Origin of the sequence: Bacillus timonensis (genome assembly GCF_004799755.1) — a bacterium.
Taxonomy (GTDB): domain Bacteria; phylum Bacillota; class Bacilli; order Bacillales; family Bacillaceae_L; genus Ferdinandcohnia; species Ferdinandcohnia timonensis_A.
Map to the genome: position 1 here is coordinate 1 of NZ_SLUB01000008.1, position 57,671 is coordinate 57,671.

Below are 57,671 nucleotides of genomic sequence, written 5' to 3' on the forward strand. Positions count from 1 at the left end.
ACCTAAAGAAGTGGATGTATTCTCAAAAGAAGATATTGTAAAAATAATAGATAATATGGAATGAAATTTTATTCAACTAAGGAGTGCGGTTCTTTAACAAGAGTAGTGGTTCCTGTTACTGGAAAATGGAAAATGTTGTGGCATATGGTGTACTTCTCCCAGGTAAGGGAAATAGCTCTCATTAAATTGATGAATTTATAGAAGTCGATAATCAAAGCGACAGCCATCTTTTCCAAATCATTCTATGAACTAAGCACCTTGTACTATCAAAAGCCAAGTAAGTTGTTTGCTAACAGGTCAACCAAAAAAAATAAAGGCATAAAAGTTGGTTAATCCGAATAAGTCAAAGTAATCAAAGTTTTTCATATTTCAAAATAAAAAAGGTTTAAGCGTATGAATGACTTTATTCTAAATTGATTAAGGATTATTGTTATCGTCACCCGGAAGTTTCAGATTACACTGCCATGTTGGAGAGAAAGGTATGCTCAATTTGGAAGAATCCACTTGGATTCGGTTTTTACCCTTTTGGACCGAATGATTATTATTTTAGTCAGCTTTTTCTTGTTTAATAACTTGAAAGATTATACTAAACAGTAAAGGAGATTGGTTGTATGCAAGTTGTAACCAAAATGTTACTAGAACAACTCGACATGCATGGCCATGAGAATGAGTGGTTTGCATCCATGGATCAGGCGCTTCAAGGAGTCGTCGCAGCCGAGGCAGCATGGACAGGATCGGGAATGAGCAATTCGATTTGGCAAATTGTCAACCACTTGATATTTTGGAATGAAGATGTAATCCATCGAATTAAGGGCACAGTGAATCCGCATAAGGCAGAAGATAATGAAGAAACCTTCGGAAATCCGGGGGATCCTGAAGACGAAATTGGGTGGACTCAGACATTGCAACGCCTTAATGAAGTTATGGATAAATTAAAAACGGTCATTGAGGATCTTGACGATGAAGGGTTAAAAGCTCCGTATGCAGCTAACAGGTATTCTATTGAGCGTTTACTCAGCAATATCATGATGCACGATACGTATCATATTGGACAAATTGTACTGCTGCGAAAATTGCAATCCTCTTGGAATGGCGTTGATTGGTCGTAAAGCACATTGTTGCAAATTGTGATATAGATATTATCTGGAAGGCATTATGGGAGCGAACTGTTTAGTTGACAGGATCAAGTCCCAAGGGTGCTGACGTTCTAACCTAGTTAACCTTGTACGGGTGCGTTGATCTAAAGAGATTAATCTCTTCTCTTGTATTACTTTTTGAAGATTCTACAATTTGTTATAATGTACTTTGTAAGTTAAGTAATTAGAGTATACAGAGGGAGTGCTTGAAAACAAATGGAATACATAACACTTAATAATGGGTTAAAAATGCCAATTGTAGGCACAGGTACAAATACTTATGGAAAAGAAAATAATGAGTATAACGGGGCGTTAACAGATGAAATTCCTGAATTAGTATCAGCACTTGAGTTAGGTTACCGTTCAATAGACGCAGCTATCATTTATCGAAACGAAGAACTTGTCGGAAGAGTTTTAGCAGAAAGCACAGTGCCTCGAGAAGAGCTATTCATAACGACAAAAGTTCCAGCTAACGAAGAATATATTTCTTCAAAGGAAGCTACTCGAGCAGCTATCGATAACAGTCTAAAAAACTTTCAAACAGACTATCTCGACCTGCTTCTTATTCACTTCCCTATCGAAGACAAAGTACAACTTAAAAACACTTGGGAAGTCTTTGAGGAATATTACGAAGCGGGCAAACTAAAAGCAATCGGCGTTTCAAACTTTGGAAAAAATCATCTAGATGAATTGAAAGAATTTGCTAAAGTGAAGCCAGCTGTTAATCAAATACAAGTTAACTTAAAAGAACCTAACAAAGATCTCCTTGCTGTATTAAAAGACGAGGGCATTACACCTGTTGCATGGGGACCTATGAAAACCGAAGCCCATCAAAAAGAAGTTTTGGATGAAATCGGTAAAGCCTATAAAAAATCTGGTGCACAAGTCTTATTAAAATACCAAATTCAACGCGGTGTGATCGTTATTCCTAAATCTCACAACCGTGAAAATCAAGCATCTAATCTCGATCTTTTCGATTTCGTATTATCTGCAGAGGATATAGAGAAAATTGAAAACTTATAATTAGTTAGTCCTTCATCCTAGTGATATGAATAATATCGCTAGGATTTTTATTTTTCCAAAACAATGAGTTTGGAGTAGTACCGTTTTTTATTGAACTAAAGGGCAGCAATAATTAGTTTGTGAAGCTGTGCACTTAAATAACGGGTGCAATATTTCAACAAGGCGACCATTAAATGGATCGTGATTTTCTGTAAAATAATTCAAAACTAAATGGAATATTATGTTAATATTAGGTTGTGAATGGGTAAGCAGATTTATATTATTGTCCTTGTATTAATTGCTGTTCTTAACAAACGAAGCAGTTATGTTTAATAAGGCAATATTGAAATTGTTTTAATTACATGGGGGGTTTAGATGATACTAAGAAAATTTCTAGGATTTGTTTTTACCACTCTCTTAACTGGATTATTTCTCACTGTTTTTTTTGCAATAATGAATGACTTTGATAATTTATTTGCTGCACTTGGTATTCTACTTGCAGGTACAGCACCATTTATGTTTCTCATAGGCTTACCAGTATCTATCTTCTCTGATTATCTAACAAAGAATTTAAACAGTAAACAAAGATTTAAAAAGGCATTTATGATTTATATGATCTTTGGCCTAATCATTGGATTAGTTCTCTCTTTCTTTTTTGAGCATTTATTACTTCTTGTAATAACATTAGTAGCCTCATTCATTTACTGGATAGTTGATGAAATTTTGAGAAAGAAATTTACAGCGTACTAAATAACTATTATTAAACTATCGGGTAACGTTGATCCAAGTAGAATAGGAGCATTTTTTTGAAATTTTTTAAGAATGGAACCAGTTTAGTAAAATATTAGGAAAGAAGGTGGCTGTTTGAAATCCTTTGGTGTAGGAATTGGAACTTTACTATTAGGCTTTAATTATTTGCACATTTCTTGCAACTACTTTTAGTTCTGGTGCGGCTGAAATCGGAAGGTTCTTACTTAGGTGTTATTGGATTTTCAATTTTGTATTTAGCAAGTGTGATAGCAATGTGTACTTACACAACAAAAAAGTAAACATTCAACTAACGAAGCCAAATTAATGTTTCTTTAAATTAATAATTCATAATTAATTCAGGAGGTGTCTATGAAACAAATAATTTGTACGACTCTGTTTTTTGTACTCTTTCTGGTTCTACATACGCTTGTATCTTGGTTATTTCCGTTTTTATTTTATTTATGGTACGTAGTTTGGCCTGTGATTGTGCTGGTTTCTTTACTAGTTTGCAAGTTTATCTATAATTGGTTAGAACGTCAGGAAAAAAGGTATTTACCACCTAAAAGACAAGCAACAGTCTTTTTCTCCTTAGTGTTTGTAGCAATTTCTATATTTGGTTTACAATACTGGAATAGTTTTCAAGAAAAATCTTTGAAAGATGTATTAGACAGGTATAGTTATCCAAAAGAAATTTCAATAGACACTTATAGTTATCCGAAAGAAATATCAATGAATACACCTATGGATTCTTGGAAAACTAGGGATTCCCAAACTATTAGTGAGTTAATGGAATTTTTATCTCAATATAAGGTGAAGAAAACGAGAAAAGAGAGTGAATTTTACATTTCTGAAACCACCTATGAAATAATGTGGAAGAATGAAAAAGGTCTTAATGGACCAGCTATGGTTATGATAAAAATTGGGGAGAACGATATTTGGATAAATTGGGAGGATCATTACAATGTGTTAAATGCTCCTGTAGATATGGGGTGGATAAAAAGTTATAGTTCGAAAGATTAATATGTTATTTTACAAGCCGCAGAGTCAGAAAATAAAGTTTTTGACTAACGGGTAGCAATACTTGAACAAGGAGTTCGTAATGGTGTCTCTCTCTATTTTTAATTTCTATATAATATTTTGAATATTATGTTAGTATGTCGGATTTTGTCCTATGGAGAAGGTTTATAGAATTGGGAAGCTAAGATACTAGTTTATTAATTGAAATATGAAGAGATTTTAAGGAGATGAAGAAATGAATCATGTTTTTCAGGAATTAGTGGAAAAGTATAAGCCAAAAATTATAGATAAAAGGGAATTTAGAGTTGTAGGAATATCGTGTAATACAACCATGATGGATAAAGACATTAAAGTTCCTAATGTCGTTGAAGAATTCCATTCTTCTAGAATTGGCGAGGTCAAAAATAGAATGGATGAAACAATCTCCTATGGTATTTTTGTTGATCCCCCTAACTTTAACCCAGAAAAAGATGAGTTTACTTGGATTGCTGGTGTAGAAGTAACAAATGATGAAGATATCCCATTAGATATGATGTCTATTACCATTTCCGCCCATCAATATGCTGTACTCGCGTTTAATCCAAAGACTGATGATATTAATCCCTATCAGTTCCTTTATCAATGGTTTACGAGGGAAGGATATGAAGAAGCGGATCTCATTGGTTTTGAAGTGTATAATCCATATAAAGGTGTAGATTCGGATTATATCCTGCATTTACCTGTTAAAAAAATCAGAAGAATTATTAAATAAACGAAAATGAAATTAGTTGAGTGAGTGGTGGTAAGGATTGCTGCTATTCTCCTTTGACTATATGAACAACGGGATTATACCCGTTGTTTTTTTGCAAACTTTTATAGAATATAAAATTGGAAACTTTCATAATATTTTATAATTGCATATATTCATAATTTTGTGTAAGCTAATTCTAGCATAAGTAATTGTAAGCGCTTTAAAAAATCCTGTTGTATTCCTTTAAAGGGGGTCTTTTTTGATAATAAGAAGTATGGAAATCACTGCCTACGCCTGCTTAATTCCAAGTTTGTATGATGAGCTACATGATGAACAGATATATGTATTTTTATAAAAATATTTTTCTAATCAGGAGGTTTTATTATGTCAAATTTTGATGTAGCCCAATTAGCTCATGTAGAACTGTATTCTCCAAAGCCTGAAGAGACACTTAAGTTTTTTACAGATTATCTTGGCTTGCAGATTAGTGCCAGAGAAGGACAGTCTGTTTATTTACGGGCCTATGAAGATTTCTATCATCATACGTTAAAAATCACAGAAGCAAAGGAAGCGGGTATGGCACATGCTGCTTGGAGAGCAAGCTCTGAAGTTGCACTGTATCAAAGAGTTCAATCCCTTGAAAAAAGTGGATATGGAAAGGGATGGATTGAAGGAGACCTTGGACATGGGGATGCATATCAATTCCAAACACCTGATGGTCATAATATGGAGATTCTTTGGAATGTTGAGTATTACCAGGCTCCGGAAGATCAAAAGACAATGCTGAAGAGTCGTCCACAAAAGAGACCGAATATCGGGATTCCAGCAAGGCGCTTAGATCATATAAATTTAATGTGTAGAAATGTCACACAAAATAAACAGTTTATGGCAGACGAATTAGGTTTTAAACTTCGTGAAAATATTATCATGAATGATGGGGCCGAGATGGGTGCATGGATGAGTGTTAGTCCACTAGTACATGAAATAGCGCTTATGGGAGACCAAAGTGGAGAAAAAGGGAGATTCCATCATGTTGCTTATTGGTATGGATATCCTCAACATTTAATGGATTTAGCGGATTTGCTAGTTGAAAACGGGATAGAAATCGAAGCTGGCCCAGGTAAACATGGGATAAGTCAGGCATACTTTATGTATGTTTTTGAGCCGGGTGGAAACCGTGTTGAGTTATTTGGAGACTCTGGTTACTTAATATTGGATCCAGATTGGAAAACGATTACGTGGAGAGAGGAAGAATTGGATAAAGGAATCATTTGGTATGGTTCACCACTCCCTCAAGAATATTTCCTATATGGTACACCTGATCGAACATCGGTTAAAGTAAAATAAAGAAAAAAGAATTGTAAAAAGTTACGAATCGCCCAATTCTATGTTGTACATAAAAAACAGTAACCTCGAATAACTTCATTCCTGCAAAGATCATCAAATGATGGTCTTTCTTTTTTTGGAAAAAACTTGGAATATTATGATAATATGAATGTGTGAAAGGTTGTGAAATGATATGAGAGGTTATAAGGCAATGCTTTTTGATTTAGATGATACCTTACTCAATAGGGATAAGGCAGTAGAACAAATGTTTCAACTGATTTTAGAAAAGTGTTATGAGGAAGATATTAAAGAATCAACAAAGAACGACATGCAACAATCATTCAAAGATTATGATAAAAGAAGCTATGGCATTAGTGATAAAACACAAGTGTTTGAATCTTTTTTTGATGAATATCCGCCAAACGTTAGATGGCCTCATAGATATAGTCAAGATTTTTGGAATGAAAATTTTCCGCAATGTTTTTCTATAGACCATAATACTATACATATCGTAAACACTATAAAGATGCATGTTAAGGTTGGAATAATAACAAATGGCTCAACACAGAGACAAAAAGCAAAAATATTGAACACTCATTTACATCATTGTTTTGATACAATCATTATTTCTGAAGAAGTAGGATTTAGTAAACCTGATGAACGCATATTTGAATTAGCATTACATAAGCTTAACGTACGACCGGAAGAAGCATTATTCGTAGGAGATAACATAGTAAAGGATATTGGTGGTTGTCAACATGCAAATATGAAGGGGATATGGTTCAATCCTCATAAGATAAAGAATGAAACCGAAATAAAACCGTATGCCGAGATCCGATCTTTTGATAGATTATTAAGTTATCTATAAAAATGTAGAAAAGACGGGGCTGTATAATCCTGGGAAAGTGAGAGAACAAATGGGTACTGACAAGTTTAATGAGTTTATTGAAATTGCTAAAAAATTAAATGATATTGAAATTATTCCATTGCTCATGGGGTCAGTTGGTTTAGAAATCGTTACAGGAAAGAGTTGGGATGCTCAAGACTTAGATATTCATGTGCATGGTGATAAGAGGGGCTGGGAGGTACCACCTGAATTATCTATATTTAACTGGGATAAAATTATGAATATCATGAATTCCATGGGGTATACCCTAATAGATTTGCATGAGCATGAGTTTTCTAAAGAAAGTTTATCCGTTGAATTTGGAATTATAGACACGTTACCTGATTTTGCAGGGGTACCATTAGAGGAATTGGAATTACATATAAAGGGTGAGGTAAAGTATTATTTGCTAAATCCTAAGCAATATCTTTCTGTTTACGAGTCTTCATCGAAGGACAGTTACCGATCAGATAAAAATAATAATAAAGATAATAAAAAAGTTGAGTTTCTAAAAAAGATGGTGGAGGATGATTAAGCATATATTTATGCAAGTAGTTTCCGGTTGTAAGCTGAAGTTACCCAAACAAACGGCATTCATTTTATATAAAAATATTAGTGTTTGAATAATACCTTCATATCATCTGGAACAATGATTACATCTTCTATTTTAAGTTCACTTTCTTCATTAGGAGGTGTAATCCTTAGCTTCACCAATAACATTTCTCCATTGTCAAAAGTAACCAATTCATACCTTTCGTAACTAGAACCTGCAGTTGTAAGTTCTTGAAGTTCTTTAAACTCACTTTCAGAAATACTACCTTTCCTTTCTTCAGCAAACAATGAAGAAAAACTACGATAATTATCATTGTCTATTGCTAATTTCATTAACCAAGCGGTCTCCTCTGGATTATCGGGTGCCACAGTTTTATTACTACAACCTATAATTCTCCCCAACAATAATGAAGTAAGTAAGAAATGTTTAATATATACCTCATAAATTCCCCTCCAATTCGAAGATAATTCGCATTTAACCGAACAAATATTATTAAAATTATACGATAAAAAGTAAAAATATACCATTCGCCTTTCATGTTTAATATCAGGTTGGATTTTTCGAAAAATTACATTTTTTTGAAACCAATACAATTATTGTTCGTATTTATTATTTGAACGTACAGTAGGAGGGGTAAAAATGGAGTTGACTAGAAATTACGAAAAAAGACATTTCTTTGTTTCAATAGCTGTGATTATAGCAGTTTCCATTCCTTTTGCAGTGCCATTCTTTCCTTTTATCATCTCAGATGTTATGTACGCAACTAGGGAAACTTGGTTTATTCAAACACCAAAAGCTGCTTATTTTCTGTGGGGAGCGGGATTTCTTCTATGGTTATTAGCTACAATCATCATATATTATTTCAATGTCAACAAAGCTTCCCTTATAGTTGGGATTGTCATGTTTATATTAAGCTTTATACCGATTGTGTTGGGGGCAAATCACTACAAAGAATTAAGTGATGATGGGGTGACTTTCAGTGAGATAAGCACACTCGATCAAAAACATTATAAATGGGATGAAATTAATAAAATTGTTTATCATCTTGAAAAAGAAAAAGGAAAAAGGTCTATATTAGAGTTTCAATTTAAGGATGGAAATAATGTGAAACTTGTAAGGGATAGCCATTTGTCAAATGATTACTATAAACTTAGAGAAAAGATATCAGAATACCAAATTGAATTTGTTAATAGCAAAAATAGCAGCGATTAAAAAAAGAAGAATCAATTTAATATAGGATGAATTATTTTCTCGATTTTGAGAAGTAAAATTGGTTTCGACATGCTCTAGCATTACACGAACCTGAACATGAGTGGCTTCAATTTTTGTCCATTGAATATCTAAAAGATTAAATAGCCTAGTTATTGGGGGTAATAAGTCATTTTGAAGAAGGAATATTTGCTTAAAGTGAAGAATACAAGTAGAAAACCTAAGGATGTGAAATAGTGATGACTAACATTGAAGTGGAAAGCCCGAAGAGTATTCCTTTTCGGCTAATTGAACAAAAACAAGAAGTAAATAATTTAGTTATTGTCCTGCCAGGGGCTGGTTACCCAACTCAGGCTCCGTTGTTACACTTTACCACAGGGTTATTCTATACGAAAGGCTTTGATGTTTTACATATTAATTATTCTTATAATAGGCAAGAGTTATCTGATCTAAGTAATGAGGATTTCAAAAAAGATGTTCAACTTGCAATTGACAAAGCAATAAAGCATAAAAATTATAGTAATTATTTTATAGTGGCTAAATCAATAGGAACAAAAGCTTTAAGTGATCTGCTAAATTATACAAGGTTCAACGATGCAAAAGTAGTATGGTTGACTCCAATTTTACAAAATGATGATGTTTATAAGACTATGGTCAATTGTGATAATAAGGGTCTATGTATTATTGGAGATAAAGATCCTTGTTTCATTGAGGATCGCTTTGAAAGCTTGAAAAATAATCATAATCTTACATTAAAAGTAATAGATGGTGCAAATCATGGCTTAGAGCTTGATAAGGAACCAATGAAATCTATTGACCTATTAAAAAGCGTCATTTCTGATATGAATGAGTTTTTAAAAACGAACGGGCATCCTTAAAGGGATGTCTTTATTTCTATTGAACTATCGGTTAGTTGAGTCGAGTAAAGGATTAACGCTATTTTTGCAGAAGTTATTTACAGTTACTAGATCACAATTTTAGGGGGAAGAATTATGGTTCTTCTAGATGATGTAGTAAATAAGTTAGATGAAGAATTTAATATATAATTCTTCGGTAAAGACCCTGCTTTTAGTCGATTTATTCCTGAAGTATATGAAACAGTGCCATTCGATTGGAAATCTGTTTTTGAGAAAGATTTTACCGAATTATTTAATGGGTGGATGATGAAAGGTTCCTCAGAAATAAAAAACGTATTTTTATCTGTGTTTCCAACTGATTATGTTTTAGAGCGATTTATCAACGAAAGTAATGAGGGTGATCTATTATTTATGCACCATCCTCTATTAATGGAGTGTGGAGACCCCTATGGAATATGGGGTAAAGGCTTTGTCCCAATTAAAGAAAAATATATAAATAAAATAAGGGATAGAAATTTATCTATTTATACATGCCTTTAGATTATCACAAACAATTGGGAACAAATATATCGATTGCTAAAGCATTAGATGCTAGTATTGTTGATGGTTTTTTACCAAATCATCAAGGTGATAATCTTGTCTTAATTTGTGATATTGATGAGACAAATACTGATGCATTAGAGCAGACCTTAAAAGAAATCTTTAAAGTTCCCTATGTTGACTTTGAAGGAAAGCGTTTAAATCGTATACGCAAAATTGCGATTGTTGCTGGATGTGGAGATAAAATCGAATGGATGAAAGAAGCAGAAAATAGAGGGGCTCATGCCTATATTACTGGTGAAATTCACTGTCATATTGATAACGAATATGGAAAAATGAAATATGATAAGATGCTGGGTTACGCAAATGTCACAACTATGTCGCTTATTGGTGTATCACATTCAGCTTCGGAATATTATGTCAAAAAGACATTAATTAAAGATTGGTTCGAAAGAAATTTTGATGTTATGCCTATATTAATTCCACAGGAAAAATGGTGGCTATAACTGATTATTGTGAATTGGATGGATAGAGCCTAATTTAATTTACATCAGGGGGTAAAAATTGAACAAAACAAGATATTCTAAAATATGGAGCCTTGATAATTTGTATCAAGATGGAAGTGAGTCAAGTCAACTTTATAATCATATAACACAGATAGAGATTAAGATGACTGAATTGGAAGAACAACTAGATTCATTTGGTAACCTATTGGAAGTAAATTTATCTATTAAAATCGGGTCAATAGTAAAACACATGGCAGATCTTCGTTTGCACCTATCTCAGGTCAATTCTTATACAACTTGTCTTCTGGCACAAAACCCAAAAGATCAAAATGCAATCACTGTAAGAGGGGTTACATCTTCAAAAAATGCTCGCTTTGAGTCAGCTATTAAAACATTTCAAAGTGTTTTGTTTTCAATCGATCAAGATTTATGGGAAGACATAGTAGAAGCTAAGGCGTTAAAGAATTACAAATTTATACTTAATGAATGGCGTAAAAAAGCTAAAATGTTTCTTTCAGAGGATGAAGAAAGGTTGATTTCAGCTCTGATGGTAGATGGTTACTATGCTTGGGGTCAATTTTATCAAACAGTAATAGGCAGTATAAAGATTGAAATTAAGATTGAAGAAGAACATAAAGAATTATCTGTTGGTCAAGCCATTAATTTGCGTTCTCACCCAAACAAGGATATTCGTAAAACGGTTCATCATGCTTTAGAAGATATCTGGAAAGAAAAAGAGGACCTATTCGCACATATATTAAATCATATTGCAGGTTTTCGATTGCAAGTGTACAAAAAAAGGGGACAAGATAATGTCTTAGCAGAGCCACTAATGGAAAATCATTTAAAAGCGGAAACATTAAATGCAATGTGGACCGCAGTATGCAAATATAAAAAACCATTTACTAACTATTTAAACGAAAAAGCAAAAAAGTTTGACGAAAAAAAGATGAAGTCATATAACTTTTGGGCACCTATTGGAAATATGAATCAAGTGATAGAATATGAAAAAGCTGTGGACTTTATTTTGGAACATTTTAATCATTTTGGAAATGAAATGGCTAATTTTGCTCAGCAAGCATTTGATAACGGATGGATAGAAGCTGAAGATCGACCAAATAAATCCGCTGTTGCCTTTTGTGCAGGCTTTCCACTATCTGGTGAATCAAGGATTTTTATGACATATGGAGACAGAATTACAAGTCTACTAACCTTAGCACACGAATTAGGTCATGCCTTTCATAATTATGCGATGAAGCTTGTAGAAGGATTGAATAAGCAATATCCATTGAGTGTTGCTGAAACTGCTTCAACATTTTCTGAACTAATCATATTAGATGCAGCAATAGAAGAAGCGGAATCTACTGAAGAAAAATTGTTTTTACTAGATGAAAAATTAAAACGTAGTGTTATGAATTTTATGAATATACATTCTAGGTTTCTGTTTGAAGATAAATTCTATGAAGAACGTAAAATGGGCATCGTTTCTTCATCACGTTTAAAAGAGCTTATGCAAGAAGCTTTAGATGTGGCTTACGGTGAATCACTTGATCACGCTTCATTATACTCGTGGGTTTGGACACCACATTATTATCTGACAAAATCGCCATTTTATAACTTTCAATATACTTTCGGGTACTTACTTTCTCTTATTCTCTATGCAAAATCAAAAGAAAATGGGCGAGAATTTGAAAAGAATTATATAGAACTGTTACGTGATTCAGGTAGTATGTCCATGGAAGATTTAGTGATGAAGCATTTAAAAGAAGATATTACTTCTGTAGATTTTTGGGAAAAAGGAATAAAAGTATGTGTTCAAGATGTTGAAAACTTTATTAACTTGAGTAATATCTTAAAAGAAAAATAGATGGAGGGAATAAGGTTGGTAAGGGTTGTAAAAATAGACGGGGATGAAGGCTTATTGGAATCCATCGATGGTCTCTATAGACGAGTATGGAATCAATCTATCAAAGAAAGATTGGAAAAACATATGAAGTATGACGGATTTAGGGGATATATAATGAAGTCAGATGATGATGAAATTATAGGTTTTTCTTATGGTTATATTTCACGTTCGGGTCAATATTATCACGATTTACTTGCAAATGAGCTAGGTCCAATTAAGTACGAAAAATGGCTTGAAGATTGTTTTGAATTTGTTGAATTAGCTGTGCATCCAAATCATAGAAACCAGGGTTACGGCACAATTCTTATTCATGAGTTACTAAAGGAAGTAACGAATAAGACCACTGTTCTAACTACTCAAGTAAATAATAGTTCTGCCCGTAATTTGTATCAAAGATTGGGATGGTTGGTTGTTAAGGAACCGTTTGTACCGAGTAAAAATGATTCTCCATATGTGATCATGGGGAAGGATTTGTGATAAAAAGTTAATGTGGTTAAACAAATTTTCTCTTTAAGAAAACCCCGTCCTAATCGTAGAACAGGGTTTTTTCTTCTCATTTTTGGCTAAAGGCAATTTTTAAGCCGATTAGGGTGAACAGAGACCCTTGAATATAGTTAATCTTTTGAGAAAAGGTTGGATTTTTACGTAGAAAATGACCAACTTTTCCAGCAAATAGACTAATTAAAGAAAAAATGACTAACGTCTGTACTAGAAAGAGGATTCCATAAACAAGCATTTGAATGGAAACATGCCCATTCTCATAGTTAATAAACTGTGGGAAGAAAGCTAAGAAAAACAAAGAAACTTTTGGGTTTAATAGATTCATAATTACGCCTTTTTTGTATAAAGATTTGTAATCTAGGGTGTCCTCATTGAGAAGATTTAAACTCGATGTCTTTTCTCTAAAAGACTTAAAAGCTAAGAATAATAAGTAAGCTGCTCCTGCGTATTTTACGATCGTGAATGCAAAAGCTGACTTGTAAATCACAGCTGAAATTCCAACTGTTGCAGCTGCAATATGTACCAATAATCCAGTGCAAAGCCCAAGTGTTGTAAAGATCCCTGCATTTTTTCCTTTTGCGATACTCTGTGCCAAAGTGAACAAGTTATCTGGTCCTGGCATTATCGTAAGAACGATGGCTGCACCCAAAAAAGAAATAACAGAAAGGTAATCCACGTCATCCCTCCTCGAATCTATTATTGGTTAATTTTAACATAACATATTAAACTAGTGTTTGCTTTAGGCATTTTGTTTCTTGAATTTCGCAAAATCATTTTTAAATAAAAGGTAAAATGAAGGAAGAATAAATACTGCCATTAATCCAATTTCAATGCCTTCAGTTTCTACAGAAATGAGTTCTATAATCCCTTCCGCAAACATTTCACCACCTATGAAAATAAGAATGAGCCCTAACCCCTTAAAAATAAAGCCTAGATTTAATTTTATGGTTGTTTTAAATAGTAAGATAGCTACCAGAATAGACACTAGGATTCCAATAAAACTACCTAAGACAACCGTGCTTGCTGCTTCTGTTACTTGGGTTAAATTAAAGATAACTAGCTCCATTCCTTCACGCGCCACTGATAAAAACGCTAAAAGAAATAATCCAATTCCTGATGTTGTCTTGGCAACTTGCTCTTTTATCTCTGATGTTACATGTTGATTGCGGTGCAACCATAAAATAAAGTAGGCAATCAGTCCAGCTGCCACTAACATCATAGAAACCTCTAAAATTTCCCCAGCTTCATGAGAAATACGTTGAGCAAACTGAAAGAGGATGAATCCAAGTACTGCACTTCCTATTACTCCTGCAATGGTACCTGACACTACTACTCTAGTTAGATGGTTTCGGCCAAGTTTCGTTAAAGTTATTAGGATGATTCCGATAATCAATGCTGCTTCAAGTCCTTCACGGAAAGATAAAAATAAGGAATCTAACATAAAAAAGCACTCCTTTATCAATATTGATAATCATTTTCATTTAATTAAATAATAATGAGAATCATTATCATTGTCAATAATAAATAAAGAGAAAAATGGATAGATAGTGAAACGCCAATACATGATTAAACCCACAACCACTGTAGAGCATGGATAATAAAGGAAAATAACAACCTTTTGTTGAATAAGTTACGTTAGGAGGGATCAAATGAACAAAAATGAATACATGAAGGCTATTAATTGGACGATTTTCATATTAGCGATATTTACGGCGATTATAAGTGCTTATACCACTCTATATGATCTTACCCATACACCTGCTTTGGGTGACGATGTGCAGTCCCGTGCAGGTTTTCGATGGGGTTCATTGCATATTTTCATCTCGATTGCCATACTGATTATTTCCGCATTTTTAGCAATAGGGTGGAAACGCTTATTTCCATTTAACGTTCCGATAGCGATCATTCTAGTCGGTTTTTGTTATGTATTATTTTTTCTTACCTTCACGATTGGATGGGTTGGGGCGGTAGGCATGTTTGGGTTTTTAATTGCTTTCTTAGTAGGGATGGTTTTAATAATCTCTTATTCTATTGCTAATCTTATTGAACGGCGAAAGACTGTAAATAAAAGTTAGAGTAAACGTGCTCTTTATAAGAATATGCATTTTACAAAACAACCTATTTTTACGAATGGTGCGATAGTCCAAGAAGGATTATCGCTTATTTTGATTTAGTCTAATTACGTAATACCTGTTTAAATCTATGGCTTTTTTAGGAATTCACCCTAAGATTGATGAATTTTTTAGTGAATTTTAAAAGTCATTCCCTATGTATGTACAAAAACCTATTTATTGGATAAATATAAGGAAATTCCACGTATGTCTTATACACTAAACGTGACATTTACATATAGTAGCATTGTGTAATTGATTAAAGGAGGGGTGACAATGGGGGTAAATCCACAAGACTTACAAAATTCGCAGCAAAAGCTCACAAACATGCTTGTTAAAAATATTTTAAATAAACATGGCGTTCAATTAAATACACCTAATCTTTCAAGGAATCAAAAACAAGAACTTCGTAATACAATTCGAAAATTACAAGAGCAAACTCAACAATTTTTGAATAACACACAAACGACTATAACAGAAAATGATGTAAATCCAGATACAGGAATGGTTGAAAATACAAATACAACTAGACCCAAAGTTTACAAATCAGTTGTGACAAACAAACCAACAGGTCAAAGTCGTAAATTGAAATAACTTAATACCCATTTAAATTATTAAAAAATCAAGGAGGAAAATGATTATGAACCAAGAAACTTATCGTTTCAACACAGCAGATCAAAATAGATGGTCTGCATTAGATCCAAGTTCTGACCACCCATGCAATATTAACAATGATGAAATCGTTCAAGAGGCGACTCAGGCCGCAGATAATTTGCAATTTAATGAGGAATTAATTTTTATTAAAGATTCATGTGATGTTACTGTAACAACTACAGATACAAAAGCGGCATTAAATTTACAGGCTGCTTTACAAGCTGCAATTGCTGTAGTTGTAAGCATTTCAATCGCGGATAGCTCACAAGCTCAGAGAGTGACTCAGGAATTACTACAAGCATCTAGAAACAGACAGATTTCTCGCCAAAAGACTGTCATCGAAAACTCAAGAAATGTTAATGTAACAACAACTGACACTCAAGTTGCTGTGAACGTACAACTTTTACTCCAAATTTTACTTGCTTTATTAGTTGAAGTTAATATCCTTTAATCACTCTCCTGCTACTATTCTATGATAATAAACCAAACCATGACATTAATATTACCCACTTTTTATTAAGAAATTTTTCGAGTGTGATAAACGATTAGCGGGTTCAGATGAGCTAATAAGTATATCTTTTGGAGGTGGAATTAGGAAACTAATTTGCAACTCCGTTTCATTTTATAACTATGTTTATTAGCAAATTTACGGTTTTTAACATACAAATTAGTACCCCAAACAAGGGTGTAAAAAAATATTGTACCCTTGTAAAGGTGAATGCCTTTTTAGAAGAAAAATGTTCGAACGAGGAAGTTACTTACATAATATGTTGTGTTAATATTTAGAAAAAGGGGAAACAGTTTTTTAAAATTCTGGAGGGGATGACTGTGAATCTTGGAAACGAATATTTGAGAATTGTCATTGAGAGATTCAAAGATGTAAAAAGCCTTGGAGAGAAGACAATGACTCAGTTATCGGAAGAGGAACTCCATTGGACCTATAATAACGAGTCCAATAGTGTTGCAATCATAGTAAAGCATTTAAGCGGTAATATGGTTTCGAGATGGACTGACTTTTTAACATCTGACGGGGAAAAGCAATATAGAAAACGCGATGAAGAATTTCGAGATGATATCTCCTCAAAAACAGAGTTAATAACTATCTGGGAAAAAGGGTGGAAAGTCTTAATCGATACATTAACCAGTTTAAGTGAACAAGATTTATTAAAACATATTTACATTCGTGGAGAACGCCATTTAGTTTTAGAAGCCATCGAAAGGCAAATGGCACATTACGCTTATCATGTCGGCCAAATCGTTTATATTGGGAAGCAATTAAAAGATAGTACTTGGAAGAGCCTCAGCATCCCAAAAGGCGAGTCAGAGGAATACTTAAAGGAAATGCTTGAAAAACACAAAGGAAAATAAGAAAAGCTTTTTTCTTTTTCGAATATCTGGAACATATTTTGGTTACGTTATTACCAGCATTTCTACCATGTCCACAATCTTCAGTGCATGATCCTTTTCTATCTACATTACCATCAAATTGGAATTTCACAATTTACTGGCTGATGAAGCTTAAACAATTGCAAACTAACATATTATGTAGTTAATCAAATAAAAGAACGTAACATCCGCAAAACTTTGTGAAGTTAATTCTTACTACTTACTCATTAAAGTTAATTTTACCAAATAATGTATTAATACAACTGTTCAATGAAATGAATGAATACACAAGAACAATCTAACATGAGACCTGCTCTGAATAGGAAGAAGTGAGGGGGGACATGATGTTTTTTGAAGTGGTGAAACGTAGGTCAACGTTTCAATGGAAACTAAGATTTTGTAAATTCAAAACGGTGATTTTACTTAAAGTTGATGGACTATGTTTAAAGGGTATGGCGGTTCCGTATACTGCTACATTATATGAATAGGACAGATTCTGTCGAATTTGGAAAAACGCATACCAATAAGCTATTATTCATATCACTTTCCATGCTTGGTGCGATGACAACTTGGTTTTCCATGACAGCTGTCTTACCAACTTTAATCGAATTGTGGGACTTAAGTAGCGGTGAGGTCAGCTATATTACGATCATGGTCAATTTCGGATTTATTGTAGGTTCATTGGTTTCGGCATATATGAATCTGCCAGATCGCATTCAACCTCATATTTTATGTTTCTGGTCTGCAATGCTAGCGGGAATCTCAACCATACTAATCGCTATACTTGCAGAAAACTTGGTTGTTGCATTGATTTTTCGCTTCTTTACCGGAGTTGCCTTGTCTGGGGTATATGGACCAGGTTTGAAACTTGTTTCCACTTGGTTTCAACTTAGGCGCGGTATGGCAATGGGAGTGGTTGTTGGCGCACTCACAATTGGCTCAGCCGGTCCCCATTTGTTCAAAGGATTTGGGATAAACTCCTGGGAGCTAGTGTTAATGATTACGGGTGGTTGTTCGATTTTATCTGGAATCTTCATGCTTTTTGTAAAGGTTGGACCTTATCCATTACCAGTAGGCGTTTTTGATCCAAACGCAATTCCACGTGCTTTTAAAAATCAAAAAGTCAGGCTTGCAAACTTTGGATATTTCGGTCATATGTGGGAGCTTTATGCGATGTGGACGTGGTTTGGACTGTTTGTAGCAGAGAGCTTTCGAACAAGTTCGATGTATAATTCTTCATCTGCCGCTTCACTCGTCACGTTTATTGTGATTTCCTCTGGATTATTTGGTGCTTGGTTTGGTGGTGTTTTTGCTGATCGTATTGGGCGAGAACAAGTGACACTATGGTCTTTAGGGATTTCTGGATCAATTGCACTCTTCATTGGATTCTTCTTCGGGAGTTCACCATGGATGATTGCTATATTTGGGGTGATTTGGGGAGTCAGTATTATTGCTGATTCAGCCCAGTTTTCGGCCTTACTAACAGAGCATACAGACCAGCGTTATGTTGGATCAACATTAACCATTCAGTTGGCCATCGGCTATGTACTTACAATCATCGTGATTTTTCTCGTGCCATTTGTTGAATCAGTTATAGGCTGGAAATATACATTCTTGATCCTTTTACCGGGTCCCATTCTTGGATTTATATCGATGTTTCGATTACATCGGTTAAAAAAGAATGAAATGATGGTTGGTCGTAACGGAGTAAACCGAGTTGAAAAGGAAGTATAGTCTTATATTTTGATAGCGCTTACAAAAATATTAATGTGAGTGATACTTTTTGCAATTAGCAAGTGAATAAAAAATTGTTTACCCTAATAAATTTTGGAGGCTATAGATATAGTCAGAAATCCACAAGGACAATGGGTGAGTAAACTTGTAGTTTTTTCCTGCTATGCTATAATTTGATTGTTTGATTTAAACATCTAAGCAGGAGGAAGAAATGAAACAACACCCATTGGTCCGCTATCTTTATCTGTTTTATGCATTCGTATTTTTGCTCCAGACGATTAATGTTTTTATAGATAGCGAGACAATCAATTATATACTTGGAGTTCTTTCGATTATTATGCTGATTGTCTCATTTCCTTTGGCATCGGGGCTTTTTAAGATTCTAGGAGGAACGTTTTTGGCGATAGGGGGATATTTATTTTTCGCGACGGGTCAGTCTCTTCATGTCATTCCTAGTTTATTAACTTCAAATCTATCATTATTAACCCTTTTAGCAATGCTTCCTTGGATGAATAGCATTGTGAGAAGTGGAAGATTTGACAGGAATTTGAATCTTCTTATGAAAGTGAATGTATCTGATCTTGGTAAATTATATCCACGGAGTTCATTAACGACTCATATTCTTGCAGCTTTTCTAAATTTATCAGCTGCAACCATCTCACATGATGTACTCAAAAGCACCTTGTCTTCTTTTAGCAAAGAAATTCGTAATTCGTTTATTACAACCGCATCCCTAAGAGGTTACTCATTAGCACTGCTGTGGAGCCCGTTGGAGATCATGGTTGCGGTATCTATATTTGCTACAGGTGTTGATTATGTCACACTCTTGCCATGGCTCATTTTGATGGCAGTTACGGCTTACCTATTAGACTCGATTTTTGGACGCATCTATTATAAAAAGTACAAATTCGAACAATCAAGTCTGACTAAGCAATCAATGATTGATAAAAAAGGAATAGGTAAAAAAATGATGCAATTCATTATTGCCCTAGTCTTATTCTTAACACTGGTGATAATGATTGGAAATCTAGTTGATTTAAGTTTTATTTTAACCGTTACGATCCTTATTTTCCCATTTTCCTTTGTTTGGTCGCTAATGATGAAAAGGCGAAGAAGCTTTTGGATAATCGGTTGGAATAATTGGAAAGAAAAGACCAATATGATGCAGAATTTTATCGTATTATTTATTTCCCTTTCGTTATTTTCTACTAGTTTAGGAGATACAGCGTTTTTGGAAGCGATTCAAAAACCACTGTCCTATGTTTCTGAATATCCGATCGTCATCTTGTTCCTAATTCAGGTGATCTTTGTTTTCTTAAGTATGTTCGGGATCCATCCAATCGCAACGGTTGGAATTTTAACCGGAATTATTACACCATTATTAGATATATTGAATCCTGTTAGTATTGCACTCGTGTTAATCACAGGCTCAGTTGCCACCTTTACAGTGGGTACGTACGGGTTACTCGTCACCTTAACAGCGATGGGCACAGGGCAAAGCCCTTATCGTATAACCGTACAAAATATACCATTTGCAATAGGTATGTGGGTACTCGGAACGTTAGTAGCCTATTTTTTATTGTAATAGCAATGGCTGATCCTTTAGTTTTAAAGACCTGAATCTTAAAAAAATTCAGGTCTTTTTTACTGTTTTTTAAATGATACCTTTCAAATCAATAGAACTTTCACATGCGAAACGTAAAACCTTCGACCTGTTTTTTGAAGAAAAATCCATTCATTTGTAAACAATTTCCCTACTTTTTTCCTGCAAAAACTTAATAATACATCAATAACCGCTTAATAATCAGTAGTTATTCTATTAAGAGATTCTTGATATAATGAAAATACACTTCAAGAATATTCAGTAAACTTTAAAATTTAATTTTAGTAGAGGGGAGATTAACGAATGAATGTAAAGTGGTGGCGAAATGTAATCATGGCCTCAGCGATTACAGTACCATTAGCACCTACAGTCCATGCAGAAAGTCAACCATCAGATGTCGCACAAGCTCGGTCAACCTCATCAGACCGAACTGAATCCGTAATTTTTGTTGGTCCAGCTGGCAAAACGCTTATTTCAAACCAATCAACTACATCGATTGGTCCTGGGGTTGAACTTACAAGTTTTGAACGATTTGATGCTAGAGGATGGTTAAATGGGGAGATTATGTCCATAGACCTCGGGAATGACAGTATTTCAACAGACTTACTTTTTCCTGGTCGTGTTTCCTCAGCCAAACCATTGTCCGAAATGGCAAAGGAAGCTGGCGCAATCGCGGGTGTAAATGGGGATTTCTTCGATATTAACAATACGAAAGCTCCTTTGGGTACTGTTGTTAGTGATGGGAAACTTATTAAGGGTCCTCAAGGTAGCCACACATTAACGGCTAGTGTAGATAAAAATGGGATTGGTCATATTTCTACCATTCTATTAGATGGAAAGATAAATCTGCCTAACGGAGAAGTTAAACTTGATGCCCTCAATCAATACGGAATTTCGAAGGATGGTATCGGTCTATACACATCTGTCTGGGGAGCAGCTGAGCGATCTCAAACTGGAAGTCCTTTATATGAGGTAATCGTTGTGGATGGAAAAGTTGCCTCTGTATCTGAAGGTGCTGGAAGTGGTGCAATTTCTGAAAATGCATTCGTACTAGTTGGACGAGAAAAGGGAGCAGAGGTGTTAAAGGCATTATCTGTTGGTGATGAAGTAACTGTGGAATACGCTCCAAAATCTGATATTGATGTTTCCTTTGCTGTTGGAGGAAATATCAAGCTTGTTGAAAATGGAGAAGTCATTACAAACTTAGACGACACGACATCTGCTCCTCGAACTGCAGTTGGATTTTCAGAAGATCGCAAAACAATGATTCTAGTAGCAATTGATGGACGTCAAACAGATAGTCGAGGGATGACTTTCAAAGAATTAGCAGAATTAATGAAGGAACATGGCGCACATTACGCTTTAAACCTTGATGGTGGAGGATCCACTACAATGGTTGCTCGAAAAACTGGCACAGATGTGAAGGCTGTGAATCAGCCATCAGATGGCTTTGAACGGTCTGTGCCGAATGGAATAGGAATTTTTGCAAAGGCTGGAAGCGGAGAATTAAAGAGTTTTGCAGTTGAAACGGTATTTGATTCAGACAAGAGCAAGCGTGTATTCCCAGGTTTAACTAGAACATTCATCGGGTTAGGTCACGATGAAAATTATTCTCCAGTTTCAGTTGGTGAAGTCAAATGGCAGGCACTTCCGGCAGATGTTGGAGCATTTGAGGGAGATGGAGTGTTCCGTGCGAAAAAGTCTGGATATGCGATTACACAGGCCCAAGTGAAATCTTCAAAAGGTTCAATGGAGATTACCGTTCTTGGTGAATTAGATCGAATTGAAGCTTCGGACGCACGATTAAGTCTTGAAATGGGACAACAATCTCGTTTTTCTGTTAATGGTTATGACAAAGACGGGTACAGTGCACCAATTGAAGCAAGGGATGTAAGCATAGATTATGATGAAACGGTCATTTCCATTATGGAAAATGTTGATGGTAGTTTTACTGTTGTTCCTAAAAAAGATGGGGATTCCGCACTAATCACTATCACAGCAAAAGATGAAGTTGCCTATCTTCCAGTTACAATTGGCCTTGCAACAAAGAATGTCGACAATTTTGAAGAAATAGGTGGTTGGTCATTTACAAAGTATCCAAGTGAAGTTGGAGCTAGCATGAGCCATGTCGAGGGTAGGAACGGAAAAGGGATTGAGCTTGCATATGATTTTTCGACAACGACAGCTACCCGCGCGGCTTATTTACAAGCATCACCAACGATTGAGTTACCTGGTGACGTGCAGAAAATCGGTCTCTGGGTAAAAGGTGATGGAAATGGTGCTTGGCTTCGTACAGTTATAGAGGATGCAGGAAACACAAGATATACACTTACACTCGCGGATCAGGTGAATTGGACCGGATGGAAGTATGTTGAAGCAACAGTACCAGAAGGAGTCCGATATCCAGTAAAGCTTTGGCGAATCTATCCAGTTGAAACAAATAAAAATAATCAGTACACAGGTCAACTGGTATTTGATGATGTAACTGTTAAAGTCCCAACATCAATAGATGTTCCTGAACAAATGAAAGATCCAGATTCGCTTATTATCCAAAATGGAGAGATAGAAAAAGGTCGTTGGACGTTTGCAGTTCTTGCAGACAGCCAGTTTGTGGCTAAGTCTCCAAACAGTTCACAAGTACAAATGGCTAGAGAATCCCTAAGGCAAATCGTATCTGCTAATCCAGAGTTTCTTGTCATCAATGGGGACCTAGTTGATACAGCATGGGAAGAAGACTTCGAACTCGCCGAGCAAATTTTGCAGGAAGAAGTAGGAGATAAACTACCCATCTATTACATTCCAGGAAACCACGAAATCATGGGACCAGGTACATTAGATAACTTCCTAGAAGTCTATGAAAATAATCGTTATTCATTTGACCATAAAGGTACAAGATTCATTTTACTAGATTCTTCGACTGGAAGTTTCCGGACAAGCGATTTCCAACAGCTACTTGATCTTAAAAAGGCATTAACCGAAGCCGCAAAGGATCCAAACGTGAAAAACGTTGTTGTAATGGCACATCATCCAACACGTGATCCACTGCCAACTAAAAATAGTCAGCTTAGTGACCGGAAAGAATCCAATCTTCTTGAGCTATTTTTAACGGAATTCCGTCAAACATCGGGAGGAAAGGGTGCGCTCTTTATCGGTGGACATGCTCATACTGTTAGTGTAGAACGTGTCGAAGGTGTTCCATACATGGTAGTTGGTCCTTCTGGAAAAGCACCATACGGTTCAGCTGACGCAGGTGGTTTTTACGAATGGACAATGTTTGGTATAGATCCAACTCCAGTACCTGCTCAGGCTAAAGGACCTGAACAATCAAACGGTCAAAGTGTAGTTTCCGGTACAGATTGGATTCAAGCAGAAGTGAATCCATTATTGTTAGACATTACCCTTCAAACACCAGAAAGGTTAAAGGTGGGAGAGACCATTAAGATCGAGGCGATTGGTCATCAAAAAGATAATCTTAACTTCCCGCTTCGTTACCCTGCAACCGTACAGTGGGAAGGTAGTGACAATGTCTTTATCGGAAGCGGGGAAGAGCTTACCCGTGCAGAAACCTCTGGTAAATATACAGCGATCTTCAATTACGAAACAGGAGATTTTAAAGCCTTAAAAGCAGGCGAAATAACTCTAAAAGTAGAAGCAAACGGAATGACAAAAGAACAAACCGTTACAATTGAATAATTGGGACAGAGGGACAGGTACATTGTCCCAAGTACACTCCTGAAAGAGAGGTTGCATTTTTTTGCAGCCTCTTTAACATTTGTGATATAAGGTTTTTATTTTATTGGATTCGTGTTAAAGTTAGAAAGAAAATCAAAAAAATTGGTAGGTATAACAACATGATTGAGATAAAAACTTCTTCAGTAAGTGATGGCGAATTTAATAGAGGCGTATTTGCTACAGTTGATATCAAAAAAGGGCAACTTATCCATGAAGCACCCGTAATTTCTTATCCGAATGACCAACATGAACACATTGAGAAAACTTTACTCGCTGATTATGCTTTTGAATATGGGATTAATCATACGGCAATTCTTCTTGGTTATGGAATGTTATTTAACCATTCCTATGAACCCAACAGTATTTATGAAATTAACTTTAAAAATCACACCTTTGACTTCTATGCGTACAAAGATATAAAAGCAGGAGAGGAAATTTTAATTAACTACAATGGCGATGTTGATAATAAAGATGAACTCTGGTTTAACAAGGACTAGATATATAACACCTCGTATTCAGTTTAGTTGAAACGGAAAACAACGAAAAAATCTCTACGAGTTGCAAATATATGGAGGTGACAAAGAATGAATAAACGATGGACAATAGGTAAAATAAAAGAATTTGTTGAGAACAATTCAGATAGTAAATTGCTTTCGACTGAATTTCATGGTTTTTCACAAAAGTTACTATTTAAATGTGCATGTGGCAGTAATTTTGAAAAAACATTAACGAAATTTAAAAATAATCACCAACGTAAATGTGATGTGTGTCAACCTCCAAAAGCGTCTCGTTAAATTAAAGGGAATAATGAACACATTCAAACAAAATTACACCAAAAAAGGTTTTCTGCCATGCGTTAGGAAACCTTTTTTTATTAAGTAGAAACGATATACACTAAACTATTCAAATAGCTTCTTGAGCATTTTACTAATTGGCACTTCTAAAGATGGAAAATCAACTCTATTGTATACAATCGTTTGGATGGATGAACCAGCCAAACCCGAAAAACCGAGTAAACCAGGAAAACCTGGTAAGTCAGGAAAGCCGGATAAATCGCGAAAACCTGAAAAACCAAGAAAGCCGATTAACCCAGGCTAACCAGAGTAATCATCACAATGTGGACTTATCAAAAATGGTCTTCTGCTCACGCAGAGGACCATTTTTTTTCTATTATTTTTTGAATGCTTCCTCAATAGAAACAACGTTATTGAGTAATGTAATTTTGATTTCGCCCGCAATGTTACTATTGTTTAGATGCTTCTGGAAATCCTTAAGATGTTTTAGTGCTTGATCTTTCTTCCCTTTTTGGTAATGCTGTTCAGCTTGTTCTAATCGGTTGCTTAGTTGTTGTGCAACTGAATGTGGAATGGTTTCTACTTTTTCGAGCTCGCTGATTTGCTTTGTTAATGTTTCGCTTGTAACACCAATGGTTACGACAAGCGTATTTGTTTTGATTTCTTCTCCATTATATGCGATGGTTGCATAAATCTCTGTTGTTCCTGCATTTTTCCCGAGAATTTTCCCATCCTCAAATGTAGCAACATCAGGATTTGAATTGATCCACTCTATTTGAGCTCCTGCTAAATTGATTGTATTTCCATTTACGAGTGTAACGGTTAAATCAATGTTTTGCTCCGTACCTTGTAGCATGGATTCACTTTCGACAGTTACTGTTCCATTTTCAAGTGGAACAGGTAGTTGATACAAGTTATGGTCAAATGAATAGTAAATATTTCCTTCCTGATCTACATCCATCAAATTGACATTACCATTAACCAATTGTTTACTTTTCATTGTTTCTGGATCGATAACAGTTAGTGTACGAGCAGCTGTTGTGTATAGGAATCCTTGGTTATCCCAGCGAATGAAGAATGGTCGCCATTGGCTTCCTCTGTTTACACCTTTATAAAGTTGTGTACTTTTTACAATTTCTCGATTATCAGGATTCATCGCGAAGATAACCGTGTTATAAGCGCCAGCCTCATCTAGTCCCCATGCTACACCCCAGACGTTTCCATCAGGACCAATGGACAATTCACCAATCATTTCGGGTTTTTCTAAACCTTTCACTTTGAGGTCAAATACTTCATGTTGCCCCGTTGCAACATCATATTCGAACATTTTTGCTTTTGGTTCAGTTGGGTCAATGCCTAGACCACCCGATATCGTGGAGCCACCAAATACTGTTCCGTTAAGATAAGCTAATCCGATGATACTTTGATTGTTAATGATATTCCGAATGGTTTTCCACTCATTCGTCTTCGCGTCAAAAATGGTAAGTGCTCCACCTAATCTTCCATAATCAGAAATGGTTCCCACAAAGAGCTTGTTATCACCAGATGTAAATGTGAAAGGTCTACTTTGATCATCTTCAATGTCTTGTACTAACTCGGGGTTTTCGCCTTTTTTACCACCAGAGAAAGTAAAAGGGCGGTTCGGATCATATTTGTAAATTTTTGCTCCACCATATGTTCCAAGATAGACATCACCATTTAGAAACCCAATTCCTTCAATTTGGTGAGGATCCCGTTCTTGTAGAATGTATTTATCAATCGCTGTATCAAAGACTCCAAAAGAACCTTGATACCCTCCCATATAAATCTTTTCATCTTCACCAATTTCTAAGCTTTGCATTAACAAACCTTGCATATCCACTTCTGGGTAGCTGACCTTTAGAGTATGTGTAGTAGGGTCGAAAATTGAGTATTCAATCTGATGATGTAAAATAGCCAACACATCTTTACCGCTTTCATCCTTTATCCAACGCATCGCTTTTGCAGGGGTAGCAGGCAGCTGTACCGTTGGTTCTACCTTTGCTGTCTTATGAGTGGTCATATCGTAGGTCCATAATTGTTGTGTATTTTTATTAATGTAGTAAAGAATATGTTCATCATATGGAGAAGGGGATGAAATGAGCCCATCAAAAGTATGCTCATCCTGCCAATCCATGGTATTCACTTCTTCACCCGTTGTCTTGTCAATCGTTACTAATGAAGTTCCATATGCAACAAAAATAAAATTACCATATTCCCAAATATTCGATATAGATGTGGATGTACCTGTAATTGGTAAATTTATTTCAGTTCTTTCACCATTTGCAAGATCCATCTTCATTAAATAAGCGGTTGTACCCATTCCAACATATAGACTATCTTTCGTAATTCCAAGTCCGCGTGCATATTGTTGACCTTCATAAAAAGTTCCTAAATCTGTAAATTGAGCAGATTCAATATCATATTCGAATACTTTTGCATGTGGATAGGTTGCTCCGTATATTTTTCCATCGTAAGAAGCTTCTAACTGCCAAACCCAATTGTCTGAAGGATTCTTACCGAGTTGCTCTAAACGTTTTTCCTTCACTACATATCTGTATAAAATTCCATTATAAGTTCCAGCAAAATAAACATTTCCATCCGCACCAACAACCATTGCCCAAACGACATCACTTCCTGGGAGGTCTTCAGAAAATATTTTTTCTCCAGTTTTAGCATCAGCTGCATAAAACGTTGCTGGTGAACCGTTCGTAGCATAGTAGAGTTCACCATCTCCAATCGCTACTCCTTGAGATTTTGCAGCCAACGTGGCAGGACCGTGATTAATGGGTTTACCAAATTCAATAGGGAAGTCTAAAATAATCGATTCTTTTTCAAAAAATCTGACATTATCATAATATCCTTTCATATTGGATGTAGATGATTGATAGATAAATATTTTAACTCCTTTTGCACCGGTGGGGGCAGTTGCTTCAATATCTACAGTTTGCCATTTATTGAACTCAGTAACCTCAAAATACTTAGCAGAGTTTGATATAATAGTACCTTTTTCATCAATCCAGCGAAGCCAAATTCCAGGCTTTCCAATTAATTCTTCAACATACAAATTGGCGGTTAATTTATATTGATTACCTTCCGTGATACCAATTTCTTGGCTGAATAAGCCAACTACTCCATTATTGTCGACAGCTAGACTTTGGGTTCCAGTATTTACAACTTTATTTGAAATACTCATTCCGGTCTTATAGCCTCCCGTCCAATACACCCATGATGGTAAATCTGCCTCGGATGTAGGTTTAGCTTCAAAATCCCCGTTCTCGACGCTCAATTCTCTCCAATTATCCTTAGCAGCTACGGAATTCGATTGTTGGTCATAGGGAAGCGTGGAGAAGACGAGTATTGTGGCAAGTAAAACGATAGAAAAAAGTCTTATTTTTTCTTTCAATTCCAATTCCTCCTGAATCCGTCATTTTTTCTGACAGGTAAAACAAATTTTACCTGTCAGATTTGATAAGAGGTGATAGCAGAGAAATGTATCTCGCTACTAATCTATCGTTCGTATTGATATAGCTTGGTACCTCTAGCAAAATAGATATTGCCATCTGGATCCATTGCAAATAGTTTCGTATCTTCTGCTAATATTTCATGTTCCAATGTATCCGGGTTGATTTTCACGATATCTCCTCGAACTTGACCATATAAATAACCATCCTCAAACTGTAAAAAACCTTCTCTCCATAAATGACTAATTGAGTCCCAACTCACTTGATACAGTTCCTTCGTCTCAACAACTTGATTAGTTTTTGTGTTGAATTTGAATAAGATGCCAGAAGTAAGCCCCCATAGGTTCCCATCATCATCAAAGGTTAGGGCTGAAATGGCTTTTTCACCAGGAACTGGAATCGTTTCAAACTGCTTTTCTCCCGTTTGCATGTTATACACAAACAATTTCGCTTCATTTTCTGTAGGAGCTATACCTAGCCCACCCCAAACAGAAGTACCACCATATAGAAGTCCGTCCTTATACGCTAATGAAATTACACTTTGATTTTCAACAATATTCCGGTGCAAGGTATAATCATTTGTAGCTGAATTAAATATCGTTAATGCACCACCAAGCTGTCCATAATCTGGAACTGTTCCAATTGCCAATAGATCACCAGCTGATTCTAAAGCGAAGGGACGATCCTGTCCCTCTGATTTTAAGCTAAAATGTTCAACTGGATTTATACCTATTTCATAGCTTTCAGTTGGATCGTAGGAATATAAGAACCCACCTGGATAAATTCCCATATACAATCTATTTTCATGGGCAATCATTCCTTCGATTTGTCCAAGCCCTTTATTCTCCGTTACTTGACCCGTTTCAAAATTAAATTCAGCAAGCCCACCAGACAAATATCCCCCAATAAAAATATTACCGTTAGGTCCTTGTGTAAGGGACTGGATACTAACCGGTTGACCACTCAATTGACCTTGTAAAATTTGATGATTTCCCGTGATTGGATTGTAGTGACGAATTTTTCCATCCCAAGCAATTGAAACCAATGTCTTACCTGGGAACTCACTATTTTCAAATTTCGCCAAACCGAAATCTCTAGCAGAAAATAAGTTGTCAAAACCAGTTGGTGTTAGTTTTAATGAGTTTAAATCGTAGGAATATAACTCTTCATTTTTGATTAGATAAACCAAATTACCAGGACCCGGTTCGGAAACGTCAAGTCCATTTGCACCATCAATTTCATCGAGGATTTTCATTGTTTTCAAATCGAAAACGAGTATTGTATTACTAGAACCGGTTGCCCGAGCAAACATCTTATTTCGAATTACATCAATATCATAGATATAGGTCTGTTTTGAATACTTTTCAGGTAGTGAAATCTCTACTTTTTGACCAGTATGTATATCTACTTCGATAAGGTTTGCTCCTTGAGTTCCAAGCCCTACATAAAGTTTATCTTTATAAATATCAAGACCCCTGGCGTATTGTTGGCCTTCTTTGACTTGACCATAATCACGAAATTTCTTAGTTGCAGGATCATATTGAAAGACTTTGCCGCTTGGAAAGGTTCCACCATAAATACGACCATCCTCATCTGACTTAATGCGCCAAATAAAAGATTCACCTGGTATTGGATTTCCTAGATTTTCTACATGGTCAGCACCTGGAACATACTTAAACAATGAGGCACTAGAGTACGTTCCGATATAAACATTCCCCGTGGGATCAACTGTGACACCCCATGCACCACTTGCTCCATCAAGTGGAAAACTCGCAACGCGTTCTCCAGTTTTTGCATCTAGTACATTAAACACAGCAGGGGAACCATTAGCGACCGCGTATACCCAATCTTCACCATTTGGACCTTTTCCATAATCAGCAGCGGGAACGGAAACGGAATTAAGCACCGTGCCAATCTCACGAATATTGTTTTCTGCCGCAAATGTATGATGGCTAACCAATACACTTGAAAATAAAGAGAAGACTAGTGCAGATATCAAAAAATACGTAAATGTTTTACCCTTCATTGCATTCCATCCTTTCTTTTTTAGTAGAGGGGGGTATTAAAGTTAGAAACGATTATAATAATCCTTTCTCTACTCTTTCGAAAACGCATATAACTCTTTTCGGAAAAACACCTCCATTCATAAACTTCTTTTTGTAAAAGAGTGAGTGCAACTATTAATAATTTTCTGATTTCAACTAAAGAATAATGAAAGAATTTAGTCTTTAAAATGACGATATTACTTTTGAGTCTAAAGTAGTAGTGGTCTAAAACCTATATATAGTACAAAAGGTTGGTTTTCTATTATGTAAATTTAAAGACAGTTTTCAGACTTGTCCAACTTTTGTGAAATCAATACAATGAAGTAGATTTAATTAAGTTCTATCAAAAAGAGGGAAAGAGGTGATTATTTATTGGTTTTTAGTAACTTTACTAAAACAAAGGGAGGGGTTTAACTAATGAAAAGATTAGGTTTTCTGTTATTTCTAGTTATTTTAGGAATAGCTTTATCTGCATGCAGTTCAAATGAAGATTCGAGTAAGGCCAATGGAGGGGAAATTTCTGGTGAGATAACAGTTTGGGCACATCCATATACGGGTGGTGCGGAAGAAGAAACTGCGATGTGGGACGAAATGATTGCTTCTTTTGAAGAGCAATACGATGTAAAAGTAAATTTTGAAACCATACCATGGGCAAACCGTGATCAGAAAATACTTACCGCACTTGCTTCAAACACGGGGCCAGATATTTTTTATGCCATTCCAGACCAAATGCCACAATATGCTGATGTAGGTATGTTAGTAGAACTTGATCCGTATTTAGAAAACAACGATATGGATGATTTTGTTGAAACAGCATTAATGGCCACCCAGTGGAAAGGTAAAACTTACGGTCTACCAATATTACAGGAAGCAACAACATTCTTTTATAATGTCGATGTCATTGAAGCAATAGGAGAAGATCCAAATAATCTTCCGCAAATATGGGATGAATTTAAAAAATGGGCTGAAAAAGCGAAAGCGAATGGGTATTATGCCATGAGTTATCCAGGTGGTGGATCCATGAACCACACATTATATCCATGGCTTTGGCAGGCTGGCGGAAATGTTGTAAATGAGAATAATGAAGTTTTAATCAATAGCCCAGAAGGTTTAGAAGCCTTTGAATGGATTAATGACATGTATCAAAAAGGGTGGATTCCTGAGGATTCAATAACAGCTACAGATCATAACGGATTATGGTTAGGCGGAAAAATATTAGCTGTGATGGGATCGGCTGATTTAATTTCTGTTTTACAAGAAGAGGGAGATTTTGATTTTGTTATTTCACAACCACTAAAAAATAAGGAACAATACGCTTATGGTACGACAGGAATGTTTGTTGTAGCTTCTAATAGTGATAATCCCGATGCAGCGGCTGAGTTTTTAAAAACAATTACTAATGCAGACAATCAAAGAACATTTAATTCCTTAACAAACTTTATACCTACAAGGGAATCGGCTAAAGATATTTTTGCTGAAGGAGATCCTTTAGGTTATGTTGCAGCGAACACACAATACGCACTACCTGGGGTCATCCATCCGAAGGGTCGGGCAATCATGCCATTAATTCAGGCAGAATTACAAGCAATGATGGCAGGAGAAAAAACCCCACAGGAAGCACTTGATGCTGCAGAAAAAGCAATTGAAGATGAGCTTGCAAAGTAACGTAGCTCTATATATAAATAAAACGACAAGAACCTAGGAAATTCACGTAAATAAGGTGGGATTACTTTAATGTCAAAAATAACCATCATTGGAGCCGGAAGTACAGCTTTTGCTAAAAACTTGTTAGGAGATTGCATGACCGTAGAAGCATTTCAAGATTTTGAATTTGCGCTATTTGATATTGACCATGAAAGATTAAAAGAATCGGAAGCGATGTTAACAAATCTAAGGAATAGTCTTAAGTCAACTGTTAAAATTGTTTCCTATACGGATCGTAAACAGGCTTTAAGTAATTCAAAATATGTAATCAACACGATTCATGTAGGTGGATATAATCCGGGTACAATCACTGACTTTGAGATACCTAAAAAATATAACCTACTTCAGACCATTGCCGATACAGTTGGAATCGGCGGTATTTTCCGGAGCTTACGTACGATTCCCGTTCTTATGGACATCGCTAAAGATATGGAAGAAGTTTGTCCTAATGCTTGGTTTTTAAATTATACAAATCCAATGGCGGTTTTGACTGGTACTATGTTACGGTATACCAATATTAAAACCGTTGGCTTATGTCACAGTGTCCAAGTATGTGCTGATAGGCTACTAGATTCTCTGGAAATGCCTAATGACAATATACAATGGAAGATTGCAGGTATTAATCATATGGCATGGCTGTTGGAAATTACGCGTAACGGAAAAGATTTGTACCCAGAAATCAAGCAAAGAGCAAAGGCAAAACAAAGCATGAAACATGATGATATGGTTCGATTCGAATTAATGAAACACTTTGGTTATTATGTCACCGAGTCCTCGGAGCATAATGCCGAATATCACCCGTACTTTATTAAAAGCAAATATCCGGAGTTAATTGATCGTTTGAATATTCCATTGGATGAATACCCAAGGAGATGCGTCAATCAAATTGAAGGCTGGAAAAATATGCGTAAGTTTTTGGTAAATAACAAAAATCTAACGCATGAGCGTACACATGAATATGGCTCACACATTATTGAGGCAATGGAAACAAATGTACCTTTCAAATTTGGGGGTAATGTCTTAAACACAGGTGGTTTGATTAGTAATCTACCAGAAAAAGCATGTGTGGAAGTTCCTTGTGTTGTTGACCGAAGCGGAGTTGCTCCTACTTATGTTGGCGAGCTCCCTGAACAATTAGCAGCTTTAAATCGAACAAATATTAATACGCAATTACTGACCATCGAAGCCGTAATGACGAGGAAAAAAGAATATATTTATCAAGCTGCTATGCTAGACCCACATACAGCGGCAGAACTGTCTCTAGATGAGATTGTTTCATTATGTGATGACCTCATTGAAGCACATGGGGAATGGTTACCAATGTTTAATTAATTGAAATATAAAAGTCTATCAAATGTTCGTAGACTATAGTTTGACCCTAATATGCCCAGTTCAATTTGTATTCCTTTACCCTTAGATCGAAAGGGAGAAAATTAATTAACTTATATTGTAAGCGTTTGTAATTAAATTACGTCTTGAATAAAAAAAAACCATGAAAATATTAATAGAGGAGGTTCTTTAATGAAAATAGGTATGCATAGCGCCCTCATATCCATGATGTGCTTACTTCTCACTATAGCTGGTTTTGGTGGAGAAACAGCTTCTGCAACCGAAAGCAAGCTTTCACAGAAAATATACGGGAGCCCCGAGGAGCTTCTATATCCCAATAATTATACGGTCGCTGTGTTTAACGGCACTGTCGGCAAGGAAGATGGGCATAATGTGCTTTACGCCACAGCGAAAGGAAAGCCGGGTTATTTGAATGTCATCGACTTGGATAATTACAAGCTGCTACGAAGTATCCCGATTGCTCCATCGGAAAGTTCGTGGGCACACACTATAGCCCCAGACGGATCGTTATACCTTGCTGCTGATGGAAGCGGAGCGAAGTTATGGAACTACTCACCTGTAACAAAAACCCCAGTGATGGTGGCCGAATTTGCTGGGCAATCCGTACCGAACAGCATTACCACGGATGAGCAGGGGCGTGTTTACGTAGGTACGTATCCAGGGGGCAAAGTATATCAGTACGATCCTGCCACCAAGCAAACGAAAGATTATGGCCGAATGATCGGTGCTTTAGATCAGGAATATGTTCGTTCGATTGCTTACCAGGGTGGAAATATTTATGCAGGTACAGCTCATAAGCAAATTGTCAGGGTCAATCTTGAAACCGGCGAAAAAACAAATATTGCGGGTTCTCTCAATGTAAAAGAAGACACAGTATATGACTTAAGCACCATTGATGACCGTTATTTGCTAGCTCGTTATACGGACGGCAGCGGGGTTCCAGGAGAAGGTTTTATCTATGATACTCAGACGGAAACTTGGCTCGACGTTGTATTAGAAAATCTAGTGGGGCTCCATGCTACGGATTCATTGGATGGAAAATTGTATTTCCTAGCCGACAAGCAGTTGAAAACATTCGACTTGACCAGCCACCAGGTAGAATTGACTGGCATGACATACGGCAGCGGGTTCCGAGGGGTGGATTGGGTTGAGTTTCCGAACAAGCCTGAGCTGCACGGTAAAAATTTAGTGACCGTTCGTTATGATGGTGGCGTAACAATCATGAATATCGAGACAAAACAGGTTCATACCTACCCTCCTATTGTTCCTGGATTGCCAGGAGTTGTTAACCAACTTAGTGCGGTCTCAGAAACTCAGTTGATAGCAACAGGATCGCAGGCGAGATCTTCTCTTGTTAATCTTGAAAGTAATACGACTCAGCCGTTTAATATTGGGCAGGCTGACAGTGTATATACAGTAGGGAACAAAGTGTATTTGGGAGTATATCCAGAGGGCGCGTTATACGAATACGATTTATCCGCGGAACCGAGCAGTACGAATCCGAAAAGTCTAGCGGTTCTAGGCAACCAACAAGAACGGCTTGTAAACATTACGGGTGGCAATGACAAAATCTATATTTCGACGATTTCTGGTTATGGAACCTTGGGAGGTTCTCTAACGGTATATGATCCTTCAACTGGGGAAACTCGTGTGCATCGTGACGTTGTCGGGAACCAAAGCGTGTTAAGCACAACGTTTCATGATGGCAAGCTATTTGGCTCTACGACCATACGTGGCGGTCTTGGCTCAGAGCCAACTGAAGCTGAAGCGAAGATTTTTGTTTGGGATACGGAAAATGAAGAAAAAATCGCTGAATTTCCGCTTCGTATTCCGGGCTTAGATAAGCCAATCTTTATCGGAGATCTCTCAGTAGGGCCTGACGGATTGATCTGGGGAGCTTCTTATGAGTTTATCTTCGCGATTGACCCAGACACGTACGAAGTTGTTAAAAGCAAGAAAATCTATCCGAAGCTTAATTTCAGTCATTGGGCTCACCATCCTCTCCGATGGTCTGAGGACGGATTGCTTTATGTCCTCTTCAATAACAAGCTGACAGTGATTGATCCGGAAACGTTGGAATCTCGTACACTGACCGATGCATCGCGCTTTGATTTAGGTCTGGACGGCCACGTTTATTTTACAGATGCACAGACGAACACCATTCTTTACCGAATGGAAGTGGACGGGGAGATCAAGGAGCCGTTCCCGGATGTTTCGGTTCCTGTGAAAAACGCAGGTTTTGAAGAGGGGGGAAGTACGAATGCTATACCAGGATGGAGTCCGCTCTTTGCTACCGGTAATGGCTACACATATGAGCTTAGTAGCGAGAAGAGCTTCACGGGCAGCTATAGCTTAAAGACGACAGATACGCTGCGGGATGCTTCTGTGGCAGTTATTAGTGACAGTATCCCTGTAATTTCGGGAGAAGAATACGAAGCTGGAGTCAATTTGTACATTAAATCGGGTCAGCCAGGCTTTATGTTTCGCTTCTTTGATAAGAACAACGCTGTAATCTCGACACTGGAAACACATTTAGACGAATCCCGCGTATCACAATGGCAGAAGGTGATCCTTAGAGGCAAGGCGCCTGCTAATGCGGCTTATGCAAAATTAATAGCCGTTACGTCGCGTTATAATATTTCTGAAGCGTATTATGACGATTTCACTGTGAAATATAAGGATAAGGTTGTTCCTGTATCGCTAGCAAGTTTCGACCCAGTTCCGAACGAGAACGGCTGGACTAACAAAGATACCGTTATTTCGATTGCATCAGACAATGCCTATTCAATCACTTATTCAGCAGAAGGAGCACAATCTGTGGACCAGGTAACGGTAAAAGGAAATGCAGTTCAAGTACCTATAATTCAGGAAGGCAAAACAACGATCACGTATTATGCTACAAACTATTCCGGTGTTCAAGAAGCGCCGCAGACGCTTGAAGTGAGCATCGACAAGACTGCCCCGGTTGTTCAATTTGTTGCTCAAACGGAGTATTCCATATCAGAAACTGTCAAAATTAGCTGCACGGCATCAGATATCTTGTCCGGCTTGACAGACGACCCGTGCACAGGACTGTTATTAGAGCGACCAGCCTACGAGCTTGAGCCGGGAAGCCATGACATTACTGTCACTGCTGAAGACAAGGCCGGTAATAAAACAAATACCACCTTCACCTTCCAGGTCACTGTGAACTATAAAGGACTGGCTGGGCTTGCTCGTCAGTTTGCTGGTGAGGACACCGAGCTTGCTAATGCATTATCTAGTAAGCTTGAAAATGCGCAAAACGCGGAGGAACGTGGAGATGCAAACGCCAAGACTGGAATGATTCAAGCATTTATCAACCAGGCAAAAGCTCAAAAAGGGAAGAAATTAACAGAGGATCAAGCGCAACTTCTTATTGAATTCGCAGGGTATTTGTAAAGGGGAAAATTGTAAGATTTAAGCTTAGCAGATATTAGGTGTATAACATTCTGGTTCTGCTAGGCTTTCTATTTTTAAATTTTGCAATTAGCAGTGATGAAGACCTACATATTAATAAAGAAATGAGGTGAAGCTGGTGCCAAGAACTGCTCCAGCAAGTTCAGTATTCACCCCAAGTTTCAATCCGTGATGCAGTTTTGGAAATCTTTGTGTAGGATATAGAAAAAGAAGAAAATTAAAGAAGTTTCTTTAGGTATAGATGGACTCTATAGTCCTCATGCAATCGGTGGACTTTCAATTGTTCCTGATGAATTACTTTGGGGAGCTGTGAATGGAATTGTGTTTGAATGGATCAAGTAGATAACGGAACGGATAAAACGATTACGGTAACAGTTTTACCATAAGATCAAAAGAGGACTACATTAGAATCAAATGTAGTCCTTCTTTTTTAGTTCTTGCCAAACGTCTCTTTCATTCGTAATACAGGGTCATCCTCAATTGAATCATCCCATTCGAGTACTTGTCCGAAAGAGATCAATTCCATTTTTAACTGATCGTATGCAATGGCTTGCACAGTTGTTTGATTTTTGTGGGCCAAAGCAGCTGCAGCTCCTGCTGATTGACCTAATATCATGAATACGGGTTCCATTCGTATCGAACCATAGGCGATATGGGAACTAGACAAACAAACGGGAACAAGTAAATTTGTACAATCTTCAACTTTCGGACGAATCGAACGATACGAGATTGGGTAAGGAGAAATCGGTATTTCTACGTCGCCTTCATTGTATACACGACCATCAATAATCAATCTTCTAACATGATGGGAGTCCATTTGATAGGATGCTAATCCGATGGAATCATTTACAGTCATGTCACCTAAACAATTGTGATCTGTCATCACATAGTCAGCTATCATTCTTCTTGCCTCTCGAATATAGAGCTGATGTGGCCAATGCCCGGTTTCATCAAATTCATCACGGGCTAATCCCCACTGGGAAACCTCGTCGCGAACCACCTTAGGAACTTGTTCATCATTTGCTAAAAAGTAGAGCAAGCCAAGATTATAGGTAAAATGATCTTGAAAAATCCTTTCACGTGTCTCGAAATCCCCATCGGGCCATTCATAATTCATCCCGATATTGTCAGTTGAAAATCCTCCATAGTTATTCAAATCAGTCTTTCCATTTGGTAACATCGTATGAAGATTCATCGCATCCCATACACCTGCATTGATATAACGTAATAATAATGAGTAGCGGTCCCGATTATAGGAAGGTGGCTTCGGAAAAGGAATACGATTATCCGCCCGATTTGTTAAGCAAATGCGGAAATTATATGCCTGTATTCGACGGTCACCTTGTCCTTGATAGCCAAGAGTATCATTAGTCGTTTCAGTAATACCTGGTAAAACTCCACTTGAAGGGTCGCCTTCGATTACATAGGGATCAATCCATTTTTCAAATTGATGGTGGGGATGTCCAAATTGTATCCCATTATAGGTTTCTTTATAGGTTGCATTCGATTCTCTACCTACAATGTAAGTAACACCTGCTTTAGCCATTACGTCACCCTCATAGCTAGCATCAATAAATACGTCGCCTATATATGTAGTTCCATCTTCCATGATTATTTTAGTTATCCTGGTATTCTCTTTTATTACTTCGATGACATGCTGATTATAAACAAGCTCAATTTTAAAGTCCTTTAACCATTTCTTAAATACATATTTGGCTGCCTTTGGTTCAAATGTCCACTGTTCGTTCGTCTTGTAGTAGTTTCCTAATTCCCGAAAGAATTCTTTCGATAAACCACCTATTGCCTCCTTAGCACCGATATCAGAAGCACCTAACCCACTTGCTGTGATACCTCCAATATTTTTTCCGAATTCAGCAATGACGACAGATAGACCCATTCGCTTCGCTTGAATGGCCGCTGTTAATCCCGCGGGTGTAGCGCCATAGATGATCAAATCTCTTTTTATGACAGATGGTTCGCTTACTTTTGGAGTAGGAACATAATAATGTAAGTGACTGAAATCCATTGATATCCTCCTTAAATGGGGTAACATGATAACCCTTTCAAACTTACTTAAAAGTTTAAAAGAATAATTGGAATAATCAAGACTTTTAACGGACTTTAAGTAAGACGTAAATACATGAAGAGAAAAAGAGTGTCCCAAAATAGGGACACTCTTACTAGCATTGCTGATTTATTCCTGTGTAATCATCTTTTTCTTACTATTAATTTTCAAGAAAGCGCGGTTACTACACCACGTAATTGCTACTGCTAACACACTTCCCGTAAAAAATGGAATAATTCCTGGAATTAAATTTACAAGAATCCCAAGAAGCATACCTGCGGTCAAAATAAGAATCGTCTCTATAAGAGAACTAGCTGCAATCAAAAAGGATTGTTTGATATATTGAAAGAATTTCATTTCGAATTGTATATATACAGGAAAGAAATAAAATAAAGTGACAATATACGAAATGGACAGAAATAATAGGATTGGAAACAGGAATTGCAATTTATCTACATTCTTTTGTAAAAACATAAAATCATAAATTAAGATATAGCCGATTAAAATGAAAAATAAGCCAAATTTATTCAGTGAAATAAATTCCTTCTTATAGGTTTTCAAGAACATTTGAAAGATCTTCTCAACTGGTTCATTATTAAGCCATTTGTTGACAATCGTAAACATTGCACCTGTCGAAGGGAATAGCCCAAGCACTCCCAATCCCAAAACTGTAAAAACAATCCATAGTATATTTACATATGCAATCTTCAACATCATAACTGCAAAATGATTAAATTTCTCCCATCCACCCAAATCAACCACCTCAATCCACTCGTTGAAAAAAATCATTACGAACTATTTAAAGACAATTAATAGACTTGTCACTTGATAAAATTAACATAAAATAGAAGTTAAGTATTGTAAGTTTAGTTGTATTATAACATGGATTTAATGGTAGCGATTCCATTTTTATGACACTTATTCTATTCCACTGTCACATTTTGTAATAAATTGTAAAAGAGGTGAACAAATGCCGGAGTTCCGATTAGTTGAAGAAGATGAATTTCAACAAGCCATTGATTTAGCAGATAAGGTTTTTCGTAAAGAAGGGCATGTGTCGATGGGAATAGCATTCCCACAAGTGTTTTCTGTTGCATTGAACCAATCTTATGGCGCCTTTGTCGATGATAAACTAGTTTCATTTATTGGTTTGGTTCCATCCGTTCTACATCTTGAAGGTGCTGAAGTCCAGGCTTATTCAATCGGTGCTGTCTGTACAGACCCTGACTATCGCAGAAAAGGATTAGCCAATACACTATTAGAGAAAATTTTCGAGCATGTCAACAAGTCGGGTGCATCCGTTCTATTTATTTCTGGGGATTTACCAATCTATATGAAGCAAGGTTGTACTTTCTATGGAAAGATGAATCAATATAAGCTTCATAGGGATGACATTACACGGGATACATCTTATAAAGTCAGAGAACTTGCTCCTTATGATTGGTTTCAACTTAGAAAGCTAAGCCAAAATCGAAAAATTAGGTATGAACAGACCATTTATGAAATTGCGCAGCTTAATAAGGGTGCGGGGTTTGCAAGTATTTTTAAAATGAAACATAAGGTCCTTGTAGCCGAGAAGAATAGTGAATTAAATGCATTTTTAATATTTGGGGTGCCATACCAAGAACAAGAAGGAGGGGACTCTCGCGTCATTGAATGGGGTGGAGATCCAATTGCTATTCGTACCTTGCTTGCAGAAGTATTTACATACGGTCCAGATTCTCTGTTATGGAACGTTCCAAGCTATGAAAAAGGGCTTATGCAAGATCTTGACTCTTTTCAGGAAAAGGTGGATCAGACGTATCCAGGAACAATAAAAATCATGAATTTGGATCTTTTGCTAAACCAGCTTGTTCCATATTTTAAAGACAAACTTGCCATTTCAACTGTAGATGAGAAACAGAAACGCCTTTTTAATAATGAAAATTCAACTACCTTGAGTAATCTTGACGTAGAAGAGCTGATCTTAAAAGGGAGCAAAAATGTAGAGTGGTATTCTGATATTTTTCCGATCCCGTTTCCATTCCCACAAGGTTTGAATTATGTGTAATACGACTCGTTGATATGGTAAAGCGCATTTTATGCAACCATATTTTGTTTGGGAACTAAATTAAATTTCATTTCCTATTAAAGACAATTAATAGACTTGTCACAATACCCCAAACAAAATAGAATATAAGTATTCAAGCAAGAATATGTAGCAAATTTTTTTAAAATGAGATGTTACCGTTTTCAATTATGCATATTTTCAGTCAAAATGGACCGGTTTAAAGGGGGGATGGAAAAACAACAAATCATTGATAGGTTATTAGTCATTGAGATTTTTTATTGAACTTAACTAAATAGGGGGAATTCGTAGATGAAAAAGAAACGTTTTTCGTTCATGGCACTTTTGCTTTCGGGTAGCTTACTTTTTTCTGCATGTAGTAATGATACGTCAACAACTCCTGATAAAGGAAAGGATTCAGGAAAAGTAGATGGTGAAATAACTGTTTGGGTTCATCCTTATACAGGTGATGCTAAGAAAGAAGAGGAAATGTGGAAAGAAATTACTGCAAACTACAACAAAGAGTTTCCTGACGTAGAAGTAAACATAGAAACAATCCCGTGGGCAAATCGAGACCAAAAGGTCCTAACAGCACTAGCAGCTAATAATGGACCAGATGTATTCTATGCGATTCCTGACCAAATGCCACAATATGCAGATGTAGGGATGCTTTTAGAATTAGATCCATATTTGGAGGATTCTGATCTTGAAGGGTTTGTTGATACTTCATTAGTATCTACTACATGGAAAGACAAGAAGTATGGATTACCAATCCTGCAAGAAGCTTATACATTCATTTATAATCTAGACGTCGTGAAAGCGATTGGTGAAGATCCTGCAAATCTACCACAGACTTGGGAAGAATTTGAAGCATGGGCAGCTAAAGCAAAAGAAAAAGGTTTCTATGCATTAAACTATCTGGGAGGAGGTTCCATGAATGGAACAATCTATCCTTGGATTTGGCAAGCTGGTGGAGATGTTGTAACAGATGAAAATGAAGTGTTAATCAATAGCTCTGAAAGTGTGAAAGCGTTCGAGATGATAAATAATTTCTATCAAAAAGGATATATTCCAGAAGATTCGATTACAGCAACCACACAAGATGAATTATGGTTCGGTGGAAAAATATTGGCGCAACTTGGATCTGGGATAAGTATTACGATGATGGAAAAAGAAGGTGAATTTGATTTCGCAATTGCACCACCATTAACTGGTGAAAAGCAATTAACGTATGGTACAACTGGAATGTTTGTAGTGCCTTCAAACAGTGATAATCCTGATGCAGCAGCAGAATTTGTAAAGGCAGTAACAAATGCTGAAAACCAACGTATTTTCAATACTGTAACGCAATATATACCAACTCAAGAAGAAGCAAAAGATATCTTTGATTCGAATCAATATATGAGTCAATTAGCAACATATACACAATATGCATTACCTGGTGTTATACATCCAAAAGGGCGTGCAATCATGCCATTTATTCAAGCTGAAATTCAAGCTATGATGGCTGGAGACAAAACTCCTCAAGAAGCAGCAGATGCAGCAGCTGAAGCAATCGAAGCTGAGTTAGCAAAGCCGTAAAATAATAGCTTCTTAAAGTAAAGAGAGTTTTATTCCTTTTGAGAATAAAACTCTCTGTTTATGAAAACTTGTTTTGCTTATCAATAAAAGAAATAAGGTGATAGCTTGGAAAAGGTCGTAGAAACTCATAACAAAGTACCTCTGGAAAACATAAAAATGGTCAAGCCTCCTTTAAAGAAAAAGATCAAAGATGAATGGAGAAAAAATGGTCTTGTTTATCTTGTACTTACTCCTGTATTAATCCATTTTCTAATATTTCAAGTCATTCCATTTGTTTATAGTTTTATATTAACATTTCTTAATTATCGAATTATCGGTACTTCTGAGTTCGTGGGCTTACGCAACTGGAAGCAATTGTTTCAAGATGAGATTGCTTTAAAATCAATTTGGAACACTATTTTATTTTCCTTCTATTATATACTTCCTACAATGGCACTTGGTTTAATTTTAGCGCTTGTCATAAAATCAGGAATACGATTTACAAAATTTTTCAAAGGAATCTTTTTCCTGCCTGTTGTTACATCATTTGTTGTTGTGGCAGGTATCTGGGAATGGTTATTTTCAGGGACAGAATCAGGATTAATTAACTACTTAATAAGTTTTTTAGGGATTGAACCTCAGTTGTTTTTATCTGATTCTTCACAAGCCTTACTTGTATTGGCTGGTTTGAGTATATTCAAAGTATCTGGAAGCACAATGATCTATTACTTTGCAGGGCTCCAGTCCATTCCAAAAGATATGTATGAAGCCGCAAAAATTGATGGTGCTTCACCTTTAAAATCTTTTTGGTTAATCACTTTCCCATTATTAAAACCGATTCATTTCTATGTATTAATCATTACGACAATTGGTTCTTTCCAAATCTTTGACTCTGCATTCTTATTAACAAACGGAGGACCAAACTTCTCAACAAGCACAATTGTATTTTATTTATACCAAATCGGATTCACAAATTTAAACTTTAGCTATGCAGCTGTTTTATCTTACGTATTATTCGCGATTATCTTAATCATTTCGCTTATTCAGAGAAAATACTTTGGAAAAGATCAAGGTATTTATTAAGGCTGAGCGTAATTGTAAGGGAGATGAAATGTCTTGGTAAAAAAAATTCTTAACTATTTTGTACTGTTCTTCTTAGGATTTTGCTTTCTCCTGCCATTTTTAATTATGGCATTAAGTTCATTTAAGGAAACGACTTATGCAGCTATGGATCCGTTATTTTGGATTCCAGACAGTGTATCTTTTAGTAACTTTGCGTATTTATTTCGTAATGATAATTTCTTGCGATGGATTTTTAACTCGGTTGTAATCACAATTATTCCTGTTTTTTCACAAATGTTTTTTGCAGGTTTACTAGGTTATATATTTGCTAGGAAGCAATTCATCGGAAGGGAATTCCTATTCTGGACATTTATGGCTGTTATCATGATACCATCACAACTGCTTATCATTCCGAAATTCATCATGTTTTCAAAATTTGGTTGGATAAATGAATACCAAGCTTTAATTGTTCCCGAACTTTGGGCGATAATGGGTGTATTTTTAGTTCGCCAATTCATGCAAGGGATTCCTATGGAATTAGATGAAGCCGCAAGAATGGACGGAGCTAATGATTTTCAGGTGTTTCGTAAAATTTATATGCCACTAGCATTTCCATCTATCGCTACTGTTGGGACATTTGCGTTTGTAAGTAACTGGAATGATTTATTCCAGCCGTTAATTTATATGACAAATGAAAAAATGTACCCAATCACAGTTGGGTTAGCTTCCACATTGAGCAAAGAAGGAAACTTTGGAATTGAAATGGCCGGAGCGACACTCTCATTTATCCCGACCTTCTTAATCTTCTTATTCTTCCAGAAGTATTTCACAGAAGGCATACAGTTATCAGGTCTAAAATAAGTTACCGTAAGTAAAGGAGTGAATTTATGAGCGATTTAAAAATAGGGATGATTGGTCTCGATACCTCACATGCAACTGCTTTTACAAAGTTATTAAATGATCCGTCCCACCCTTTTTATGTAGGGGGTGGGAAAGTAGTTATGGCGCATCCAGTGAGCTCATCTGATTTTAAATTAAGTAATTCACGTGTTGGTCCAATTACGAAAGAAGTTGAGCAATTGGGTGTTCAAATCGTCCATACGATGGAAGAGGTGGCTGAGCATTGCGATGCCATTTTAATAGAGTCCGTGGATGGAAGGGTTCATCTTAATCAAGTCAGCAAATTGTGTAAGTTTAAGAAACCTTTATTCATTGATAAACCATTTTGCTTAACCACCTCCGATGCAAGAAGAATCGTGGAGCTAGCTGATCAATACGAGACACCAATTATGAGTTCTTCAGCCTTGCGATATGCGGAAAGTTTAAGCAGGACTCTTGCCATAAAGGATAAAGGAAAGATAATTGGAGCAGACTGTTTTGGACCGATGGAGATTGTTGACACCCAACCAGGGTATTTTTGGTATGGGATTCATGCGATTGAAATGCTCTATACGATAGTTGGGAGTGGTGCAAAGCATGTTCGTTCAGAATCAAACGGGGATTTTGATGTAATTGTTTCAGAATGGCAAGATTCTCGACTTTTTAGCGTGAGAGGGAATAGAAAAGGAAATGGCGAATTCGGCGCCGTTATTCATTTTGAAAAAGGTAGTGAATATGTATCAATCAATTCTTCCTCAAAACCCTTTTATGCTAGTTTATTAGAGAATATTTTAGATTTTTTTAAGGACGGTAAAACACGAGTGCCATTGCATGAAACAATAGAAATTATTCGGTTCATTGAGGCAGCAAATGAAAGCAAGGAAACAGGGAAAAAGGTGTATATATAAAGGATACCCTTTTAATTGAAACAGCGGGTAATGTAGTTCCCGCCATTTCATTCTTTTTTTGTTTCGTGGTCATCGAGGATAAAGGTAAGTCGATAAATGCGTCTTGGTCTACCTTTGTAGGTGATCTTTTCTTCTCCTACAATATCCACTAAATTGGCGTCCATCCATTTCAAGAGAATTCGATGTGCACTTCTCGTTGTAATGTTTAATGTGGTGGCTAACTCTTGGGCTGTATAATTATATTTTTTATGACGTGCTACTCGTGCCATTAGCTTCGTCATATATGCGGCTGACATTCCAGCCTGTTCGGCTTTATTAAGAAGTTCAGCATCTGTTATGGATAAATCATATTTTTCATATTGAGTATCCGTGATGATGTCAACTGGACCGATCACACTTTGGTCTTCACGAACGATATAGCAGACATTACCGCCTAATTCTTTTGATTGACGTAGGGCAATTCTAGCATGGTTACCTGCTTCTGCTGCAGATAGACCGAAGCCAACACCAATACTTATGGATACACCTAACTCTGTTTTGGCTGAGTTTAAAATGGGTATGAATTTATAACCACGGGTTTCTCTTTCGAAAATACCTCGGGTCGTAATAAATGAAAACTCATCTCCACCAGAATTGATCAAATGACCATCAATTAGCTTTGTATAATTTAGCATCATTTGTTGAAATTTTAGCTTAAATACTTGTACTTCATGTTCTGTTTTGTATTTTTCAGTAGCCTTTTCAAATTGATCAATATCGATAATACCAAACACAATTTGTGATTCTTTATTTTTTCGGGCTTCCGTCGCTAACAATGCGCGCTCGAGTGAAACAATTAAGTCCTGATATGTTGGGGTTACCCATTCATTCGGTATTCCCAGATCAGTTAGTTTCAGTGAAACCTCCTGGGTACCAGTAATAGCAATAGAACTAAAATTTTGATAATTTTGTTGGTGAAATTCAACAATTTCCTCAAAAGTAGTAGTCTGACTGTAATGTGGAAAGGATGTAAACTCGTAATTGGTTTCGCCTAATTCATATAGGATTTGTTGAATATATTTCTCTTCAACAGTATCAATAGAAATGTGCCTGAGGTCATATTGATTTTTAATCAAAAATAAGGATCGATACAGCCCAGTACCCATTAAAGGAACATAATGTGCCGGAATTGCAAAATTGAAAAGTTGTTTGGCTTTCAGGTAAGTAGGAAATTCCATGAAAAGGAGAACTTCAACCTTATTGACCAAGTTTTCTATATCCTTAGGTTCGATCGTAGAAGGTGTTGAATGTAAAAAGAAAGGTTGAAAATTAGGAAAGGATTCAAGCGCTTTCATTATTTCGTTCACAAGTTCTACAGGACTCACAATGCCGATAATAATTTCGGTACCATTTGTTGATAATTGATTCGTTTTCATTATGTCATCTCCAGTAAAAGACATATTAAAGAAATGTCTTTAAATAATCTTACTACTAGATTAAGAGGAACTTGTCCAATTGTCAATGAAAAAGACGATTTATTTAAAGACTTTTAAGTGACTTGTCTTTTAATAAACCCAACTATACAATGTAGGTAATTAGTAAGTAACCATGTTTTTCCTAATGAAAACTTAAAAAAACATATCTTAGGAGGATCTAAATGAAAACGATTGCGGAATTAGAGGATTATATGTCAACGCCTAGCGAGGCTTTAATTAAGGACATTCAACAACTTGATGGAGACATCATGATTTTAGGTGTAAGTGGGAAAATGGGACCGACTTTAGCTAAATTAGCGAAGAGAGCTGTTGATCAGTCAGGTTTACCCAAAAAGGTAATTGGTGTTGCGAGATTCTCAGATGACAGTTTAATAGAAGAATTAGAGGTATCTGGGATCGAAACAATCAAAGCCGATCTTTTGAAGGAAGAAGACCTCCAAAACCTTCCAAATGTGAAAAACATTATTCTCATGGCAGGAACTAAATTTGGAACAGTTGGGAATGAGCATCGTACATGGGCAATGAATGCTTATCTTCCAGGACGTATTGCTGAAAAGTTTAAGGACTCACGAATTGTTGCGTTTTCAACAGGAAATGTCTATCCTTTAACCTCTGTATTAAGTAATGGTTGCACGGAGGACGTTTCACCAAACCCTGTAGGTGAATATGCACAATCCTGTTTAGGAAGAGAACGGGTGCTCACATATTTCTCTCATAAATACAAAACACCAGTGGTTCTATTTAGACTGAATTATGCAATTGATCTTCGATATGGAGTTTTACTCGAAATTGCAAAATCAGTGTTCCAAGGTAACCCTATCGATTTAACAATGGGAAATGTTAATGTCATTTGGCAAGGTGATGCGAATGAATATGCAATTCGCTCCTTATTACATACAAATTATCCGCCACAAATCATCAATGTCACTGGACCTGAGACGTTATCTGTAAGATGGTTGGCCTATGAATTCGGAAAACGAATGAAGAAGGACCCATTATTTGTGAATAGTGAGAGCCCTACAGCCTTGCTGAATAATGCATCTCACGCTCATAAATTATTTGGTTATCCGAAAGTAACAGTTCAACAGATGATGGACATGATTTCTGAATGGGTTATCAGTGATGGGCAAACCATTAATAAGCCAACCCATTTCCAAGAAAGAGAAGGTGCATTTTAATGCTAAAAGAGGCTGTTAAGAAAAAGCTTCATGAGGGCACGGTGATTCCAGCTCATCCGCTTGCATTAACAAAAGAAAGAAGGCTTGAAGAAGCAGGTCAGCGAGCATTAACACGCTACTATATTGATGCTGGTGTTGGTGGAATTGCAGTAGGGGTTCATACTACACAATTTGAAATTCGTGATCCTGAAATCAATTTGTATCAACAAGTTCTCTCGCTTGCAATTGAGGAAACGAAGAATGCTAATATTCCCGCTGGTTTTATTAAGATTGCTGGTATTTGCGGACCGACAGAACAAGCCATTAGTGAAGCGACCTTCAGTAAAGGAATTGGTTATGATTTAGGACTGTTAAGTATGGGTGGTTTAAATCATCTATCTGAAGAAGATTTACTCGAACGTGCCGAAAAGGTAGCGGACATTATTCCGATATTTGGGTTTTATCTACAACCTGCAGTGGGGGGACGAATTTTCTCCTATGAATTTTGGGAGCGTTTTGCCTCCATCCCAAACGTGTATGCGATAAAAATTGCACCATTTGATCGATATTGTTCAATAGACGTTGTTCGTGCCGTTTGTCATTCACCTCGAAATGAGGAGATTGCCTTATACACTGGAAATGACGATAACATCATAAATGATTTACTCACAACTTTTGAATTTCCCGTTGGAAATAAAGTGGTGGAAAAGAAAATCGTTGGTGGGCTTCTTGGACACTGGTCGATTTGGACAAAACGAGTCGTTGAAACATTTGAGGAGATAAAAACGGTCAGAGATCAGGAGTCTATTCCAAAGAAGCTGCTCACTCTCGGACAACAGATCACGGATGCTAATGCTGCGATATTTGATTCGCGAAATAGCTTTAAAGGCAGCATCGCCGGAATTAATGAAATCTTAGCTAGACAAGGATTGCTTCAAGGAAATTGGTGTTTAGTGGATCGTGAAGTGTTAAGTCCAGGTCAGGCAGAAGAGTTAGACCGTATTTATACTAGCTACCCACATTTGCATGATGATGAATTTGTAAAAGAGAATTTATCAAAGTGGTTGTCTAAATAATTGACGGAAGAAGGATTTCAAATGAAAAGAATAGTCGCCCACAACAAGAAAGTGGAAATCATTGAGGATGAAATTCCAAGCATAGAAGGAAAACCTTCGTATATTTTAGTTAAAACATTATATTCAGTTATTTCACCAGGCACTGAGCTATCATTATTATCAATTAGTGAAAATAAGAAGGTTCATCTTGGCTACAGTGCAATGGGAGAAGTCGTTGAATGTGGGAATGACATTACCGATGTGAAAAAAGGGAATCTTGTTGCTTGTTACGGTGCACCATATGTTCACCATGATGAATTTTTACGAGTACCGAAAACATTGTATGCTAAGCTTCCCGAAAATCTTGATCCAAAGGAAGCTGCTTTAGGTGGACTTGGTGCGATTGCGATTCATGCTCTACGTATTGCCAACCTTCAATTTGGTGAAACAGTTGTGATCGTAGGACTAGGCGTTTTAGGGCAATTAATAGCTAAAATTGCTAATGCAGCAGCATACAATGTGATAGCGTATGATCTTCACGAAAGTCGAGTAGAAATGTTAAAGAAAGAAAATATTAAATCATTTGCAACCGTAAAAGAGATGGAAGAAGCCATTCAGGTTGAAACGAAATCTCGTGGAGCAGATGCAGTACTATTGTGTGCAGGTGGAAAACGCTCACCACTCACTCATGAATGTTTAAAATGGATACGCACCAAAGGCAAAGCAGTGATTGTCGGTGATATTGAGCCAGACTTTCCTAGAGACTTAATGTTTGGTAAAGAAGCTCAGCTGCTCATTTCACGAGCAGGCGGTCCTGGAAGATATGACAGTTTATATGAAAAAGAAGCAATCGACTACCCTTATGAATATGTTCGCTGGACAGAAGGAAGGAATCTGGAGGAATACATCCGACTGATTAGGGAAAAACGGATTGATGTCGGACCATTTATTACAGAAGTAGTCGAATTTGGAGATGCACCACAAGAATTTGAAAAACTATTAAACAAGGAATCTACCACACTAACCAAATTAATTCACTTTACGTAATTTGAGGAATGGTTGAGGTTGAATATGGAGGATTTCGAAATCTAATGTTGCACAACCACTATTACTTACAAGGAAATGTTGTTTCCGATAAAAGAATATATAAGAATATGGCCATAGAAATTAAAGATGGAAAAATTAAGTTCGTTGGTAAGAAAGAGACCATAAACAATAACAATACGGATCTGCCTATCTACCAAGTGGATGGGTGGATCTGTCCAGGTTTTATCGATACGCATATCCACGGTCTTAATAGGTATGATTTTATGGACCGTACAAAGGAAGGTTTTTATCGCATTCAAGATGGGCTCCCATCCTTTGGTGTGACAAGTTTCTTGTCAACATCAAGGGCAGCTACATTAGAGGATATTAAAACCTTCCTTTTATTAAGTAAACAAGTAGTCGCTGAAGAGCGTACTGGTGCCCATCTATTGGGTGTTCATTTAGAAGGACCCTGGATTAATCAAAAATATAAAGGTGCCCAAAAATCAGAGTATATTGTAAATCCCGTTTTAGAGGAAGTACGATCAATCCTTCACTTATCCGAAGGTTTGATTCGAATTGTAACATTGGCTCCGGAGCTACCTAATGCAGTAGATGTGATTAAGTTATTGCACGAACAAAATGTTTCGATTTCAGCAGGACATACAGCTGCGACTTATGAGGAAGTGGAACAAGCGATTAAGTACGGTTTGTCGAGAGTTACACATTGTTTCAATGGGATGGGTCCGATTACACATCGCAATTTAACAATTTCATTTGCAGCACTTGATATACAAGAATTGCATTGTGAAATTATAGCAGATGGCTTTCATGTGCATTCAAAAATGATAGAAATGCTATACAAAATGAAAGGCGTCGATCACATTACATTCATTTCTGATTGTACCGGAACCAATCAATTACCAGATGGATGTCATCAAATCGGTGGCAAAACAGTCTACAAACAGAATGGAAAGGTAACATTGGCAAATGGTAGTCTTGCAGGTAGCTCTTTGACTCTAGACAAGGCGATTCAATTTAGTGTTCACAATTGCAACATTCCCCTTGAAGAGGCTGTGCAAATGGCAACTTATAATCCGGCAATTGTATGCGGCGTGAGTGGACACAAAGGAAGAATTGCGGTTGGGTATGATGCGGACCTTGTCATCTTATCAAATGATGTAGCAGTAGAAAGTACGATAATAAATGGAAATTTTGTGTTCGATTGTAGTGAATAGAGAGAACAACAATAATCGTTTAATAATAATGAAAAGAGGTATCAAATATGCAAATTAATTTAGTAGGTGAGAAAGGTTTAATTTTAAAAGGATTAGAACTATTAGGCGATGAGCTCAGTATTGAATTACATGAAAAAGGGTACCCGATTACAATCACACAAAGGGTAGGTCCGATCCATGTAAGCAACAAGGATGGGAAAGGTAACATCTTTTATCAGGAAAAAATCCATTTTTATCGTGCGATGGGGGTGTGGTTAGAGAATTATCGAAAGACTGGTGACTTTGAACTGACTGAACAGCCTAATTTCCAAACGAGTGGAGTTATGCTCGATGTTTCTAGGAATGCAGTGTTAAAGGTAGATGAAGTACAAGGGCTACTTAGGAACTTGGCTGTCATGGGCTTAAATGTTGTCATGCTTTATACAGAGGATACTTATGAAGTCCCAGATTATCCGTATTTTGGGTATATGCGTGGTAGATACACAGAGGAAGAACTAAGGACTTGTGATGAATATGCTGATCATTTTGGCATTGAAATGATTCCTTGTATTCAAACTCTTGCCCATTTGACAATGGCATTAAAGTGGGGATATGCAAAAGAAATTAGAGATACAGCTGATATTTTATTAGTTGGTGAATCGAAAACATACCAATTTATTGAAAGCATGATTGAGGCCGCTTCTAAACCTTTTAAATCCAAACGAATTCATATTGGTATGGATGAAGCTCATCAGCTTGGGTTAGGCCGGTATTTAGATTTAAATGGATATGAGAATCGCTTTGATATTATGAACAAGCACCTAGATAAAGTAGTTTCAATCGCTAAAAGACATGGTCTGTCACCAATGATTTGGAGTGACATGTATTTTCGTTTGGGTTCAAAACACGGTGAATATTATGATAAAGACGTTCATATTCCAAAAGAAGCAATTGACTCCATACCAGAAAATGTTCAGCTTGTTTATTGGGATTATTACCACGCAGATGAACAGTTTTATCGATCTTATATTCAGAAACATAAAGAATTAGGGAGAGATACACTTTTTGCGGGTGGAGCATGGACATGGAATGGAATTTCGCCAAACTATGGAAGAGCGTTTGTGACAACAGAAGCTGCACTATCAGCGTGTAAGAAAGACGGTCTCCAAGAAGTCTTTACGACGTTATGGGGGGATAATGGAGCGGAAACGCCGCTCACAACTGCGCTACCTGTTATTCAACTTTATGCTGAACATACTTATCACGAAACAGTGACAATGGAACATTTAGCCCAACGTTTCTATTTTTGTACTGGAAATCATCTTGAGGATTTTCTTGTTCTAAATCAATTGGATGAAACGCCAGGTGTGATGAAAAATAATGTAAACTCATCCAATGCATCAAAGTTCCTATTGTGGCAGGATCTTCTTATCGGATTATTTGATGAAAATATCCGTGGTCTTGATATGAATGTACATTATCAGAAACTAATTCCTGGAATTAATGCGGCGAAGGAAAGAAATCCTAACACAGTCCACATTTTTGAGTTCTATGAGCGTCTAGCAAAAGTATTAAGTGTAAAGGCAGAGATGGGAATCCATTTAAAGGCAGCTTATGACCAGAGAGATAAGGATTCTATGACAACTCTTTTAAGCAAGATTACTATATTGACCAACGAGGTTCATGAACTTCACAAAAAACATCGAGAAGTTTGGTTTTCTTTATATAAACCATTTGGTTGGGAAATTATCGAGTTTCGTTATGGGGGACTACTAGCCCGTCTGGCAACCACACAAATACGGATTCAACAATGGCTGGAAGGGACAATCGATCGAATTGAAGAGTTAGAAGAAACAAGATTAGTACATGATGGTCCAAATGGGATTCCAGAAGGTTCCTTAGGAAACCACTTTTACCACCGAATTGCAACAGCGGGTAATTTTAATTGGTAAATATAAAGCACTTTAGGAGGTATTGGGTATGCCTATTATTCGTTTTCCGAAAGACATGAAATGGGGTACCGCGACTGCAGCGTATCAAGTAGAAGGTGCAGCATTTAAGGATGGAAGAGGGTTATCCATATGGGATACTTTTTCCCATACCCCTGGAAAAGTGAAGAATGGTGATAATGGTGATATCGCATGTGATAGCTATCATCTTTACCATGAGGATATAGAATTATTGGACCGATTAGGTGCAAATGTGTATCGCTTTTCTGTTTCATGGCCGAGGATTTATCCAAATGGAACAGGAAAACTCAACCCTAAAGGCTTGCAATATTATCATAACTTGGTAGACAGGTTAGTGGAAAAAGGGATTGAACCAATGCTTACCCTTTACCACTGGGACCTTCCGCAAGCCCTACAGGATCAAGGTGGTTGGGCGAGTCGAAATACAGTTGATGCCTTTAGCCAATATGCTGAAACTATTTTTAGAGAGTTTAATGGGAAAGTGAAATATTGGCAAACCATTAATGAACCTTTATGTGCAGCTTTTTTATCAAATTATCGAGGTGTACACGCACCAGGATATCAGGATTTACAGCTTGCTGTGGATGTTTCCCACCACTTGGTGTTGGCACATGGAAAAGCGGTTAAGGTATTTCGAGAACTAAGAATCGAAGGTCAAATCGGCACAGCAACGAATACCACATGGAGAGAACCTTTTAGTAACCGAATAGAAGATATCGAAGCTTGTAGGAGAGAAATTGGCCATAACATTGATTGGTTTCTAGATCCAATTTTTAAAGGTGAGTACCCACAATATTTAATTGATTGGTTTGAAAAAAAGGGTGCAAAACTTCATGTTGAAGACGGGGACATGGAAATCATCCAACAGCCGATTGATTTTATTGGAGTCAACTATTATTCCGGTAATGTCACACGATTTAAAGAGAATACTGGATTACTAGATATTGAAAATATTGAAATTGATTATAACCACACACATATAGGCTGGCCGATTTATGCAGACGGCTTTTATAAAGTGTTTCAATATCTCGCACAGCGGTATGGGAAAATTCCTTTATTTATTACGGAAAATGGGGCTTGTTGTATGGATGAACTTGTAAACGGGAAAGTGGATGATCAAGACCGAATCAACTATTACAAGCAGCATCTAACAGCTGTGAGTAGAGCTATAGAATCAGGGATTCCTATTCTTGGTTATCTAGCATGGTCATTATTAGATAACTTTGAGTGGGCAGACGGTTACGGAAAACGATTTGGTCTTGTTTATGTAGACTTTCAAACTTTGGAGCGCATTCAGAAAGAAAGTTACACCTGGTATAAAAAAGTAATTGCTAATGGATGGATAGAAATATAAAACATCTAAAGACGCAACTTCGAGAATAAAAGGATAGAGGTGGATTGTATGCAAAACGTTTTATTGATTGGTGCAGGAACAATGGGGAAGGAGCATGCTAGTTCTTATTACGATATGGAAGATGTTTGTGTTGTAGGAATCGTTGACACTCGAATCGATCAAGCTCAGCAAATTATCGGTGAGCATGATACAAAAATTTTTCAAACTTTAGAAGAAGCGGTAAATAATATGGAACAAATTGATGTGATTGATGTTTGTGTTCCAACTTTCTTGCATAAAGAGTATGTGATAAAAGCTGCGGATTATGGAATTGATGTAATATGCGAAAAACCATTAGCTTACACTCTTGAAGATGCACGTGAAATGTTAGAGTACTGTGATAAGAAAAATGTGAAATTGTTTATAGGGCATGTTGTTCGTTTCTTCCCACAGTATGCAAAAGCAAAGGAACTTGTTGCAAATGGCTCAATTGGTGATATTGGTGTCGTTCGAACAAGGCGTGGCGGGCATTTTCCGGCAGGGTGGAGAGATTGGTATTCAGACCAAACAAAAAGTGGTGGAGTGATCTTAGATTTAATCATCCATGATTTTGATTTTCTGCGTTGGAACTTTGGTGAAGTGGAGCGAGTATTTGCGAAAGGACTGCCTGATCTCGACTATGCCATTGTGACATTGGTTTTTAAAACAGGAGTTATCGCACACGTTGAAGGTTCATGGAGGCATCAAACGTTTTCCACCCAATTTGAATTTGCTGGTAAAAGTGGGATTATCGAATATGATAGTTTAAAAGAAGAACCGGTTTTACTTTCAATTAATCAATCAATTGATGAAAAAAGTGGAGTAGAGGTACCTCAAAGTCCTTTGAAAAGATCGCCATATTATATTGAACTACAGCATTTCTTGAACAGTTTGAAAACAAATGAAACGCCAATTGTGACAGCAGAAGATGCGTATAAAGCAATGGAAATATCAGTCGCTGCCCTTCAATCTATAAAAACAGGTTTACCTGTCATACTAAAGGGGGAAAACTGACATGAAAATTGGAATCATTAGCTTCGCCCATATGCATGCAAATAGTTACGCAGCTGCCATAAAGGAAATGGCAGGTGTCACATTAACTGGAATAGCCGATGAAAATGAGGAAAGAGGGTCTAAAAGTTCACAACTTTTTGACACAGTATATTATAAAAATTATCAACATTTACTTGACTCTGATATCGATGCGGTTATTGTGACATCAGAAAATAATTTGCACCATCAACATGTAATTGCTGCTGCTAAAGCAGGCAAACATGTTCTATGTGAAAAGCCATTAGCTACCAATTTAAAAGATATCGAAGAAATGATTCGTGTTTGTAAACAAAATGGAGTTCTGTTAGGAACAGCTTTCCCTGTCCGATTTAATACACCTATTCAACATGCTAAAAAAGTGTTGGAAGAAGGTGTATTAGGAGATATTTTAGCGATTAAGGGAACAAATCGGGGAACGAATCCAGGTGGCTGGTTTATTGACAAGGCGAAATCAGGCGGTGGAGCGGTACTCGATCATACGGTCCATGTTGTCGATATCATGAGATGGTTTACAGGGGCAGAAGTGAAGGAAGTTTACGCAGAAATTGGAAATGTCTATATCAATCATCAGATTGATGATTGTGGGATCCTTACAATGGAATTTACTAATGGAATGTTTGCAACTCTAGATTGTAGTTGGTCAAGAAATAGCGCCTATCCTACCTGGGGCGATGTAACAATGGAAATTATCGGGACAAATGGTACTTTGAAAATTGACGCGTTCTCTCAAAAATTCGATTTCTATTCCAATCAAGAGGGTGTCAATTGGATTGGTTGGGGAGATGATATGGACACCGGTCTGATAGAGGATTTCATTGCAAGTGTAAGAGAAGGTAGAGCCCCTCTAGCAACCGGTCATTCAGGAATGAAAGCGGTAGAAGTAGCGTTAGCAGCCTATCAATCTTTCGAGAAAAAAGCACCTGTAAAATTGATTTAAATGGATAAAAAGAGGTGATAAAATGGTAGTTTTTCATGAACTACAAGCTGATATAGTGATTGTAGGTGCGGGAATAGGAGGATGTGCGGCTGCATTATCCGCCTTACAATCTGGAAAAACGGTCCTCTTAACCGAGGAGACAAAATGGATTGGTGGTCAAATAACAAACCAAGGAGTGCCACCAGATGAGCATCCATGGATTGAAAGCTTTGGAGCCACAAGAAGCTATCGTACTTTTCGAAAAAAAATTAGAGAATACTATCTTACGAATTTTCAAGTTTTGAATACGGAACGAATAAATGATCAATTTAATCCTGGATCTGCCATTGTAAGTAAAATAAGTCATGAGCCAAGAGTTGCTTTACGGGTGCTTTACGATATGCTAGCACCTTATTTAAGCAATGGGAAACTAACCTTATTATCAGAATATAAAATAATAACAGCTGAAACAGATCAAGATTACGTTCAAGCTGTTACCGTTCAGCATTCTAGTTCAGGAAATACCTACCATTTAAAGGGAAAGTACTTTTTGGATGCAACAGAAATGGGGGATGTATTACCACTTGCTGGTGTAGAGTATGTAATTGGTGCTGAATCTCAGGATGAAACCGCTGAAGCTCATGCACCAAAGGATGCAGAACCCTTTAATATGCAGGCGTTTACATACTGCTTTGCCATTGATCATATAGATGGAGAAAATCATACAATTGAAAAGCCTGCTCAATATGAGTTTTGGAAAAACTATCAAGCTGAATTCTGGCCAGCCAAACAATTAAGCTGGTGGGGGGTTGTCCCTCATACATTGGAACCGATTGAGTATTCTTTATTTTACGAGCCTAATCGCTTTTCACTATGGAATTACCGGAGAATTATCGATAAAAATAATTTTGAAGAAGGTACGTTTCAAAGTGATATTACAATCGTCAATTGGCCACA

At 36.7% G+C, this 57,671-nt stretch carries 47 protein-coding genes and 1 pseudogene (1 of these 48 running past the window's edge); 40 read left to right on the plus strand and 8 right to left on the minus strand.

Annotation, left to right across the window (positions count from 1 at the left end; translation table 11 throughout):
* Positions 1–611: 611 nt before the first annotated feature.
* The 8 genes from E1I69_RS06545 to E1I69_RS06580 all read left to right on the plus strand — a co-directional run bounded on the left by E1I69_RS06545 (position 612) and on the right by E1I69_RS06580 (position 7,382).
* On the plus strand, positions 612–1,109 hold the full coding sequence (locus E1I69_RS06545) for a DinB family protein (protein ID WP_136378803.1): 498 nt from the start codon (positions 612–614) through the stop codon (positions 1,107–1,109).
* Between the two features lie 243 nt (positions 1,110–1,352).
* Positions 1,353–2,159, plus strand: coding sequence for an aldo/keto reductase (locus tag E1I69_RS06550; RefSeq protein WP_136378804.1), 807 nt, complete (start codon positions 1,353–1,355; stop codon positions 2,157–2,159).
* Between the two features lie 354 nt (positions 2,160–2,513).
* Positions 2,514–2,888: a hypothetical protein gene (locus E1I69_RS06555; protein ID WP_136378805.1), complete on the plus strand. Its 375-nt coding sequence runs from the start codon at positions 2,514–2,516 to the stop codon at positions 2,886–2,888.
* Between the two features lie 369 nt (positions 2,889–3,257).
* Positions 3,258–3,908, plus strand: a complete 651-nt coding sequence (locus E1I69_RS06560) for a hypothetical protein (protein WP_136378806.1) — start codon at positions 3,258–3,260, stop codon at positions 3,906–3,908.
* A 232-nt stretch (positions 3,909–4,140) separates the two neighbouring features.
* Positions 4,141–4,656 carry a GyrI-like domain-containing protein gene (locus E1I69_RS06565; protein WP_136378807.1) on the plus strand — a complete coding sequence of 172 codons (516 nt, stop codon included), beginning with the start codon at positions 4,141–4,143 and terminating at the stop codon, positions 4,654–4,656.
* A 363-nt stretch (positions 4,657–5,019) separates the two neighbouring features.
* Positions 5,020–5,982 (plus strand): catechol 2,3-dioxygenase, encoded by a 963-nt coding sequence (locus tag E1I69_RS06570; protein ID WP_136378808.1) that lies wholly within the window; start codon positions 5,020–5,022, stop codon positions 5,980–5,982.
* A gap of 172 nt (positions 5,983–6,154) precedes the next feature.
* Positions 6,155–6,829: an HAD family hydrolase gene (locus E1I69_RS06575; RefSeq protein WP_207308516.1), complete on the plus strand. Its 675-nt coding sequence runs from the start codon at positions 6,155–6,157 to the stop codon at positions 6,827–6,829.
* 49 nt (positions 6,830–6,878) lie between these two features.
* Positions 6,879–7,382 (plus strand): phosphoribosylanthranilate isomerase, encoded by a 504-nt coding sequence (locus E1I69_RS06580; RefSeq protein ID WP_136378809.1) that lies wholly within the window; start codon positions 6,879–6,881, stop codon positions 7,380–7,382.
* 77 nt (positions 7,383–7,459) lie between these two features.
* Here E1I69_RS06580 and E1I69_RS06585 read toward each other — a convergent pair whose 3' ends face one another.
* A complete protein-coding gene (locus E1I69_RS06585) occupies positions 7,460–7,732 on the minus strand; it encodes a hypothetical protein (protein WP_161974848.1) in 273 nt (90 codons plus the stop codon).
* Between the two features lie 307 nt (positions 7,733–8,039).
* Here E1I69_RS06585 and E1I69_RS06590 point away from each other — a divergent pair, with 307 nt between their 5' ends.
* The 5 genes and pseudogenes from E1I69_RS06590 to E1I69_RS06610 all read left to right on the plus strand — a co-directional run bounded on the left by E1I69_RS06590 (position 8,040) and on the right by E1I69_RS06610 (position 12,895).
* Positions 8,040–8,612, plus strand: a complete 573-nt coding sequence (locus tag E1I69_RS06590) for a hypothetical protein (RefSeq protein WP_136378811.1) — start codon at positions 8,040–8,042, stop codon at positions 8,610–8,612.
* A 236-nt stretch (positions 8,613–8,848) separates the two neighbouring features.
* Positions 8,849–9,487, plus strand: coding sequence for an alpha/beta family hydrolase (locus E1I69_RS06595; protein WP_136378919.1), 639 nt, complete (start codon positions 8,849–8,851; stop codon positions 9,485–9,487).
* A 114-nt stretch (positions 9,488–9,601) separates the two neighbouring features.
* Positions 9,602–10,512 (plus strand): annotated as a pseudogene (locus tag E1I69_RS06600) (Nif3-like dinuclear metal center hexameric protein).
* A 58-nt stretch (positions 10,513–10,570) separates the two neighbouring features.
* Positions 10,571–12,379: a M3 family oligoendopeptidase gene (locus E1I69_RS06605; RefSeq protein WP_136378812.1), complete on the plus strand. Its 1,809-nt coding sequence runs from the start codon at positions 10,571–10,573 to the stop codon at positions 12,377–12,379.
* 15 nt (positions 12,380–12,394) lie between these two features.
* Positions 12,395–12,895, plus strand: a complete 501-nt coding sequence (locus E1I69_RS06610; RefSeq protein ID WP_242634550.1) for a GNAT family N-acetyltransferase — start codon at positions 12,395–12,397, stop codon at positions 12,893–12,895.
* 76 nt (positions 12,896–12,971) lie between these two features.
* Here the strand turns inward: E1I69_RS06610 and E1I69_RS06615 are convergent, their stop codons facing one another.
* Both E1I69_RS06615 and E1I69_RS06620 read right to left on the minus strand, forming a co-directional pair.
* Positions 12,972–13,595 carry a LysE family translocator gene (locus E1I69_RS06615; protein ID WP_136378814.1) on the minus strand — a complete coding sequence of 208 codons (624 nt, stop codon included), beginning with the start codon at positions 13,593–13,595 and terminating at the stop codon, positions 12,972–12,974.
* A 63-nt stretch (positions 13,596–13,658) separates the two neighbouring features.
* Entirely contained in the window at positions 13,659–14,360 is a 702-nt protein-coding gene (locus tag E1I69_RS06620) for an FTR1 family iron permease (protein ID WP_136378815.1), read from the minus strand.
* 208 nt (positions 14,361–14,568) lie between these two features.
* On the opposite strand from E1I69_RS06620, the gene E1I69_RS06625 reads away from it, so the two are divergent.
* The 10 genes from E1I69_RS06625 (at position 14,569) to E1I69_RS25190 (ending at position 25,237) form a co-directional block, all read left to right on the plus strand.
* Positions 14,569–14,994 (plus strand): RND transporter, encoded by a 426-nt coding sequence (locus tag E1I69_RS06625; protein WP_136378816.1) that lies wholly within the window; start codon positions 14,569–14,571, stop codon positions 14,992–14,994.
* A gap of 312 nt (positions 14,995–15,306) precedes the next feature.
* Positions 15,307–15,624 carry a hypothetical protein gene (locus E1I69_RS06630; RefSeq protein ID WP_136378817.1) on the plus strand — a complete coding sequence of 106 codons (318 nt, stop codon included), beginning with the start codon at positions 15,307–15,309 and terminating at the stop codon, positions 15,622–15,624.
* Positions 15,625–15,670: 46 nt separating this feature from the next.
* Complete coding sequence (locus E1I69_RS06635) at positions 15,671–16,135, plus strand: spore coat protein (protein WP_136378818.1); 465 nt, start codon at positions 15,671–15,673, stop codon at positions 16,133–16,135.
* 377 nt (positions 16,136–16,512) lie between these two features.
* Entirely contained in the window at positions 16,513–17,052 is a 540-nt protein-coding gene (locus E1I69_RS06640; RefSeq protein ID WP_136378819.1) for a DUF1572 domain-containing protein, read from the plus strand.
* Between the two features lie 498 nt (positions 17,053–17,550).
* Positions 17,551–18,804 carry an MFS transporter gene (locus E1I69_RS06645; RefSeq protein WP_136378820.1) on the plus strand — a complete coding sequence of 418 codons (1,254 nt, stop codon included), beginning with the start codon at positions 17,551–17,553 and terminating at the stop codon, positions 18,802–18,804.
* 211 nt (positions 18,805–19,015) lie between these two features.
* Positions 19,016–20,389, plus strand: a complete 1,374-nt coding sequence (locus tag E1I69_RS06650) for a hypothetical protein (protein WP_136378821.1) — start codon at positions 19,016–19,018, stop codon at positions 20,387–20,389.
* 321 nt (positions 20,390–20,710) lie between these two features.
* Positions 20,711–24,100, plus strand: coding sequence for a phosphodiester glycosidase family protein (locus E1I69_RS06655; protein WP_136378822.1), 3,390 nt, complete (start codon positions 20,711–20,713; stop codon positions 24,098–24,100).
* Between the two features lie 158 nt (positions 24,101–24,258).
* Positions 24,259–24,636: an SET domain-containing protein gene (locus E1I69_RS06660; RefSeq protein ID WP_136378823.1), complete on the plus strand. Its 378-nt coding sequence runs from the start codon at positions 24,259–24,261 to the stop codon at positions 24,634–24,636.
* A gap of 87 nt (positions 24,637–24,723) precedes the next feature.
* Positions 24,724–24,933, plus strand: coding sequence for a hypothetical protein (locus E1I69_RS06665; RefSeq protein WP_136378824.1), 210 nt, complete (start codon positions 24,724–24,726; stop codon positions 24,931–24,933).
* A 169-nt stretch (positions 24,934–25,102) separates the two neighbouring features.
* On the plus strand, positions 25,103–25,237 hold the full coding sequence (locus tag E1I69_RS25190) for a hypothetical protein (protein WP_278186150.1): 135 nt from the start codon (positions 25,103–25,105) through the stop codon (positions 25,235–25,237).
* A gap of 72 nt (positions 25,238–25,309) precedes the next feature.
* Here the strand turns inward: E1I69_RS25190 and E1I69_RS06675 are convergent, their stop codons facing one another.
* On the minus strand, positions 25,310–28,357 hold the full coding sequence (locus tag E1I69_RS06675; protein ID WP_136378826.1) for an FIMAH domain-containing protein: 3,048 nt from the start codon (positions 28,355–28,357) through the stop codon (positions 25,310–25,312).
* Positions 28,358–28,461: 104 nt separating this feature from the next.
* Positions 28,462–30,441, minus strand: coding sequence for a WD40 repeat domain-containing protein (locus E1I69_RS06680; RefSeq protein WP_136378827.1), 1,980 nt, complete (start codon positions 30,439–30,441; stop codon positions 28,462–28,464).
* Positions 30,442–30,877: 436 nt separating this feature from the next.
* On the opposite strand from E1I69_RS06680, the gene E1I69_RS06685 reads away from it, so the two are divergent.
* The 3 genes from E1I69_RS06685 (at position 30,878) to E1I69_RS06695 (ending at position 36,934) form a co-directional block, all read left to right on the plus strand.
* Positions 30,878–32,125, plus strand: a complete 1,248-nt coding sequence (locus E1I69_RS06685; protein ID WP_136378828.1) for a sugar ABC transporter substrate-binding protein — start codon at positions 30,878–30,880, stop codon at positions 32,123–32,125.
* A 69-nt stretch (positions 32,126–32,194) separates the two neighbouring features.
* Positions 32,195–33,496 carry an alpha-glucosidase/alpha-galactosidase gene (locus tag E1I69_RS06690; RefSeq protein WP_136378829.1) on the plus strand — a complete coding sequence of 434 codons (1,302 nt, stop codon included), beginning with the start codon at positions 32,195–32,197 and terminating at the stop codon, positions 33,494–33,496.
* Positions 33,497–33,685: 189 nt separating this feature from the next.
* The gene (locus E1I69_RS06695) at positions 33,686–36,934 is read left to right on the plus strand and encodes a hypothetical protein (RefSeq protein ID WP_136378830.1); all 3,249 of its coding nucleotides are present in this window, start codon (positions 33,686–33,688) and stop codon (positions 36,932–36,934) included.
* Between the two features lie 448 nt (positions 36,935–37,382).
* On the opposite strand, the gene E1I69_RS06700 is transcribed toward E1I69_RS06695, so the two are convergent.
* Positions 37,383–38,978 (minus strand): FAD-dependent oxidoreductase, encoded by a 1,596-nt coding sequence (locus E1I69_RS06700; RefSeq protein WP_136378831.1) that lies wholly within the window; start codon positions 38,976–38,978, stop codon positions 37,383–37,385.
* Positions 38,979–39,146: 168 nt separating this feature from the next.
* Complete coding sequence (locus tag E1I69_RS06705; protein WP_136378920.1) at positions 39,147–39,770, minus strand: YesL family protein; 624 nt, start codon at positions 39,768–39,770, stop codon at positions 39,147–39,149.
* Between the two features lie 217 nt (positions 39,771–39,987).
* Here E1I69_RS06705 and E1I69_RS06710 point away from each other — a divergent pair, with 217 nt between their 5' ends.
* The 5 genes from E1I69_RS06710 to E1I69_RS06730 all read left to right on the plus strand — a co-directional run bounded on the left by E1I69_RS06710 (position 39,988) and on the right by E1I69_RS06730 (position 45,473).
* Positions 39,988–41,067: a GNAT family N-acetyltransferase gene (locus tag E1I69_RS06710; protein ID WP_136378832.1), complete on the plus strand. Its 1,080-nt coding sequence runs from the start codon at positions 39,988–39,990 to the stop codon at positions 41,065–41,067.
* Between the two features lie 309 nt (positions 41,068–41,376).
* The gene (locus tag E1I69_RS06715; protein ID WP_136378833.1) at positions 41,377–42,645 is read left to right on the plus strand and encodes a sugar ABC transporter substrate-binding protein; all 1,269 of its coding nucleotides are present in this window, start codon (positions 41,377–41,379) and stop codon (positions 42,643–42,645) included.
* A gap of 156 nt (positions 42,646–42,801) precedes the next feature.
* Positions 42,802–43,707 carry a carbohydrate ABC transporter permease gene (locus E1I69_RS06720; RefSeq protein ID WP_136378921.1) on the plus strand — a complete coding sequence of 302 codons (906 nt, stop codon included), beginning with the start codon at positions 42,802–42,804 and terminating at the stop codon, positions 43,705–43,707.
* A 33-nt stretch (positions 43,708–43,740) separates the two neighbouring features.
* Entirely contained in the window at positions 43,741–44,547 is an 807-nt protein-coding gene (locus E1I69_RS06725; RefSeq protein ID WP_136378834.1) for a carbohydrate ABC transporter permease, read from the plus strand.
* A 26-nt stretch (positions 44,548–44,573) separates the two neighbouring features.
* Positions 44,574–45,473: a Gfo/Idh/MocA family protein gene (locus tag E1I69_RS06730; protein ID WP_136378835.1), complete on the plus strand. Its 900-nt coding sequence runs from the start codon at positions 44,574–44,576 to the stop codon at positions 45,471–45,473.
* Positions 45,474–45,520: 47 nt separating this feature from the next.
* Here the strand turns inward: E1I69_RS06730 and E1I69_RS06735 are convergent, their stop codons facing one another.
* Positions 45,521–46,888 carry a hypothetical protein gene (locus E1I69_RS06735; RefSeq protein WP_136378836.1) on the minus strand — a complete coding sequence of 456 codons (1,368 nt, stop codon included), beginning with the start codon at positions 46,886–46,888 and terminating at the stop codon, positions 45,521–45,523.
* Positions 46,889–47,109: 221 nt separating this feature from the next.
* Here E1I69_RS06735 and E1I69_RS06740 point away from each other — a divergent pair, with 221 nt between their 5' ends.
* The 9 genes in view from E1I69_RS06740 to E1I69_RS06780 are tightly spaced (at most 48 nt apart) and all read left to right on the plus strand, a layout consistent with a single transcriptional unit that may run on beyond the window.
* On the plus strand, positions 47,110–48,126 hold the full coding sequence (locus E1I69_RS06740) for an NAD-dependent epimerase/dehydratase family protein (RefSeq protein WP_136378837.1): 1,017 nt from the start codon (positions 47,110–47,112) through the stop codon (positions 48,124–48,126).
* Entirely contained in the window at positions 48,126–49,181 is a 1,056-nt protein-coding gene (locus E1I69_RS06745) for a dihydrodipicolinate synthase family protein (RefSeq protein ID WP_136378838.1), read from the plus strand. The genes E1I69_RS06740 and E1I69_RS06745 overlap by 1 nt, the downstream gene beginning before the upstream one ends.
* Positions 49,182–49,202: 21 nt before the next feature.
* On the plus strand, positions 49,203–50,207 hold the full coding sequence (locus tag E1I69_RS06750) for a zinc-dependent alcohol dehydrogenase (protein ID WP_136378839.1): 1,005 nt from the start codon (positions 49,203–49,205) through the stop codon (positions 50,205–50,207).
* 8 nt (positions 50,208–50,215) lie between these two features.
* Complete coding sequence (nagA, locus tag E1I69_RS06755; RefSeq protein ID WP_136378840.1) at positions 50,216–51,424, plus strand: N-acetylglucosamine-6-phosphate deacetylase; 1,209 nt, start codon at positions 50,216–50,218, stop codon at positions 51,422–51,424.
* A gap of 47 nt (positions 51,425–51,471) precedes the next feature.
* Positions 51,472–53,355 (plus strand): beta-N-acetylhexosaminidase, encoded by a 1,884-nt coding sequence (locus tag E1I69_RS06760; RefSeq protein ID WP_136378841.1) that lies wholly within the window; start codon positions 51,472–51,474, stop codon positions 53,353–53,355.
* Between the two features lie 28 nt (positions 53,356–53,383).
* Positions 53,384–54,727: a GH1 family beta-glucosidase gene (locus E1I69_RS06765; protein WP_136378842.1), complete on the plus strand. Its 1,344-nt coding sequence runs from the start codon at positions 53,384–53,386 to the stop codon at positions 54,725–54,727.
* Between the two features lie 48 nt (positions 54,728–54,775).
* Positions 54,776–55,759, plus strand: a complete 984-nt coding sequence (locus tag E1I69_RS06770) for a Gfo/Idh/MocA family protein (RefSeq protein ID WP_136378843.1) — start codon at positions 54,776–54,778, stop codon at positions 55,757–55,759.
* Between the two features lies 1 nt (position 55,760).
* Complete coding sequence (locus E1I69_RS06775; RefSeq protein ID WP_136378844.1) at positions 55,761–56,735, plus strand: Gfo/Idh/MocA family protein; 975 nt, start codon at positions 55,761–55,763, stop codon at positions 56,733–56,735.
* A gap of 22 nt (positions 56,736–56,757) precedes the next feature.
* Positions 56,758–57,671, plus strand: the 5' portion of a protein-coding gene (locus E1I69_RS06780; protein WP_136378845.1) for an FAD-dependent oxidoreductase. Its footprint extends 664 nt past the window's final position; only the first 914 of its 1,578 coding nucleotides appear in the window; the start codon lies at positions 56,758–56,760; the stop codon falls past the right edge of the window.

Bases quoted from the DNA above. Each gene is read 5' to 3' on its own strand.
- E1I69_RS06570 (WP_136378808.1), top strand. From the start codon at position 5,020: ATGTCAAATTTTGATGTAGCCCAATTAGCTCATGTAGAACTGTATTCT.
- E1I69_RS06685 (WP_136378828.1), top strand. From the start codon at position 30,878: ATGAAAAGATTAGGTTTTCTGTTATTTCTAGTTATTTTAGGAATAGCT.
- E1I69_RS06660 (WP_136378823.1), top strand. From the start codon at position 24,259: ATGATTGAGATAAAAACTTCTTCAGTAAGTGATGGCGAATTTAATAGA.
- E1I69_RS06580 (WP_136378809.1), top strand. From the start codon at position 6,879: ATGGGTACTGACAAGTTTAATGAGTTTATTGAAATTGCTAAAAAATTA.
- E1I69_RS06635 (WP_136378818.1), top strand. From the start codon at position 15,671: ATGAACCAAGAAACTTATCGTTTCAACACAGCAGATCAAAATAGATGG.
- E1I69_RS06695 (WP_136378830.1), top strand. From the start codon at position 33,686: ATGAAAATAGGTATGCATAGCGCCCTCATATCCATGATGTGCTTACTT.
- E1I69_RS06555 (WP_136378805.1), top strand. From the start codon at position 2,514: ATGATACTAAGAAAATTTCTAGGATTTGTTTTTACCACTCTCTTAACT.
- nagA (WP_136378840.1), top strand. From the start codon at position 50,216: ATGGTTGAGGTTGAATATGGAGGATTTCGAAATCTAATGTTGCACAAC.
- E1I69_RS06715 (WP_136378833.1), top strand. From the start codon at position 41,377: ATGAAAAAGAAACGTTTTTCGTTCATGGCACTTTTGCTTTCGGGTAGC.
- E1I69_RS06745 (WP_136378838.1), top strand. From the start codon at position 48,126: ATGCTAAAAGAGGCTGTTAAGAAAAAGCTTCATGAGGGCACGGTGATT.
- E1I69_RS06650 (WP_136378821.1), top strand. From the start codon at position 19,016: ATGAAACAACACCCATTGGTCCGCTATCTTTATCTGTTTTATGCATTC.
- E1I69_RS06775 (WP_136378844.1), top strand. From the start codon at position 55,761: ATGAAAATTGGAATCATTAGCTTCGCCCATATGCATGCAAATAGTTAC.
- E1I69_RS06665 (WP_136378824.1), top strand. From the start codon at position 24,724: ATGAATAAACGATGGACAATAGGTAAAATAAAAGAATTTGTTGAGAAC.
- E1I69_RS06590 (WP_136378811.1), top strand. From the start codon at position 8,040: ATGGAGTTGACTAGAAATTACGAAAAAAGACATTTCTTTGTTTCAATA.
- E1I69_RS06730 (WP_136378835.1), top strand. From the start codon at position 44,574: ATGAGCGATTTAAAAATAGGGATGATTGGTCTCGATACCTCACATGCA.
- E1I69_RS06550 (WP_136378804.1), top strand. From the start codon at position 1,353: ATGGAATACATAACACTTAATAATGGGTTAAAAATGCCAATTGTAGGC.
- E1I69_RS06740 (WP_136378837.1), top strand. From the start codon at position 47,110: ATGAAAACGATTGCGGAATTAGAGGATTATATGTCAACGCCTAGCGAG.
- E1I69_RS06750 (WP_136378839.1), top strand. From the start codon at position 49,203: ATGAAAAGAATAGTCGCCCACAACAAGAAAGTGGAAATCATTGAGGAT.
- E1I69_RS06625 (WP_136378816.1), top strand. From the start codon at position 14,569: ATGAACAAAAATGAATACATGAAGGCTATTAATTGGACGATTTTCATA.
- E1I69_RS06560 (WP_136378806.1), top strand. From the start codon at position 3,258: ATGAAACAAATAATTTGTACGACTCTGTTTTTTGTACTCTTTCTGGTT.
- E1I69_RS06645 (WP_136378820.1), top strand. From the start codon at position 17,551: ATGAATAGGACAGATTCTGTCGAATTTGGAAAAACGCATACCAATAAG.
- E1I69_RS06585 (WP_161974848.1), bottom strand. From the start codon at position 7,732: ATGAAATTAGCAATAGACAATGATAATTATCGTAGTTTTTCTTCATTG.
- E1I69_RS06575 (WP_207308516.1), top strand. From the start codon at position 6,155: ATGAGAGGTTATAAGGCAATGCTTTTTGATTTAGATGATACCTTACTC.
- E1I69_RS06595 (WP_136378919.1), top strand. From the start codon at position 8,849: ATGACTAACATTGAAGTGGAAAGCCCGAAGAGTATTCCTTTTCGGCTA.
- E1I69_RS06545 (WP_136378803.1), top strand. From the start codon at position 612: ATGCAAGTTGTAACCAAAATGTTACTAGAACAACTCGACATGCATGGC.
- E1I69_RS06765 (WP_136378842.1), top strand. From the start codon at position 53,384: ATGCCTATTATTCGTTTTCCGAAAGACATGAAATGGGGTACCGCGACT.
- E1I69_RS06690 (WP_136378829.1), top strand. From the start codon at position 32,195: ATGTCAAAAATAACCATCATTGGAGCCGGAAGTACAGCTTTTGCTAAA.
- E1I69_RS06620 (WP_136378815.1), bottom strand. From the start codon at position 14,360: ATGTTAGATTCCTTATTTTTATCTTTCCGTGAAGGACTTGAAGCAGCA.
- E1I69_RS06710 (WP_136378832.1), top strand. From the start codon at position 39,988: ATGCCGGAGTTCCGATTAGTTGAAGAAGATGAATTTCAACAAGCCATT.
- E1I69_RS06720 (WP_136378921.1), top strand. From the start codon at position 42,802: ATGGTCAAGCCTCCTTTAAAGAAAAAGATCAAAGATGAATGGAGAAAA.
- E1I69_RS06700 (WP_136378831.1), bottom strand. From the start codon at position 38,978: ATGGATTTCAGTCACTTACATTATTATGTTCCTACTCCAAAAGTAAGC.
- E1I69_RS06770 (WP_136378843.1), top strand. From the start codon at position 54,776: ATGCAAAACGTTTTATTGATTGGTGCAGGAACAATGGGGAAGGAGCAT.
- E1I69_RS06680 (WP_136378827.1), bottom strand. From the start codon at position 30,441: ATGAAGGGTAAAACATTTACGTATTTTTTGATATCTGCACTAGTCTTC.
- E1I69_RS06630 (WP_136378817.1), top strand. From the start codon at position 15,307: ATGGGGGTAAATCCACAAGACTTACAAAATTCGCAGCAAAAGCTCACA.
- E1I69_RS06760 (WP_136378841.1), top strand. From the start codon at position 51,472: ATGCAAATTAATTTAGTAGGTGAGAAAGGTTTAATTTTAAAAGGATTA.
- E1I69_RS06735 (WP_136378836.1), bottom strand. From the start codon at position 46,888: ATGAAAACGAATCAATTATCAACAAATGGTACCGAAATTATTATCGGC.
- E1I69_RS06655 (WP_136378822.1), top strand. From the start codon at position 20,711: ATGAATGTAAAGTGGTGGCGAAATGTAATCATGGCCTCAGCGATTACA.
- E1I69_RS06565 (WP_136378807.1), top strand. From the start codon at position 4,141: ATGAATCATGTTTTTCAGGAATTAGTGGAAAAGTATAAGCCAAAAATT.